The sequence below is a fragment of the Streptomyces sp. NPDC048057 genome, from assembly GCF_040653095.1.
GTDB lineage: Bacteria > Actinomycetota > Actinomycetes > Streptomycetales > Streptomycetaceae > Streptomyces.
The window spans coordinates 228,691-286,175 of the sequence record NZ_JBEZNF010000004.1 but is presented as its reverse complement, the minus strand read 5'-3'; the positions used below and the strand labels follow the sequence as shown (position 1 = coordinate 286,175).

The 57,485-nt window shown below is 70.4% G+C and carries 48 protein-coding genes, 1 pseudogene and 1 riboswitch (1 of these 50 running past the window's edge); of the genes and pseudogenes, 22 read left to right on the top strand and 27 right to left on the bottom strand.

Annotated elements, in window-relative coordinates:
• Window positions 1–604: the 3' portion of a GNAT family N-acetyltransferase gene (locus AB0E05_RS06600; protein WP_361959765.1), read on the top strand. 14 nt of this gene lie to the left of the window's left edge; only the last 604 of its 618 coding nucleotides appear in the window; its start codon lies off the left edge, out of view; its stop codon occupies window positions 602–604.
• A gap of 115 nt (window positions 605–719) precedes the next feature.
• On the opposite strand, the gene trxA is transcribed toward AB0E05_RS06600, so the two are convergent.
• The 7 genes from trxA to AB0E05_RS06565 form a co-directional block, all read right to left on the bottom strand.
• Window positions 720–1,049: a thioredoxin gene (gene trxA / locus AB0E05_RS06595; RefSeq protein ID WP_361959762.1), complete on the bottom strand. Its 330-nt coding sequence runs from the start codon at window positions 1,047–1,049 to the stop codon at window positions 720–722.
• Between the two features lie 50 nt (window positions 1,050–1,099).
• Window positions 1,100–2,074 (bottom strand): thioredoxin-disulfide reductase, encoded by a 975-nt coding sequence (trxB, locus tag AB0E05_RS06590; protein ID WP_361959759.1) that lies wholly within the window; start codon window positions 2,072–2,074, stop codon window positions 1,100–1,102.
• Between the two features lie 127 nt (window positions 2,075–2,201).
• Complete coding sequence (locus tag AB0E05_RS06585; RefSeq protein WP_361959756.1) at window positions 2,202–3,236, bottom strand: anti-sigma factor; 1,035 nt, start codon at window positions 3,234–3,236, stop codon at window positions 2,202–2,204.
• A 14-nt stretch (window positions 3,237–3,250) separates the two neighbouring features.
• On the bottom strand, window positions 3,251–3,955 hold the full coding sequence (gene sigM / locus AB0E05_RS06580) for an RNA polymerase sigma factor SigM (protein ID WP_361959753.1): 705 nt from the start codon (window positions 3,953–3,955) through the stop codon (window positions 3,251–3,253).
• 179 nt (window positions 3,956–4,134) lie between these two features.
• On the bottom strand, window positions 4,135–6,003 hold the full coding sequence (locus AB0E05_RS06575) for a serine/threonine protein kinase (protein WP_361959750.1): 1,869 nt from the start codon (window positions 6,001–6,003) through the stop codon (window positions 4,135–4,137).
• 120 nt (window positions 6,004–6,123) lie between these two features.
• Window positions 6,124–8,472, bottom strand: coding sequence for a murein biosynthesis integral membrane protein MurJ (gene murJ, locus AB0E05_RS06570; RefSeq protein ID WP_361959747.1), 2,349 nt, complete (start codon window positions 8,470–8,472; stop codon window positions 6,124–6,126).
• 44 nt (window positions 8,473–8,516) lie between these two features.
• Window positions 8,517–10,931: a DUF6049 family protein gene (locus AB0E05_RS06565; RefSeq protein ID WP_361959927.1), complete on the bottom strand. Its 2,415-nt coding sequence runs from the start codon at window positions 10,929–10,931 to the stop codon at window positions 8,517–8,519.
• Window positions 10,932–11,105: 174 nt separating this feature from the next.
• On the opposite strand from AB0E05_RS06565, the gene AB0E05_RS06560 reads away from it, so the two are divergent.
• Window positions 11,106–12,551, top strand: a complete 1,446-nt coding sequence (locus AB0E05_RS06560; RefSeq protein WP_361959744.1) for a CCA tRNA nucleotidyltransferase — start codon at window positions 11,106–11,108, stop codon at window positions 12,549–12,551.
• Between the two features lie 110 nt (window positions 12,552–12,661).
• Here the strand turns inward: AB0E05_RS06560 and AB0E05_RS06555 are convergent, their stop codons facing one another.
• The 3 genes from AB0E05_RS06555 to AB0E05_RS06545 all read right to left on the bottom strand — a co-directional run bounded on the left by AB0E05_RS06555 (window position 12,662) and on the right by AB0E05_RS06545 (window position 15,941).
• Window positions 12,662–13,954, bottom strand: a complete 1,293-nt coding sequence (locus tag AB0E05_RS06555; protein WP_361959741.1) for an MFS transporter — start codon at window positions 13,952–13,954, stop codon at window positions 12,662–12,664.
• A gap of 131 nt (window positions 13,955–14,085) precedes the next feature.
• Window positions 14,086–15,168 carry an inositol-3-phosphate synthase gene (locus AB0E05_RS06550; protein WP_361959738.1) on the bottom strand — a complete coding sequence of 361 codons (1,083 nt, stop codon included), beginning with the start codon at window positions 15,166–15,168 and terminating at the stop codon, window positions 14,086–14,088.
• Between the two features lie 59 nt (window positions 15,169–15,227).
• Window positions 15,228–15,941 (bottom strand): helix-turn-helix transcriptional regulator, encoded by a 714-nt coding sequence (locus AB0E05_RS06545; protein WP_361959735.1) that lies wholly within the window; start codon window positions 15,939–15,941, stop codon window positions 15,228–15,230.
• A 360-nt stretch (window positions 15,942–16,301) separates the two neighbouring features.
• On the opposite strand from AB0E05_RS06545, the gene AB0E05_RS06540 reads away from it, so the two are divergent.
• Window positions 16,302–18,971: a transglycosylase domain-containing protein gene (locus AB0E05_RS06540; RefSeq protein ID WP_361959732.1), complete on the top strand. Its 2,670-nt coding sequence runs from the start codon at window positions 16,302–16,304 to the stop codon at window positions 18,969–18,971.
• A 128-nt stretch (window positions 18,972–19,099) separates the two neighbouring features.
• On the top strand, window positions 19,100–20,689 hold the full coding sequence (locus AB0E05_RS06535) for a glycosyltransferase 87 family protein (protein WP_361959729.1): 1,590 nt from the start codon (window positions 19,100–19,102) through the stop codon (window positions 20,687–20,689).
• Window positions 20,690–20,740: 51 nt separating this feature from the next.
• On the opposite strand, the gene AB0E05_RS06530 is transcribed toward AB0E05_RS06535, so the two are convergent.
• The 3 genes from AB0E05_RS06530 to AB0E05_RS06520 all read right to left on the bottom strand — a co-directional run bounded on the left by AB0E05_RS06530 (window position 20,741) and on the right by AB0E05_RS06520 (window position 23,568).
• A complete protein-coding gene (locus tag AB0E05_RS06530; protein ID WP_361959726.1) occupies window positions 20,741–21,772 on the bottom strand; it encodes an alanine racemase in 1,032 nt (343 codons plus the stop codon).
• A gap of 162 nt (window positions 21,773–21,934) precedes the next feature.
• Window positions 21,935–23,053, bottom strand: a complete 1,119-nt coding sequence (locus AB0E05_RS06525; protein ID WP_361959723.1) for a peptidoglycan bridge formation glycyltransferase FemA/FemB family protein — start codon at window positions 23,051–23,053, stop codon at window positions 21,935–21,937.
• Between the two features lie 206 nt (window positions 23,054–23,259).
• The gene (locus AB0E05_RS06520) at window positions 23,260–23,568 is read right to left on the bottom strand and encodes a hypothetical protein (RefSeq protein ID WP_361959720.1); all 309 of its coding nucleotides are present in this window, start codon (window positions 23,566–23,568) and stop codon (window positions 23,260–23,262) included.
• A 314-nt stretch (window positions 23,569–23,882) separates the two neighbouring features.
• Here AB0E05_RS06520 and rpsF point away from each other — a divergent pair, with 314 nt between their 5' ends.
• The 4 genes from rpsF to rplI all read left to right on the top strand — a co-directional run bounded on the left by rpsF (window position 23,883) and on the right by rplI (window position 25,605).
• Entirely contained in the window at window positions 23,883–24,173 is a 291-nt protein-coding gene (gene rpsF, locus AB0E05_RS06515) for a 30S ribosomal protein S6 (protein ID WP_003956532.1), read from the top strand.
• 75 nt (window positions 24,174–24,248) lie between these two features.
• Window positions 24,249–24,842, top strand: coding sequence for a single-stranded DNA-binding protein (locus AB0E05_RS06510; RefSeq protein ID WP_361959717.1), 594 nt, complete (start codon window positions 24,249–24,251; stop codon window positions 24,840–24,842).
• A gap of 61 nt (window positions 24,843–24,903) precedes the next feature.
• Entirely contained in the window at window positions 24,904–25,140 is a 237-nt protein-coding gene (rpsR, locus tag AB0E05_RS06505; RefSeq protein ID WP_005315025.1) for a 30S ribosomal protein S18, read from the top strand.
• 18 nt (window positions 25,141–25,158) lie between these two features.
• Window positions 25,159–25,605, top strand: coding sequence for a 50S ribosomal protein L9 (rplI, locus tag AB0E05_RS06500; protein WP_361536275.1), 447 nt, complete (start codon window positions 25,159–25,161; stop codon window positions 25,603–25,605).
• Window positions 25,606–25,791: 186 nt separating this feature from the next.
• Here rplI and AB0E05_RS06495 read toward each other — a convergent pair whose 3' ends face one another.
• Entirely contained in the window at window positions 25,792–27,141 is a 1,350-nt protein-coding gene (locus AB0E05_RS06495; protein WP_361959713.1) for an MATE family efflux transporter, read from the bottom strand.
• Between the two features lie 443 nt (window positions 27,142–27,584).
• Between AB0E05_RS06495 and dnaB the strand changes: the two genes are divergently transcribed.
• From dnaB to AB0E05_RS06475, 4 genes are all read left to right on the top strand, one after another.
• Window positions 27,585–29,069, top strand: coding sequence for a replicative DNA helicase (dnaB, locus tag AB0E05_RS06490; RefSeq protein ID WP_361959924.1), 1,485 nt, complete (start codon window positions 27,585–27,587; stop codon window positions 29,067–29,069).
• A gap of 353 nt (window positions 29,070–29,422) precedes the next feature.
• A complete protein-coding gene (locus AB0E05_RS06485) occupies window positions 29,423–30,265 on the top strand; it encodes a hypothetical protein (RefSeq protein WP_361959710.1) in 843 nt (280 codons plus the stop codon).
• Between the two features lie 22 nt (window positions 30,266–30,287).
• Window positions 30,288–30,827, top strand: a complete 540-nt coding sequence (locus AB0E05_RS06480) for a carboxymuconolactone decarboxylase family protein (RefSeq protein ID WP_361959707.1) — start codon at window positions 30,288–30,290, stop codon at window positions 30,825–30,827.
• 86 nt (window positions 30,828–30,913) lie between these two features.
• Window positions 30,914–32,188, top strand: coding sequence for an MFS transporter (locus AB0E05_RS06475; protein WP_361959704.1), 1,275 nt, complete (start codon window positions 30,914–30,916; stop codon window positions 32,186–32,188).
• 109 nt (window positions 32,189–32,297) lie between these two features.
• Here AB0E05_RS06475 and AB0E05_RS06470 read toward each other — a convergent pair whose 3' ends face one another.
• Complete coding sequence (locus AB0E05_RS06470; RefSeq protein WP_361959701.1) at window positions 32,298–32,747, bottom strand: hypothetical protein; 450 nt, start codon at window positions 32,745–32,747, stop codon at window positions 32,298–32,300.
• A 430-nt stretch (window positions 32,748–33,177) separates the two neighbouring features.
• Here AB0E05_RS06470 and AB0E05_RS06465 point away from each other — a divergent pair, with 430 nt between their 5' ends.
• Window positions 33,178–35,484: an NACHT domain-containing protein gene (locus tag AB0E05_RS06465; RefSeq protein WP_361959698.1), complete on the top strand. Its 2,307-nt coding sequence runs from the start codon at window positions 33,178–33,180 to the stop codon at window positions 35,482–35,484.
• Between the two features lie 73 nt (window positions 35,485–35,557).
• Here AB0E05_RS06465 and AB0E05_RS06460 read toward each other — a convergent pair whose 3' ends face one another.
• Together AB0E05_RS06460 and AB0E05_RS06455 are read right to left on the bottom strand one after the other, a co-directional pair.
• Window positions 35,558–36,175: a class I SAM-dependent methyltransferase gene (locus tag AB0E05_RS06460; RefSeq protein ID WP_361959921.1), complete on the bottom strand. Its 618-nt coding sequence runs from the start codon at window positions 36,173–36,175 to the stop codon at window positions 35,558–35,560.
• Between the two features lie 93 nt (window positions 36,176–36,268).
• Window positions 36,269–36,697 (bottom strand): annotated as a pseudogene (locus tag AB0E05_RS06455) (GNAT family N-acetyltransferase); the annotation flags it as partial.
• Window positions 36,698–36,826: 129 nt separating this feature from the next.
• Between AB0E05_RS06455 and AB0E05_RS06450 the strand changes: the two are divergent.
• Entirely contained in the window at window positions 36,827–38,212 is a 1,386-nt protein-coding gene (locus tag AB0E05_RS06450) for a serine hydrolase domain-containing protein (RefSeq protein ID WP_361959695.1), read from the top strand.
• A gap of 113 nt (window positions 38,213–38,325) precedes the next feature.
• Here the strand turns inward: AB0E05_RS06450 and AB0E05_RS06445 are convergent, their stop codons facing one another.
• From AB0E05_RS06445 to AB0E05_RS06420, 6 genes are all read right to left on the bottom strand, one after another.
• Complete coding sequence (locus AB0E05_RS06445) at window positions 38,326–38,778, bottom strand: GNAT family N-acetyltransferase (protein ID WP_361959692.1); 453 nt, start codon at window positions 38,776–38,778, stop codon at window positions 38,326–38,328.
• Window positions 38,779–38,875: 97 nt separating this feature from the next.
• Window positions 38,876–39,733, bottom strand: a complete 858-nt coding sequence (locus AB0E05_RS06440; RefSeq protein ID WP_361959689.1) for a GNAT family N-acetyltransferase — start codon at window positions 39,731–39,733, stop codon at window positions 38,876–38,878.
• Window positions 39,734–39,738: 5 nt separating this feature from the next.
• Entirely contained in the window at window positions 39,739–40,284 is a 546-nt protein-coding gene (locus tag AB0E05_RS06435) for a DUF2269 domain-containing protein (protein WP_361959686.1), read from the bottom strand.
• A gap of 153 nt (window positions 40,285–40,437) precedes the next feature.
• Window positions 40,438–40,917 (bottom strand): NUDIX hydrolase, encoded by a 480-nt coding sequence (locus AB0E05_RS06430; RefSeq protein WP_361959683.1) that lies wholly within the window; start codon window positions 40,915–40,917, stop codon window positions 40,438–40,440.
• A gap of 106 nt (window positions 40,918–41,023) precedes the next feature.
• Complete coding sequence (locus AB0E05_RS06425) at window positions 41,024–41,914, bottom strand: LysR family transcriptional regulator (RefSeq protein WP_361959680.1); 891 nt, start codon at window positions 41,912–41,914, stop codon at window positions 41,024–41,026.
• Window positions 41,915–42,128: 214 nt separating this feature from the next.
• Window positions 42,129–43,256 carry a cystathionine gamma-lyase gene (locus AB0E05_RS06420; RefSeq protein WP_361959677.1) on the bottom strand — a complete coding sequence of 376 codons (1,128 nt, stop codon included), beginning with the start codon at window positions 43,254–43,256 and terminating at the stop codon, window positions 42,129–42,131.
• A gap of 182 nt (window positions 43,257–43,438) precedes the next feature.
• Here AB0E05_RS06420 and AB0E05_RS06415 point away from each other — a divergent pair, with 182 nt between their 5' ends.
• The 4 genes from AB0E05_RS06415 to AB0E05_RS06400 all read left to right on the top strand — a co-directional run bounded on the left by AB0E05_RS06415 (window position 43,439) and on the right by AB0E05_RS06400 (window position 45,746).
• Complete coding sequence (locus AB0E05_RS06415) at window positions 43,439–43,756, top strand: cupin domain-containing protein (RefSeq protein ID WP_361959674.1); 318 nt, start codon at window positions 43,439–43,441, stop codon at window positions 43,754–43,756.
• Window positions 43,757–43,901: 145 nt separating this feature from the next.
• Entirely contained in the window at window positions 43,902–44,120 is a 219-nt protein-coding gene (locus AB0E05_RS06410; protein WP_361959671.1) for a DUF5326 family protein, read from the top strand.
• A gap of 263 nt (window positions 44,121–44,383) precedes the next feature.
• Complete coding sequence (locus AB0E05_RS06405; protein ID WP_361959668.1) at window positions 44,384–45,160, top strand: IclR family transcriptional regulator C-terminal domain-containing protein; 777 nt, start codon at window positions 44,384–44,386, stop codon at window positions 45,158–45,160.
• Between the two features lie 148 nt (window positions 45,161–45,308).
• Window positions 45,309–45,746, top strand: coding sequence for an SsgA family sporulation/cell division regulator (locus tag AB0E05_RS06400; RefSeq protein ID WP_361959665.1), 438 nt, complete (start codon window positions 45,309–45,311; stop codon window positions 45,744–45,746).
• 27 nt (window positions 45,747–45,773) lie between these two features.
• On the opposite strand, the gene AB0E05_RS06395 is transcribed toward AB0E05_RS06400, so the two are convergent.
• Window positions 45,774–47,156 (bottom strand): YibE/F family protein, encoded by a 1,383-nt coding sequence (locus AB0E05_RS06395; protein WP_361959662.1) that lies wholly within the window; start codon window positions 47,154–47,156, stop codon window positions 45,774–45,776.
• Between the two features lie 71 nt (window positions 47,157–47,227).
• Window positions 47,228–47,400, top strand: a riboswitch (TPP riboswitch).
• Here AB0E05_RS06395 and thiC point away from each other — a divergent pair.
• Window positions 47,395–49,188, top strand: coding sequence for a phosphomethylpyrimidine synthase ThiC (gene thiC / locus AB0E05_RS06390; RefSeq protein WP_361959659.1), 1,794 nt, complete (start codon window positions 47,395–47,397; stop codon window positions 49,186–49,188). Its footprint overlaps the riboswitch before it by 6 nt.
• A 166-nt stretch (window positions 49,189–49,354) precedes the next feature.
• Here the strand turns inward: thiC and AB0E05_RS06385 are convergent, their stop codons facing one another.
• The 3 genes from AB0E05_RS06385 to AB0E05_RS06375 all read right to left on the bottom strand — a co-directional run bounded on the left by AB0E05_RS06385 (window position 49,355) and on the right by AB0E05_RS06375 (window position 53,033).
• A complete protein-coding gene (locus AB0E05_RS06385; RefSeq protein WP_361959656.1) occupies window positions 49,355–50,179 on the bottom strand; it encodes a hypothetical protein in 825 nt (274 codons plus the stop codon).
• A gap of 147 nt (window positions 50,180–50,326) precedes the next feature.
• Window positions 50,327–51,667 carry a metallophosphoesterase gene (locus AB0E05_RS06380; RefSeq protein WP_361959917.1) on the bottom strand — a complete coding sequence of 447 codons (1,341 nt, stop codon included), beginning with the start codon at window positions 51,665–51,667 and terminating at the stop codon, window positions 50,327–50,329.
• Between the two features lie 253 nt (window positions 51,668–51,920).
• Window positions 51,921–53,033 carry a LacI family DNA-binding transcriptional regulator gene (locus tag AB0E05_RS06375; RefSeq protein ID WP_361536233.1) on the bottom strand — a complete coding sequence of 371 codons (1,113 nt, stop codon included), beginning with the start codon at window positions 53,031–53,033 and terminating at the stop codon, window positions 51,921–51,923.
• 484 nt (window positions 53,034–53,517) lie between these two features.
• On the opposite strand from AB0E05_RS06375, the gene hisC reads away from it, so the two are divergent.
• The 3 genes from hisC (at window position 53,518) to cydB (ending at window position 57,432) form a co-directional block, all read left to right on the top strand.
• Window positions 53,518–54,597, top strand: coding sequence for a histidinol-phosphate transaminase (gene hisC / locus AB0E05_RS06370; RefSeq protein WP_361959651.1), 1,080 nt, complete (start codon window positions 53,518–53,520; stop codon window positions 54,595–54,597).
• Between the two features lie 302 nt (window positions 54,598–54,899).
• Window positions 54,900–56,408, top strand: a complete 1,509-nt coding sequence (locus AB0E05_RS06365; RefSeq protein ID WP_361959648.1) for a cytochrome ubiquinol oxidase subunit I — start codon at window positions 54,900–54,902, stop codon at window positions 56,406–56,408.
• Between the two features lie 22 nt (window positions 56,409–56,430).
• Window positions 56,431–57,432, top strand: coding sequence for a cytochrome d ubiquinol oxidase subunit II (cydB, locus tag AB0E05_RS06360; RefSeq protein WP_361959645.1), 1,002 nt, complete (start codon window positions 56,431–56,433; stop codon window positions 57,430–57,432).
• The last annotated feature ends 53 nt before the right edge of the window (window positions 57,433–57,485 follow it).

The following is a 57,485-nucleotide window of genomic DNA, read 5'->3' as shown; positions in this document are numbered from 1 at the left end:
TGAACCCCTCACGCTGGACAACCTTTCGGACCTCCCCCAGCGATGCCGCTCATGCGTCTTCTGGGAGCTCGATCCGGTCAGTGGAGAAGCAGCGGTAAAGGCGGGCACGCCCGAGCTGGAGAAGGAAGCCTGGATCTCCGCGGTGCTGTTGGAATGGGGCTCCTGCGGGCGGGTCGTCTACGTTGACGAGGTGCCGGTGGGCTTCGTCCTCTACGCGCCTCCCGCCTATGTGCCGCGTTCGCTGGCCTTTCCCACAAGTCCGGTGTCAGCCGACGCGGTCCAACTGATGACCGGGTGGATCGACCCCGGGTACCAAGGGCAGGGGCTCGGCAGGGTCATCGTGCAGACGGTGGCCAAGGACGTACTGCGCCGGGGCTTCAAGGCGATCGAAGCGTTCGGCCAGCTGCGGTGGCAGGAACCCGCCTGCGTCCTGCCCGCTGACCATCTGACGGCCGTGGGCTTCAAGACGGTCCGGCCGCATCCGACGTATCCGCGGTTGCGGCTGGAGCTGCGAAACACGCTCTCCTGGAAGGAAGACGTGGAGCTGGCGTTGGACCGGCTGCTGGGGGCGGTGCAGAAGGAACCGGTCCTGCGCCCCTCGTAGACCTCGATCGCTCGCTGCCGTGGTGGAACACCAAGGGCCCGCCCCCGGATGGGGACGGGCCCTTGCGCATGTTTCACGTGAAACACGATGCCGGCGCACCAGCGCCGTGCCGCAACTAGCCGAGGAAGCTCTCCAGGTCGCGGACGATCGCGGCCTTCGGCTTGGCGCCGACGATAGTCTTGGCGACCTCGCCGTTCTGGTAGACGTTCAGCGTCGGGATGGACATGACGCCGTACTTCGCAGCGGTGGCGGGGTTCTCGTCGATGTTGAGCTTGACGATTTCGATCTTGTCGCCGTGCTCGGCCGCGATCGCCTCAAGGGACGGCGCGATCTGGCGGCACGGACCGCACCAGGCGGCCCAGAAGTCCACCAGGACGGGCTTGCCGCTCTTGAGGACCTCCTCTTCGAAGGTGGCGTCCGTTACGTTCTTCAGCGCGCCGGCCACGGCGGCCTCCTTAGTTTTCTGCGGGGTGGCGGGGAGATGGTGCGGCGGGATCAGACCGCGGCGGTCTGCTCGGCCTGGGCGGCCTGCTCACCGTCGGCCAGCGCGGCGAGGAAGCGCTCGGCGTCCAGAGCAGCGGAGCAGCCCGTGCCAGCGGCCGTGATGGCCTGGCGGTAGGTGTGGTCCACGACGTCGCCGGCGGCGAACACACCGGTGAGGTTGGTGCGGGTGGAGGGCGCCTCGACCTTCAGGTAGCCCTCGTCGTCCAGGTCGAGCTGGCCCTTGAAGAGCTCGGTGCGCGGGTCGTGGCCGACGGCGATGAAGAGTCCGGTGGCCGGGAGGTGCGAGGTCTCACCGGTCTTGGTGTTGCGCAGGGTCAGGCCGGAGAGCTTCTGGTCGCCGTGGATCTCCGCGACCTCGCTGTCCCAGGCGAAGGAGATCTTCGGGTCGGCGAAGGCCCGGTCCTGCATGGCCTTGGAGGCGCGCAGGCTGTCCCGGCGGTGGACGATGGTGACCGACTTGGCGAACCGGGAGAGGAAGGTCGCCTCCTCCATCGCGGTGTCGCCGCCGCCGACCACGGCGATGTCCTGGTCCTTGAAGAAGAAGCCGTCGCAGGTGGCGCACCAGGAGACGCCACGTCCGGAGAGCGCGTCCTCGTTCGGCAGACCGAGCTTGCGGTGCTGGGAGCCGGTCGTGACGATCACGGCCTTGGCCTTGTGCACGGTGCCAGCGGTGTCGGTCACGGTCTTGATCTCACCGGTGAGGTCGACGGAGATCACGTCGTCCGGCACCAGCTCGGCGCCGAAGCGCTCGGCCTGGGCCCGCATGTTGTCCATGAGGTCCGGGCCCATGATGCCGTCGCGGAAGCCGGGGAAGTTCTCCACATCGGTGGTGTTCATCAGCGCGCCACCGGCGGTGACGGCTCCCTCGAACACCAGCGGCTTCAGCGATGCACGCGCTGTGTAGAGCGCCGCCGTATAGCCGGCGGGTCCGGAGCCGATGATGATCACGTTACGGACGTCGCTCACGGATGTCTTCCTCGTCTCTGCAGGCTGCCTGCTGACTGTTGGGCCCGGGGTCTATGGCTCTCACCCCACCCAACGGATCCTAAGGGGCATGCATTCCCGCGTTGTCAGCGCAGCGCTGTGGAAAGGGTCAACGACGAGGATAGGTACGGGTCAGCAGGACCTTCCCGGCGGTGGTGGACGAGTCCGAGGTGCAGCTCGCGTCGATCACGAACGCTTCGACCTGCTGCATGTCGTTGGCGTACGGAAGCACCACGAGATAGGCGGCGGTCCCCTGGTAGCGGCCCGGTTCCGCCGCGATCGGGAGGTCGGTGCGGCCGGTGCCCAGCTGGACACAGGGCGGAACCGGGGCGGTGACCTCCGTACCGCTTCCGATCTCCGTGCCGGGCGCTCGGGTCTCGGGCTCCCTCTCCGTGCGCAAGGTGTTCCCCTGGTTGCCGTTCGGACTGAGGGGACTGGAGTCGGAGATCAAAGCCTGCACCTGGCCCTTGAGGGCGGAGACGGAGAACTCCTTCGACCCGTCGGCGGAGGAGGTGGCGTGGACCTCGGTGGACTTCGGCTGATCGTCCAGGACCTGGTAGGTCTGAAGGACGAGCACGCTCACCCCCGCGACGGCGACGCCGGCGACGGCACTGAGGACTGCGCGTCGCTTCCGGCGGAGCTGGAGGGAGCGACCGGGCCCGGTGGCGCCGCGCGCATGGCCCACCGGTCGGTCCCCGCCCTTCGGCGTTCCGTGGACGGACCCGGACCCGGACCCGGACCCGGACCCGGTGTTGCGGGGCAGGCCGCCCGCGGGGGACGCGCCGTCGTTCTCGGCGGTGGCCGCGTCGGCGTCTGTCGCGGCGCCGTTGGCGGTCGCCGGAGGTGGCGGTGTTTCACGTGAAACATTCGCAGCGGCGGAACCGTGTGGTTGGTGCTCGGGGGCGCTGGAGTCCAGCAGGGCCTCGGCGGCGAGCGCCGCGTCGATGCGGCCGGCGACGTCCGCGGGCATGCGTGCGGCCCCGGGCAGGGTGCCCAGCAGACTACGGATTTCCTCCAGGGACGCCTGGACGTCGGCGCACAGTTCGCAGCCGTCGAGGTGCGCGCGGAGATCGGCGCTCTGCGAAGGGGAGAGCAGGCCCTCCGTGAGGTCGGAGATCTCCGAGACATCCGGATGCTGAGTCATGTCGGCCGTGGATGTCACGCGCGTCCACCTCCGCCCTTCACAGCAGCAGGATCACTCGGCCCTGCGTCCTTTTGGTCCTTCGCCGGTGGGACGGTTGTCCCCGGCGTCCGGTTCCTTCCCTTTCTCTGATCGTGGCTATCCCCCTGGTCGCCGCGCAGATGGGTGACCATCGGCAGGAGCCGTGCCCGTCCCCGGGCGCAGCGGCTCTTCACCGTGCCGACGGGGACGTCGAGGATCTGGGCGGCCTCCGCGACCGAGTAGCCCTGCATGTCCACCAGCACCAGAGCGGCCCGCTGATCGGTGGGGAGCTTCGCCAGCGCGGTCAGCACCTCCCGGTTCAGGGCGTGCCGCTCGACGGGCGCCTCGGCGGACTCGTGCGGTTCGAGGAGTTGTTCCAGGCGCTCGGTGTCGTCGACGGGAGCGGTCTTGCGGGTGGCGGCCTTTCGGGCGCGGTCCAGGCAGGCGTTCACCGTGATGCGGTGGAGCCAGGTGGTGACGGCTGACTGCCCTCGGAAGGTGTGGGCGGCGCGGAAGGCGGAGACCAGCGCGTCCTGGACGGCGTCCGCGGCCTCTTCCCGGTCCCCCAGGGTGCGTAGCGCAACGGCCCAGAGCCGGTCGCGGTGCCGGCGGACCAGTTCGCCGAAGGCGTCGGGGTCGCCCTCGACATGGCGGGCGAGGAGTTCGAAGTCACTGAGTGTGTGGGACGCCCCCGTCGTCACGGCCTCCACCCTCTGGTCAGTCGCATTCCGTACCTGATCGAACCGGCTGTGGCTCGGCCTGTCTATCACGATTCAGACGGGGAGAGGCAGGGGGAAAACGCAATCGCGTCGCTGGTGGCCGGCCCGCGTCCGGTGCGTGGTCGGGCCGGCGGCGGGACCTCCCGCCGCCGGCCCAGCGCTCAGCGACCGAGGATCTTGATCTCCGTGATGCCGCCGCGGTACTTGTTCCCGAACTCCAGCGGGAGCTTGGAGACATGGACCAGGACGTAGCGGGTGCGGGTGGGCTCGTCGAAGGTCGCCTTCACGTTCGCCCCCACCATCTGCCGGGGCGTCAGGCTCTTGCCGAACTGCGAGCGCGACGTCGGGTTGGACGCGTTCTCTCCTGCCGCGAACACCTGGATCTCGTGACCGGCGCGGTACATGTCGATGTCGATGCCGGACACCTCCTGCACGCTGCCGAGGTCGACGATGATGCCGCTCCCCTGCTTGCGCTCGGGCAGGTTCCCGAAGTTCGGGTAGTTGTGGTACTCCGGCGTGACCCAGGACGTGCCCGGATCGCCGTCGACCGTGTTCGGGACCTGCTGCTCCTTGATGCCGTCGCCGTTCAGCATGAACTCGTCGGCGTCCTTGATGGCCAGGGGCCCAGCGGGCGCCTTCGGCTTCTCGTCGTTCTCCTTGGGCGGCGTCTGCGTGCTGGACCCGGGGTCGTCGTCCCGTTCGAGGAGCTTCTCCGCGATCTGCCAGCTGCCCAGCCCCAGGGCGGTGATCAGCAGGGCCGCGACGATCCACTTGAGCACCTTGCCGGCCCGGCTCTCCAGCGGCGCGGGCGGGATCGGCACCGCGTGCGTGATCCCGACGTTGGGCGGGCCGGCGGGCCGGCCGTAGGTGCCCTGCTGGTAGGTGGTGCGCCGGTACTCCGGCGGGGTGGCGAACGTGGGCTCCGGGGGGCGGATCCGCGGCATCTCCCCGACGGCCTTGGCCAGCTCCTCCGGGGTCGTGCAGGGCGGCTCCTGGCGGGAGGCGGTGGCGCCGTCGTTCACCAGGGCGCGCATGGCCAGCTCGGAGAGTCCCCGGTGCACGCCCGCCCGGACCTGGTCCGGCGGCAGCAGCCCGACGCCCTTGGGCAGTCCGGACAGGCCGTACGCGTTCGTCTCGTACGGCCAGCGCTGGGTGAGGGCGGCGTACAGGAGCGCGCCGATCGCCTCGGTGTCGGTGCGCTGGGGCCGCTCGACGGAGATACCGCGCAGGGCGGCGTTCACGGCGAGGCCGCGGATGCGGTACTGGCCGGTGGAGGTCCGCAGGACGGCGCCCGGGGTGAGCTTGAGGTGGGAGAGACCTTCGCGGTGGGCGGCGGCCAGGGCCTGGGAGAGCTGGTCGACGAGCTTGTACGCCTCGTGGGGCTCCAACGGGCCCATCGCGAGCAGCGCGGTCAGCTCGGTGGCGTCCGGGAGCCACTCGTGGACGACGTACACGAGGTCGTTGTCCTCGACGGCGTCGAGCACCATGACGAACCGGGCGTCGCCGAGCAGGGCCGCGGAGCGGGCCGCGGCGAGCACGGAGCGGGCCCTAGGGTGGTCCGCGGGGAGCACGTGCACCCCGACGGCGCGGCGCAGCTTCTCGTCCACCGCACGCCAGCTGCTGAATCCGTCCAAACGGGTGATGCACTCTTCGAGGCGGTAGCGTCTGGCGAGCTTGTGGCCGCTGTGCAGCTCGGGCGAGGCGATGGCCGAATCGGCGGCCTTCGCCTTCTTCCCCGCCTTCGGAGCCTGCGCGGTCCCGTCGTCCGGTGCAGCACTCTCCGTCTGCTCGACCGGTGCAGGTTCCTCGGACTGCTCGGCCCGTGCGGGCTCTTCGGGCTGCTCCGTCCCTCGGGGCTCGTCGCCCCGCTGGCCCGTGGACCCGTTGTCTTCCCCGTCCGGAGAGCCCTTCGCCTCCGGTGCGGGGGATTCGGACGCCCCGTCGGCCGTGGCCTCCTCCGCCTGCGCGGTCAGCGGTTCGTCTCCGCCGTTGTCGGCCACGTCGACGGCAGCCGTGCTACGTTCCGCCACCGTCGTTCCTGCCTCCCCATCCGTTGCGCATAACCAACAGCCATGCCAATTGTGCCCACAGTCCGCTGCTATGCACGACACACGGCACCTGACGATGGTTGTGCGCGGAGGTGCGCGGTCCTACCTGCCGAGACGCCCGCGCACCATGCCGACCATGGAGTTCAGCTCCTCGATGCGCATGCGCTTGGCCGCGAGGAAGAAGACGCCCAGGAGCACGATCCCTCCGCCCAGGAGCGCGGCGAGGGAGCCGCTGGCACCGTTGCCCAGGACCTTGATGATCCCGAAGGCCGCCGCGCCGCCGACCAGCGCTGCCGGCAGCGAGGCCATGCACAGGCGGGTGTACGTCCGCATGATGTGCGGTCCGTCCAGGTCGCCGCCCAGCCGCCGCTTCAGCCGGCGCCAGGCCACTCCCACGCCGATCATGTACGCCATGCCGTAGGAGGCGGCCATGCCGACCACGGCCCAGCGGGCGGGCAGCAGCAGGAAGCTGATCCCGGCCGCGCTCGCGTTGACGACGGCGACGATCACGGTGTTGTAGAAGGGCGTCCGGGTGTCCTCGTAGGCGTAGAAGCCGCGGAGCACGACGTACTGGACGGAGTACGGGATCAGGCCGAGGCCGAAGGCCATCAGGGTGAAGCCGATGTTCCGGGCGCCTTCCGCGCCCGAGCCGGCGTACATCAGTCCCGCCATCGGCACGCCCAGCGCGAAGAAGGCGAAGGCGGAGGGCACGATGGCGACGGCGGAGGTGCGCAGGCCGTACGAGATGTCGTCGCGGACCGCGGCGGCGTCCCCGTCGTGGGCCGAGCGGGAGATCCTGGGCAGCACCGCGGTCATCACCGAGACGGTGATGATGGCCTGGGGGAGCTGCCACAGCAGCAGCGCGTAGTTGTACGCAGTGATGCCGGTGCCGGTGAAGCCGTGCTTCTCGGCGGTCGCGCCGGCGGAGGTCGCCAGCTGGGTGACGACGATCATGCCGAGCTGGTTGGCGAGGACGAAGAAGAGCGTCCACTTCGCCAGGCCGGCGGCCTTGCCCAGGCCCTGGCCCCGCCAGTCGAAGCGCAGCCGCATCCGGAAGCCCGCGTCCCGCAGGTAGGGGAGCATCGCCAGCGCCTGGACGACGAGGCCGAGCATGGTGCCGAGGCCGAGGAGCCGGACGCCCTCGGGGGTGATCGTGGCGGTGTTGACCCCGGACTCGGTGAAGCTGCCGAAGGCCCAGATGAACGCGGCGAACGAGGCGATGATGACGACGTTGTTGAGGACCGGGGTCCACATCATCGCACCGAAGCGCTCGCGGGCGTTCAGGATCTGCCCGAGCACCACGTGGAGGCCCATGAAGAAGATCGTGGGGATGCAGTAGCGGGCGAAGGCGACCGCGACGTCCTTCTTCTCCGGGTCGGAGGCGATGGTCGGCGACATCATGGTCACCAGCAGCGGGGCCGCCACCACGCAGATCACGGTGACGCCGGCGAGCAGCACCACGACGAGCGTCAGCAGGCGGTTGGCGTACGCCTCGCCGCCGTCCTCGTCGTTCTTCATGGCCCGGACGAGCTGGGGGATGAAGACCGCGTTCAGCGCGCCGCCGCCGACCAGGACGTAGATCATCGTCGGGAGGACGTTGGCGACCTGGTAGGTGTCGCTGAGGACGCCGACGCCGATCGCCGCGGCCATCACGAGGTTCCGCAGGAAGCCGGTGAGCCGGGAGACGATCGTCCCCGCGGCCATCACCGCGCTGGACTTCGCCAGGCTGGCGACCCGGCCGGCGGACTTCTTCGCGGCCGGCGGGGGCGGGGCCGGAGCGGGCTCCGCGGCGGGCGCGGGCACGGTCTGGCCGGGGCTCTGCTGGTCGCGGTAGAGGTGCGCGAAGGCGTCCTGCGCCGGGGGCTCCTCCCTGGCGTTGCTGACCAGGTCGTCCACCCCGGTGTACTGAGTGGTCCGGGCGTCGTCGCCGTAGGGCAGGTGGCGCGAGGGGCCGGCCGGCTCCGGGGGCGGGGTGTGCGCCCAGACGCGCGGGTCCGGCGCGTACTGCGACACCGGCGGCTGCTGGTAGAGCGGCTGGGCGTCCGGGTACGTGCCGGGCGGCGGCGGTGGGTGCGAGGCACGGTCGTACAGCGCTTCGGCCACCGGGTCCTGGGCGGAGAGGTCCTGCGCCCGGTAGGGGTCCGGAGCGTAGGCGTCCCGCAGGTACGGGTCCTGTGCGTACGGTTCCTGGGCGTGGGCGTTCTGCTGGTATGGGTTCTGCTGGTACGGGTCGTGCGGGTAGTGCTGCTGCTGACCGGGGTCCTGGGCGTAGTGCTGCGGCTGCCCGTGTTCCGGGGCGTACGGGTGCTGGGCGGGGTCCTGGGCGTACTGCTGGTAGTGCTGCTGCTGGCCGGGTTCGTGGGGGTACGGAGGCTGGTGCGGGTGCTGCGGCTGGCCCGCCGGGTCCATGCCGGCGCCTTGACCGCGGTCACCGTCGTACGGCGCGTTCATTGCTACCCCACCTCATCGTCCCCGGCCGGCGGCCACGACATCGCTCAACGGTCCACTTTCTCACCCGCGACCGACGGGTTGCCGCTTTCCGGACCGGTGTCCGGTGTCGGGTCACTCGGCTGCCCGGGATCCGGGGCCTCGACGTCGTCCTGCGACGGCCGCGTCCCCTCCGGGGCGGAGTCCCCGTCGGGCTCCGGCTCGGGGCCGTCCTCCGGGGTGGAGCCGTCCTCGCCGGCGGGGCCGTTGCCGGCCGCCCGCTTGCGCTGGGTGTACATCCGCACCCCGGCGAGGACCAGGAGCAGCACACCGCCCGCGATCACCAGCAGGACGGTGGGGGTGGCCTCGGAGACCTTCACCGTGAACTGCATCTTCTCGCCGTAGGGCTTGTTGTCCTCGGTGTAGAGCTGGGCCGTCATCCGCACCTGGCCGTTGGCGTTGGCCAGGGCGTCGAACTTCACGGACTGGCTGTGTCCCGCCTTGACCTCGATCGGGCGCTCGGCGACGCCCTTGTCGCCGTCGAGGCTGAGCCGGGCCGCGTTGTCCGAGCTGAGCCGCAGGACGAGGTTGTCGACGTCCTGGAGCAGCCGGTTCTGCACGGTCACGGGGATCGTGGCGCTCCGGCCCGAGAGCGTGATCTGCGACTTCTCGATCAGCTGCACCTCGCTGGTGAGGGCCCGCAGGCTCTCTTCCACGTCGGTGCGGTACTCCACGGCGGCCGTGCGATTGCCGCGCCACGAGTTCGACATCTCCCGGTCGATCGCCCGGGAGAACGGCGTCTCCACCCGGTCCCGGGCCGTGAGGATGACCGTGAACTTGTCGAGGGCGGTCTGCGTGGCGCGGATGTCCTCGAAGGTCCGGACGGTCAGCTCCTGCTTACGCAGGTGGCTGGGGTAGCGCGAGGTGGACGGGACCTGCCGGGACGCGTTCTCGTCCGGCTTGACCTCGGCGGCGGCGACCAGGTCGACCTGCTGGGTCCAGCGCTCGTCGGAGAGCTGCTTCACCGCGTGCGCCATGGCCTGCGCCTGGGCCGCGGTGGGCACCCGCTGGGGGGCGACGACGATGCTGCGCGGGCCGTCGGCGTCCTGACGGGCCACTGCCAGCGACTGGGCGAGGAACTGCTGGACGGCGAGGGTGGACGCCTCACTGTGGATCATGGAGCTCTGGAACGCCTTCGACAGCCGTGCGTCGGCGACCACGGCGGTCGTGCCGCCGCCGATCGGACGGGCTGCGGAGGCGGTGTACTGGAGGTCGTCCTCCAGGCTGTCGCTGCGGGCGATCACGTTGCTCGCACCCGCCGAGGTGGCGACGTTCACGATCGAGGAGTCGATCGCGCCTTCGACGGGCCAGGCGAAGTCCATCGACGGTTCGACGTGGAGGACGGTCTCCACGGTCCGCTCGGCCACCTCGGTGGCCTGCTGGAGGTGGCTGAGGGAGCCGGAGACGTTCTTGCCGCGGTGCGCCAGGGACGCCAGGTCCGGGTCGGCGTACGGCAGCGCGATCACCTTGTCGTCCTGGATCGCGGCCTGGAGGGAGCTCAGCCACTGCTTGGCGAGCGCCTGGTTCTTCCCGGGGACGGTCTCCGTTACGTTCTTCACCCGGTAGTTCCTGGTCATGGCGTCGACGGTGGCCAGGAGGTCCGGGTCGACGACCCAGGTGACGGGCAGCTCGCTGCCCAGCGAGACGAGCTGTCCCAGCCGCCCGCCGGGGGCGAGCTCCTTGGCCAGCTCCTCGTCCTCGAACACCGGGGTCCGCTGCTCGTCCGAGCCCACCTCGGACGTCAGATGGGCGGAGGAGACAAGCGGCCAGAGGTAGGTGAACTGAGGCTTGTCGCTCAGCGCGTCCGGCTGCCAGGGCAGGAACGAGCGCTGGAACCCGAGCACGTCCTGGTACGGGTCGTTGGGCGTCTGGCCCGACAGGGCCACCCCGACGGGATAGACGCCGTCCGCGCCGAGGTCGAGGTCGTCGACCGGGACGGAGATGCTGAAGTCGTGGCTGATGCCCGGGGCCAGCGCCGGCAGCTGCACGGCGTACTTGCCGTCGATGCCGGAGCCGTCGGTGCCCGGGTCGTAACCGGCGCGCTTGGCGGCGCGGTCGATGGCGGTCCGTCCGTTGAGGGCCGGCCCGACCCGCAGTCCGACCTCGGCCTTCTTGACGGTCTGCTTGCCCTTGTTGGTCACCGTGCCCGTGACGGTCAGGGTGTCGCCCTCGCGGGGGGCGCTCGGCGTCAGGGTGTTCAGCGACACGTCCACGGTCCCCGCGCGCTTGGCCGTCGGTGCCGTCGGGGGTGCGCTCCGGGCGGCGGGCGCGCTCATCGGCTCTGCGGCTTGGGAGGCGGGCGCCAGCGGCCCGGCGAGGATCCCCGCGGCCAGGGGCGCGGTGGCCAGCCAAGCGCCGGTCCGACGTAGCCAGCGGCGGGCGGGAGAGCGGGTCGTCCTCCGGAATGCTGCCGCCTCGGCCACGCGCTCGTCCGTCCCTCGTCGTCGGTTGCTCGTCTGGTGCGCTGGGTCGCTGTCGCTCACCGCGTCCACGCATGGTAACGAGGTGCGCTGGGTCCGAGTGCCGCGGAGTGGCCTGCACGATCATGAAAGGCTTCGGGGCACCCTTGCCGGCCAGGCCACGTACCCTCTTCTGTTGTGCCGAATCCGAATGAAGAGACCCCCAGCGCACTGAGCCAGGTGCAACGCCGTGCAGTCGTGGAGCTACTGCGCGTAGCTCCCGTTGCGGACGATCTTGCCCGTCACTTCCAGGAGGCCGGGTTCCGGCTGGCCCTGGTCGGGGGCTCGGTCCGGGACGCGCTGCTCGGCCGGCTCGGCAACGACCTGGACTTCACGACGGACGCCCGCCCCGAGGACGTGCTGAAGATCATCCGGCCTTGGGCGGATTCGGTGTGGGACGTGGGGATCGCCTTCGGCACGGTCGGCGCGCAGAAGAGCGGCTACCAGATCGAGGTCACGACCTACCGCTCGGAGGCGTACGACCGGACCTCCCGCAAGCCCGAGGTGTCCTACGGCGACTCCATCGAGGAGGACCTGGTCCGTCGCGACTTCACGGTGAACGCGATGGCCGTCGCGCTTCCGGAGAAGGAGTTCATCGACCCGCACCACGGGCTGGAGGACCTGGCCGCGAAGGTGCTGCGCACCCCCGGCACCCCGGAGGCGTCCTTCTCGGACGATCCCCTGCGGATGATGCGGGCGGCCCGCTTCTCGGCCCAGCTCGACTTCGAGGTGGCGCCCGAGGTGGTCACCGCCATGACGGAGATGTCCGCGCGGATCGAGATCGTCTCCGCTGAGCGGGTCCGGGACGAGCTGAACAAGCTGGTCCTCTCCGCCCACCCCCGCAAGGGCCTCGCGCTACTCGTGGACTCCGGGCTGGCCGCCCACGTGCTGCCGGAGCTCCCGGCGCTACGGCTGGAGAGCGACGAGCACCATCGGCACAAGGACGTGTACGAGCACTCCCTGACCGTGCTGGAGCAGGCCATTGACCTGGAGGAGGAGGGCCCGGACCTGGTGTTGCGGCTGTCCGCCCTGCTCCACGACATCGGCAAGCCGCGCACTCGTCGCTTCGAGAAGGACGGCCGGGTCTCCTTCCACCACCACGAGGTGGTGGGGGCGAAGATGACCAAGAAGCGGATGACCGCACTCAAGTACTCCAACGAGCTGGTCAAGGACGTGGCCCGGCTGGTGGAGCTGCACCTGCGGTTCCACGGGTACGGGGACGGCGAGTGGACCGACTCGGCGGTGCGCCGCTACGTGCGCGACGCCGGCCCGCTCCTGACCCGGCTCCACAAGCTGACCCGCTCGGACTGCACCACGCGGAACAAGCGCAAGGCCGCCGCCCTCTCCCGGACGTACGACGGTCTGGAGGAGCGGATCGCCCAGCTGAAGGAGCAGGAAGAGCTGGACTCCATCCGGCCCGACCTCAACGGCAACGAGATCCAGGAGCTCCTGGACATCGGCCCCGGGCCCGCCATCGGCAAGGCGTACGCCTACCTCCTGGACCTGCGCCTGGAGAACGGGCCGATGGAGCGCGATGCCGCGGTCGCCGCGCTCAAGGAGTGGTGGGCTGCTCAGCAGGACTGAGTGCTGCACAGACTCGGCACCAACGGGCTCCATGTTTCACGTGAAACGTGGAGCCCTGCCGTTCCACGGTCATGTTTCACGTGAAACATGACCCGCGAACCGCTCCTTGGTTACCCCCGGGACGCCTGCTCCTGCTCGGTTGAGTGGTTCGAGCGGCTCCAGCGCTTCAGAAGCAGGGCGATCGCCGCATAGATCAGCGCCACCAGGACGACCAGTTCGACCGACCGTCCGTCCGGAGGCAGCATCAGTGCGGCGACGACCGCGGCGCCCACGAAGGCGACGTTGAACAGGACGTCGTAGAGCGAGAAGACCCGCCCGCGATAGGCGTCGTCCACCGACGTCTGGACGACGGTGTCGGCGGTGATCTTCGTTCCCTGGGTGACCAGCCCCAGGACGAACGCGGCGACCAGTATCGGCCCGGGCTCGAAGGGCAGCCCCAGGGCCGGCACCAGAAAGGCCGCCGACCCGGCGCAGGTGATCATCCAGCCGTACCGGCCGAGTCGGCCGATGGCCCAGGGGGTGAACACGGCCGCGGTGAAGAACCCGGCCCCCGACACGGCGACGGCCACCCCCAGCAGCGCGAGGCCGTCCTGTTCGTCGGCGTACCAGGCGTAGCGGCAGAGCATCAGCACGGTCACCGTCAGGGCGCCGTAGCAGAAGCGCATCAGGGTGATCGCCGTGAGCGCACGGGTCGCCGCCGGTCGCTCGGCGAGATGGCGCACCCCGCTGGCCAGACCGTGCGCCGTGGAGGCGACGGCGGCGAGCAGTTGCGGCTGCACCCGGTCCGGATCGGGGCCGAGCAGTTCCCGGCTCATCCGGAGCGAGGCCAGTGCGGAACAGAGGTAGAGGGCGGCGCCCAGCAGGACGACCGCGGCGTCGGAGTCGGAGGAGACCAGCCGGACGACGAAGGCGAGTCCCCCGCCGGCGAACGCGGCCAGGGTGCCCGCCGTCGGCGACAGGGAGTTGGCGATGACCAGCCGATCGTCGTCCACCACCCGGGGCAGGGCCGCCGAGAGGCCGGCGAGGACGAAGCGGTTGATGCCGGTGACCAGCAGGGCGGAGAGGTAGAAGAGCCAGTCGGGCACCGAGGCCAGGATCAGCAGGGCGGTGCCGCAGGCCAACACCGCCCGCAGCAGATTGCCGTAGAGGAAGACCTGTCGCCGCCGCCACCGGTCCAGCAGCACTCCGGCGAAGGGGCCGACCAGGGAGTACGGCAGCAGGAGGACGGCCATGGCGGAGGCGATGGCGGCGGGCGAGGTCTGCTTCTCCGGCGAGAAGACCACATACGTGGCGAGCGCGACCTGGTAGACGCCGTCGGCTGTCTGGGAGAGCAGTCGGACGGCCAGGAGCCGGCGGAAGTTCGTCAGGCGCAGGAGTACGCGCAGATCACGTACGACGGGCATGCGGACAAGCGTCACACATGGGCTCCCCGCACACGCGGAGGGTCCCCGGGCGGACACCCGGGGACCCTCCGCGGTCATGGCCGTCCGCCGCCCCGGAGGGCGGCCGGGACGGACCTCGGCTCAGCGTCGGCTCAGCGCTCGACCTCGCCCTTGATGAACTTCTCGACGTTCTCGCGGGCCTCGTCGTCGAAGTACTGCACCGGCGGGCTCTTCATGAAGTAGCTGCTCGCGGAGAGGATCGGGCCGCCGATGCCGCGGTCCTTGGCGATCTTCGCGGCACGCAGGGCGTCGATGATCACGCCGGCGGAGTTCGGGGAGTCCCAGACCTCCAGCTTGTACTCCAGGTTCAGCGGGACGTCGCCGAACGCGCGGCCCTCCAGGCGGACGTAGGCCCACTTGCGGTCGTCGAGCCACGCGACGTAGTCGGACGGACCGATGTGGACGTTCTTCTCGCCCAGCTCGCGGTCGGGGATCTGCGAGGTGACGGCCTGCGTCTTGGAGATCTTCTTGGACTCCAGCCGCTCCCGCTCCAGCATGTTCTTGAAGTCCATGTTGCCGCCGACGTTCAGCTGCATCGTGCGGTCCAGGATGACGCCCCGGTCCTCGAAGAGCTTCGCCATCACGCGGTGCGTGATCGTGGCGCCGACCTGCGACTTGATGTCGTCGCCGACGATCGGGACGCCCGCCTCGGTGAACTTGTCGGCCCACTCCTTGGTGCCGGCGATGAAGACCGGGAGGGCGTTGACGAAGCCGACCTTGGCGTCGATGGCGCACTGGGCGTAGAACTTCGCCGCGTCCTCGGAGCCCACGGGCAGGTAGCAGACCAGCACGTCGACCTGCTTGTCCTTGAGGACCTGGACGACGTCGACCGGGGCCTCGGCGGACTCCTCGATGGTCTCGCGGTAGTACTTGCCCAGGCCGTCGAGGGTGTGGCCGCGCTGCACCGTGATGCCCGAGTTGGGCACGTCGCAGATCTTGATGGTGTTGTTCTCGCTGGCGCCGATGGCGTCGACCAGGTCGAGGCCGACCTTCTTGGCGTCCACGTCGAAGGCGGCGACGAACTCGACGTCCCGGACGTGGTACTCGCCGAACTGGACGTGCATCAGACCCGGCACCTTGCTGTCCGGGTCGGCGTCCTTGTAGTACTCGACGCCCTGCACCAGCGAGGCGGCGCAGTTGCCCACGCCGACGATGGCTACGCGAACCGAACCCATTCCGGTTGCTCCCTGTGTCATTTCGGTATTCCGGATGAGACCCTGCGGACCGCGGGGTCTCAGTTGGCGGTGTCGTCGGACGGATCCGGCGCGGAGCCGGGGCCGGGAGGAGTGCCCCCGGGCCCCGTGCCCCCGTGCCGGGGCAGGCCGTCCTGTGACCCACGTGTGTTGTTCTCGCGAGGCGCTTCGTCAGGGGAGGAGCTTCGCTGGTCCCGTCCCGTCCGCTCGCTCTCGATGAGCTCGTTCAGCCAGCGCACTTCCCGCTCCACGGACTCCATTCCGTGGCGCTGGAGCTCCAGGGTGTAGTCGTCGAGGCGCTCCCGGGTACGGGCGAGGGAGGCGCGCATCTTCTCCAGGCGCTCCTCCAGCCGGCTGCGGCGGCCTTCCAGCACCCGCATCCGTACCTCGCGCTCCGTCTGCCCGAAGAAGGCGAAGCGAGCCGCGAAGTGCTCGTCCTCCCAGCTGTCGGGGCCGGTGTGCGAGAGCAGTTCCTCGAAGCGTTCCTTTCCCTCCGCCGTCAACCGGTAGACGATCTTGGCGCGGCGCCCCGCCAGGGACGCCGCCAGGGCGTCCTCGGGGGCGCTGCCCGGCTCCTCCGTCAACCAGCCGTTGGCGACCAGCGTCTTCAGGCAGGGGTAGAGGGTCCCGTAGCTGAAGGCCCGGAAGATCCCCAGTGAGGTGTTGAGCCGTTTCCGCAGCTCGTACCCGTGCATCGGGGCTTCGCGGAGCAGGCCGAGCACGGCGAACTCAAGGATCCCCGAGCGCCTGCTCACCATCGCCTCCCTCGTCCGCCCTGACCGATTGTCTCGTGCTGATGTATCGACTCGATACATCAGCACGATAGGGCGGCAATGCCCCTGCGACAAGAGGGGGCGCGGTGAACGGCATCACATGGCCAATTCATCCCGGGCAACTTGCCTGTTTTGGGATGAACTTCAGTGTCGGGAGGGATTTGGCCGTGCGTAGTCTGTGCGGATGCAGACTGCCGGGAACCATGGGCCGTCGCCGGACGTCATCGCCCTGGATGCACAGCGGACGAGCCCTTCGTGCCGGCCGGTCCGCATCCGTGTTGGGGGGACCGGAAGTCAACTGCCACTTCCAGGCATTTCGCCTGCCCGAGGAGTAGTCGTTCGATGAGCGAGCACCGTCGCAAACCGCCGCAGGCCCAGAACGGTGGACGGGCGGCTGCCAGGCGCGCCGCGCAGCAGCCGTCCGGCCGCCGAGCGGCCCCGTCACCAGGGCCCGAACCCGCGGCACACGGTGAGGAGCGGCCCTACGGCGGCCGAGCCGAAGCCCGTAGAGCGGCCCAGCGGGGTGGGCGCCGACGGGTGGACGGCGCGGCGGGCGGCGGCGGCCGGGGAGGTCGCGGCGGCGGACGCCGGGGCGCCGGCGCCGGGGGCCACCAGGAGCCCGGCCGCGGCGGGCGGCCCGGCAAGAAGCGCCTGATCGACTACCCGCGCCGGAACAAGGACGGCTGGCAGCGCTGGGTGCCGTCCTGGAAGCTGGTCAGCGGGCTCGCGCTGGCCTTCCTCGGCACCCTGATGGGGGCCGCGACCCTCGCGTACGCGATGGTGGGCATCCCCGACCCGGACAAGATGGCCAAGGCCGAGAACAACGTCTACTACTGGGACGACGGCACGCCGATGGCCGCGACCGGCGGTGAGGTCAACCGTCAGAACGTCGACATCAGCCAGATCCCGGAGCACATGCAGAAGGCCGTCATCTCGGCGGAGAACAAGACCTTCGAGACGGACTCCGGCATCGACCCCAAGGGCATCTCCCGGGCCCTGGTGAACATGGCCAAGGGCGAGCAGACCCAGGGCGGCTCCACGATCACCCAGCAGTACGTGAAGAACGCGGTGCTGGCCGACCAGTCGCAGACCCTGAGCCGCAAGGTCAAGGAGCTGTTCATCTCCATAAAGGTCGGTGCGAACGAGGAGAAGCCGGACATCATGGCCGGCTATCTGAACACCTCGTACTACGGCCGTGGGGCCTACGGCATCCAGGCCGCCGCCCGGACCTACTTCGGCGTGAACGCCATCGACATGAACGAGAGCCAGTCGGCGTTCCTCACCACGCTGCTCAAGGGCGCGACGTACTACGACCCGGCCGGCTCCGTGGACATCGACCCGGCCGCCACCCCGGAGGCCAACCTCAAGCGGGTGACCAAGCGCTGGGCGTGGGTCCTGGACGAGATGGTCAAGGACGGCCACCTGAGCAAGGAGAAGCGGGCGACGTTCACCGCGTTGCCCAAGGTCGAGCCGGTCGCCAAGGGCGCCAAGCTCGGCGGCCAGATCGGTTACCTGGTCGATCTCGCCAAGGCCAATTTCATCAGCCAACACAAGCAGGTCACCGCGGACGACCTGGCGCTGGGCGGCTACGAGATCCACACGACCTTCAACAAGAAGAAGATCCAGCAGCTCGAAGCGGCCGTGAAGAAGGCGTACGACGAGAACATCGACCCGAAGAAGCGGCCGGAGACGGACACGCACGTCCAGTTCGGCGGGGCCTCGATCGACGTGGAGTCAGGCAAGATCGTCGCGATCTACGGCGGTGCGGACGCCACCAAGCACTTCACCAACAACGCCAACAACACCGGTGCCCAGGTGGGGTCGACCTTCAAGCCGTACGTGCTGGCCGCGGCGATGCGCGACGGCGTGCGCGATCCCGGCAAGCCCGCCGACCAGTCCGACTCCGACCGCACCAGGGTCGACCCGGACAAGGGCGGCTACAGCGGCAAGAACAAGCTCACGATCAAGAAGTACGACGGCTCGACCTGGCGCAACGAGAAGGGCGAGGAGTGGCGGCAGGTCAACGACGGTGATCAGTCGTACGACGAGATGACCATGCGCGAGGCCATGATCGAGTCCGCCAACAGCCCCTTCGTGCAGATCGGCATGGACATCGGCATCCCCAAGGTGCGCGAGGCCGCCATCGACTCGGGTCTGCTGGAGGAGTCGCTGAACAAGGCGGACGTGCCCTCCTTCTCGATCGGCATCTCGACCCCGAGCGCCATCCGCATGGCCAGCTCGTACGCCACCTTCGCGGCCCAGGGCGAGCAGCGCGAGCCGTACTCCGTCGCGTCGGTCAAGAAGAACGGCCGGGTGATCTACAAGCACAAGGACAATCCCAAGGGCGCCTTCGACCCGGCCGTGGCGAACAACGTCACCGATGTGCTCAAGGACGTCGTCACCGAGGGCACCGGCAAGAACGCCCAGGTCAAGGGGCACGAGATCGCTGGCAAGACGGGTACGACCGACGGCAACAAGTCGGCCTGGTTCGTCGGCTACACCCCGAAGCTGGCCACCGCGATCGACATGTACCGCCTCGACGACGACGAGACGAAGAAGAACCGGGCGTTCCTGGAGATGTTCGGCACCGGCGGTCAGAAGAAGATCCACGGTTCGTCGTTCCCGTCCGACATCTTCGCGGACTACATGGGCGACGCCCTGAAGGGCCAGAAGTCGCTGAAGTTCCCGAAGCCGGAGCCGATCGGCGAGGCCGTCTGGGGCGGTGGCGCCTCCAGCCCGCCGCCGTCGCCGTCGACGACCCCGTCGAAGAAGGAGTCGGAGAAGCCGTCGAACACGCCGTCGAAGGAGACCTCCAGCAGCGGCCCGTCCAAGCCCGCCACCAGCGCCTCGCAGTCCTGTGACCCCTGGGACAACTGGAACTGCAACGGCAACGGGAACAACGGCAACGACAACAACGGGAACGACAACGGCGGCCCCGGCGGAAAACCCAGCGGCAGCGAGAGCAGCTCAGCGAGCACCGGCATCATCGCCGGCCGGGACGGCTGGGAGTAGCACCCGAGCCGCCTGAGGGCGCCCGAGCCGGTCCACGAGGGCCGTCGCATCCGGACAGCACCGGATGCGGCGGCCCTCGTGGCGCACTCCCCCGCGTGCGGTCCTGCGCGTACGGCAGGATGTGCACCATGCCCAGCGCAGAAGAGACGAGCGTGCACCGGGACGACCGACCGGGCGTACGACCGGACGCAGCACCGGACGCGCGGCCGGACGTCCGGCCCACCAGGCGTGATTCCGTCGCCGCGGCCGGCAGCGAGCTGATCGGCGGCCCGGCGGGCCGCTACGCGCTGCGGGTCCGCGGCGGGTACCTCACCCCCGTCCGCGTGGTCGCGCTCACCGCGATCGGGATGTTCGCCCTGGGCATGGTGCAGAAGCTGCCCTGCTACAACTGGGCCTGGTTCAGAGGCCCCAGCTCGCAGTACACCCGCGCCTGCTACTCCGACATCCCCCACCTCTACCTGGGCCGGGGCTTCTCGGAGGGGCTGCTGCCGTACTTCGACCGGCTCCCCGGCGACATGGAGTACCTGGAGTACCCCGTCCTGACCGGGCTCTTCATGCAGGTGGCCGCCTGGCTGACGCCGTCCAGCGGCTCCATCCAGCACCAGGAGCAGGTGTACTGGCTGGTCAACGCGGGGATGCTGATGATCTGCACCGCGGTCATCGCGGTCTGCGTCTCCCGCACCCACCGCCGTCGCCCCTGGGACGCCCTGATGGTCGCCCTGGCGCCCGCCTTCGCCCTGACGGCCACCATCAACTGGGACCTGCTCGCCGTGGCGCTCACCGCCGCGGCCATGCTGATGTGGGCGCGCAGCCGTCCGCTGGCCTTCGGCGTGCTGATCGGGCTGGCGACGGCGGCGAAGCTCTATCCCGCGCTGCTGCTCGGCCCGCTCCTGCTGCTGTGCTGGCGCGCCGGGAAGTGGCGGGAGTTCTCCACCGCCGCGCTCGGGGCCGCCGGCGCCTGGCTGGTGACGAACCTGCCGGTGATGCTGCTGGCACCGGAGGGGTGGAAGAAGTTCTACACCTTCAGCCAGGAGCGACAGATCGACTTCGGCTCCTTCTGGCTGGTCATCTCCCAGCGCACGGGCGAGTCGTTCGAGGTCGAGTCGGTGAACACCGCCGCGACGCTGCTGATGGTCCTCGCCTGCGGGGGCATCGCGGCGCTGGCGCTGGCGGCCCCCAGGCGCCCGCGCTTCGCGCAGCTCGCGTTCCTGGTGGTGGCCGCGTTCATCCTGACGAACAAGGTGTACTCGCCGCAGTACGTGCTCTGGCTGATCCCGCTGGCCGTGCTGGCCCGGCCGCGCTGGCGGGACTTCCTGATCTGGCAGGCGTGCGAGGTCGCGTACTACCTGGGCATCTGGATGTACCTGGCGTACACGACCAGCACCAAGCATCAGGGACTGCCGCCGGAGGGCTACCAGCTGGCGATCGCGGCCCATCTGCTGGGGACGCTGTTCCTGTGCGCGATGGTGGTGCGGGACGTGCTGCGGCCGGAGCGGGACGGCGTACGGCAGGACGGGTCGGACGACCCGTCGGGCGGGGTGCTGGACCGGGCGCCGGACGTCTTCGTGCTGGGCGGCCGTCGTACGGAGCCCGCGGCGTCAGCGGAAGACCGGGAGTGGGGGCCCAGGGTGGAGTGGGGCACCACCTCCACCACCACCTCCCCTGCCAAGGCGCCTCCGACGAAGGCGCCGCCGCGCGACGACGAGGCTGACGGGTAGGGCGGCCGGGCAGGGCTGACGGCTCGCGTCAGCCCTCGGTCGGCTCCGGGGTCAGCGGTCGACGAGTCGGTCGAACTGGGTCGTGGTGTGACGCAGGTGCGCCACCAACTCGTCGCCGACCCGCGGCTCCTGCGCCTCCGACGGCACGAACAGGATCGACACCTGCATGTGCGGCGGCTCGGCGAACCAGCGCTGCTTGCCGGCCCAGACGAAGGGCGACAGATTGCGGTTGACGGTCGCGAGGCCGGCGCGGGCGACGCCCTTGGCGCGCGGCATCATCCCGTGCAGCGCCTTCGGCGCCTCCAGGCCCACCCCGTGGGACGTACCGCCGGCGACGACGACCAGCCAGCCGTCCGACGCGGTCTTCTGCTGGCGGTAGCCGAAGCGGTCGCCCTTGGCGACCGGGGTGACGTCGAGGACGGAGCCGCGGTACTCGGTCGAGTCGTGGTCGCCGAGCCAGAGGCGGGTGCCGATGCGGGCGCGGAAGCGGGTCTGCGGGAACTGCTGGCGCAGCCGGCCCAGTTCCTCGGCGCGCAGATGGCTGACGAACATGGTGTGCAGCGGCAGCCGGGCTGCCCGCAGCCGGTCCATCCAGGCGATGACCTCTTCGACGGCGTCGGAGCCGTCCGTGCGGTCCAGCGGCAGGTGGATGGCGAAGCCCTCCAGCCGCACGTCGTCGATGGCGCCGGTCAGCCGGGCCAGGTCCTGCTCGGAGACGCCGTGGCGCTTCATGGAGCTCATGCACTCGATGACCACGCGGGCGCCCACGAGGGCGTGCACGCCGTCCACCGACGACACGGAGCGGATGACCCGGTCGGGCAGCGGTACGGGCTCCTCGCCCCGGCGGAAGGGGGTGAGGACCAGCAGGTCGCCGCTGAACCAGTCCTTGATCCGGGCCGCTTCGTACGTCGTGCCGACCGCCAGGATGTCGGAGCCGAAGCGGGTGGCCTCCTCAGCCAGTCGCTCGTGGCCGAATCCGTAACCGTTGCCCTTGCAGACGGGCACCAGGCCCGGGAACTGGTCGATCACGGACTTCTGGTGCGCCCGCCAGCGGTTGGTGTCGACGTACAGGGAGAGCGCCATGGCCGGCCCGGGACCTTTCTGGTGGCTGCGAGAGCTGCGTGCTGAGGGGTGTGCGGGATCTGCGGATTCGGGTGTACGGGTCTACGAGGTTACGGTGCGGGCGCCGGGGCCGTCAGCGGCGCATCGGCGGTCGGGGCACGGCTGCCGGCGACCCGGCGGGCGTCAGCGGCGCGACATATACATGTCGAGCGCCTTGTGCAGCAGCTTGTTGAGCGGGAAGTCCCACTCGCCGACGTACTCGACGGCCTCGCCGCCGGTGCCGACCTTGAACTGGATCAGACCGAAGAGGTGGTCCGTCTCGTCCAGGGAGTCGCTGATGCCGCGCAGGTCGTACACGGTGGCGCCCATGGCGTACGCGTCGCGCAGCATCCGCCACTGCATCGCGTTCGACGGCCGGACCTCGCGGCCGATGTTGTCGGAGGCGCCGTACGAGTACCAGACGTGGCCGCCGACGACGAGCATCGTGGCCGCGGAGAGGTTCACGCCGTTGTGGCGGGCGAAGTAGAGCCGCATGCGGTTCGGGTCCTCGTTGTTGAGGACGGTCCACATCCGCTGGAAGTACGAGAGCGGGCGCGGCCGGAAGCGGTCGCGGACCGCGGTGATCTCGTACAGCCGCTGCCACTCTTCGAGGTCGTGGTAGCCGCCCTGGACGACCTCGACGCCGGCCTTCTCGGCCTTCTTGATGTTCCGTCGCCACAGCTGGTTGAAGCCCTTGAGGACGTCGTCGAGCGAGCGGTTGGCGAGGGGCACCTGGTAGACGTACCGGGGCTGGACGTCGCCGAAGCCGGCGCCGCCGTCCTCGCCCTGCTGCCAGCCCATCTTCCGCAGCCGGTCCGCGACTTCGAAGGCGCGGGGCTCGATGTGGGTGGCCTCCACGTCCCGCAGCCGCTTCACGTCCGGGTCCTGGATGCCGGCCTTGATGGCGGGGGCGTCCCAACGGCGGATGACGACCGGGGGGCCCATCTTCACGGAGAAGGCGCCCTGCTGCTTGAGGTGGGCGAGCATCGGTCGGAGCCACTCGTCCAGGTTCGGCGCGTACCAGTTGATGACCGGGCCCTCGGGGAGGTACGCGAGGTACCGCTTGATCTTGGGCAGCTGGCGGTACAGCACCAGGCCGGCGCCGACCAGCGTGCCGTTCTTGTCGAACCAACCGAGGTTCTCGGAGCGCCATTCGGTCTTCACGTCGGACCATGCCGGCACTTGGCAGTGACTCGCCGACGGCAGGGACTGGATGTACGCCAGATGCTGCTCTCGGCTGATGGTCCTCAGTGTCAGGCTCATGTGGGGCGCTCCTCAGCAGGTGTGTCCCCATGGGTCAGGGGCTCCGGCTCTCGCGCCGAAGCCTACTGCGCTGGGGGAGCGCCCCGAATGGGCGTGTGGAAAGCGGCGGTCGGGACCACCGGCCGCGGCTGGCGCGGACCGTTGGCCGCGGCAGTGGCGGACCGCGGTCCGGGCCCCGGTCGGGCCCGGACCGCCGCCGTCCTCGATCAGCCGATCAAGCCGCCGAAGAGGCCGCCGTGCGCCATGCCGAGGAAGAACCCGGCCGAGGACGCGCCGAGCCCCAGGATCAGGACGAACCGCTCCCGGGTCGTCTCGGAGATGAACTGTCCGTACGCGCCGGTCAGGATCCCCACCAGGCCCGTCCACGAGCTGAGCAGGTGCAGGCCGGAGAACATCGACGTCACGAACGCGATGACGCCGAGCACCAGAGTGACTCCGGCCAGGGTGTCCTGGAGGGGGTGGGGCTTGCCGTCCGTGGCGAAGAGGCCGGTCTGACGTCGCACTGCCTGTGCCATGTGGCACCTCCTGGCGTTGCGGAGCGCGGCGCACCGTAGTGCCGCGCACACCCGATGTGTACAGATTGCGGCCGACGGCCACCGGATTTCAACCGGAAGGCCCCCTGCGGGTACTCTGTACGGTCTGCACCGGTGTCTGCTCGGACCCCGTCAGGCCCGGGTCCGCCCCGCGATGATCGTTCCGATGATCGTCGGGAAAACGGACGGGGCACTGTCAGTGGGTCCTGCTTTACTCGACACCGTTGCATCACGCATCACGACCCTCCTGTCACGGAACGACCGTGACCGCTGAGTCCAAAGGAGGTGGGTTCCACATGCGTCACTACGAGGTGATGGTCATCCTCGACCCCGATCTTGAGGAGCGCGCTGTCGCCCCCCTGATCGAGAACTTCCTCTCCGTCGTCCGCGAGGGCAACGGAAAGGTGGAGAAGGTCGACACCTGGGGCCGTCGTCGTCTCGCTTACGAGATCAAGAAGAAGCCCGAGGGCATCTACTCGGTCATCGACCTGCAGGCCGAGCCTGCGGTCGTCAAGGAGCTCGACCGCCAGATGAACCTGAACGAGTCGGTCCTCCGGACCAAGGTCCTCCGTCCCGAGACCCACTGAGCACCTAGCTCAGAGGTCTTCGGGTTCGAGTAGCAGCAAGCAGCCAGAAGCAATCCCCGCCGAGAGGTTCCCCCAATGGCAGGCGAGACCGTCATCACGGTCGTCGGCAATCTCGTCGATGACCCCGAGCTGCGCTTCACCCCGTCCGGTGCGGCGGTCGCGAAGTTCCGCGTCGCGTCCACTCCCCGCACCTTCGACCGGCAGACGAACGAGTGGAAGGACGGCGAGAGCCTGTTCCTGACCTGCTCGGTCTGGCGGCAGGCGGCGGAGAACGTCGCCGAGTCGCTCCAGCGCGGCATGCGCGTCGTCGTGCAGGGCCGGCTGAAGCAGCGGTCCTACGAGGACCGCGAGGGCGTCAAGCGCACGGTCTACGAGCTGGACGTCGAGGAAGTCGGCCCCAGCCTCAAGAACGCCACGGCCAAGGTCACCAAGACCACCGGTCGCGGTGGTCAGGGCGGCTACGGGGGCGGCCAGCAGGGTGGCGGCAACTGGGGCGGAAGCTCCGGCGGCGGCCAGCAGCAGGGCGGCGGAGCGCCTGCCGACGACCCGTGGGCCACCAGTGCCCCCGCGGGTGGTCAGCAGGGCGGCCAGCAGGGTGGCGGCAACTGGGGCGGAAGCTCCGGCGGCGGCAACTCCGGCGGCGGCTACTCGGACGAGCCCCCCTTCTAGGACCCCTAGGGGTCCGCGGGGCGTTCGATACCCCACTTCTTGATCACACAGGAGAAACACCATGGCGAAGCCGCCTGTGCGCAAGCCGAAGAAGAAGGTCTGCGCATTCTGCAAGGACAAGACCGCGTACGTGGACTACAAGGACACGAACATGCTGCGGAAGTTCATTTCCGACCGCGGCAAGATCCGTGCCCGCCGCGTTACCGGCAACTGCACTCAGCACCAGCGTGACGTCGCCACGGCCGTGAAGAACAGCCGTGAGATGGCGCTGCTGCCCTACACGTCCACCGCGCGATAAGGGAAGGGTGACCGTAACATGAAGATCATCCTCACCCAGGAAGTCACCGGCCTCGGTGCTGCCGGAGACGTCGTCGAGGTCAAGGACGGCTACGCTCGCAACTACCTGGTCCCGCGCGGTTTCGCGATCCGCTGGACCCGCGGTGGCGAGAAGGACGTGGCGCAGATCCGCCGCGCCCGCAAGATCCACGAGATCGCGACCATCGAGCAGGCCAACGAGATCAAGGCCAAGCTCGAGGGCGTGAAGGTGCGTCTGGCCGTTCGCTCCGGCAACGCCGGCCGTCTCTTCGGTTCCGTGACCCCGGCTGACGTCGCCTCGGCGATCAAGTCCGCCGGTGGCCCGGACGTCGACAAGCGTCGTGTCGAGCTCGGCTCGCCGATCAAGACCCTGGGCGCGCACCAGGTGTCCGTGCGTCTCCACCCCGAGGTGGACGCGAAGGTCGGCATCGAGGTTATCGCCGCCTGATCAGCGGTGTGACCCGGCCGGTTCGACCGAGCCAGGAAGTGGGCCGTACCCCTTGGGGTGCGGCCCACTTCTCGTGTGCTCAGGGTCTGCGCGCGGACGCGTCGAGCGGCGCTGTTTCACGTGAAACGGTCGTTGCCGGCAGCGCCTGTTTCACGTGAAACAGGCGCTGTGGCGAGTACGTGGTGGTCAGCGGGTCGCGCCGGTGACGATCCAGCGACCGGAGCGCGTCCGCCACCAGAGAGTGGCCATCCGGACGGTCATCATCAGGGTCATCGCCCACCACAGGGCGGTGAGCCCGCCGCCGAGCACGGGTACCAGCAGGGCGACCGGAGCGAACGCGGCCAGCGTCACCAGCATGGCGCCGGCGAGGTACGGGCCGTCACCCGCGCCCATCAGGACGCCGTCGAGGACGAAGACGACGCCGGCGACGGGCTGGGTGAGCGCCACCACCAGGAGCGCCGGCAGCAGGGCGTCGTGGACCGCCGGGTCGCTGCTGAACAGCGGGAGGAAGAGCGGGCTTGCGGCCATCAGCAGCACGCCGAGCACCACGCCGGACGCGATGCCCCACTGCACCATGCGGCGGCACACCTGCCGGGCGCTCTCGGCATCGCCGGCCCCCAGGTAGCGGCCGATGATCGCCTGTCCCGCGATGGCGATCGCGTCGAGGGCGAAGGCCATCAGGCTCCACAGGGAGAGCACGATCTGATGGGCGGCTGTCTCGGTGTCGCCGAGACGGGCGGCGACGGCGGTGGCGATCATCAGGACCGCCCGCAGCGAGAGGGTACGGATCAGCAGCGGCACCCCGGCCCGGGCGCTCGCCCGTATCCCCGCCGCGTCGGGGCGCAGGGAGGCACGGTGCCGCCGGGCGCCGCGGATGACGACGACGAGGTACACGGCGGCCATGCCGTACTGGGCGATGACGGTGCCCCAGGCGGAGCCGGCGATGCCGAGGCCGACGCCGTACACGAGCAGGACGTTGAGGACGGCGTTGGCGGTGAAGCCGCCGATGGCGACGTACAGCGGCGTACGGGTGTCCTGGAGGCCGCGGAGCACGCCGGTGGCGGCCAGCACGATCAGCATCGCGGGGATGCCGATGCTGGAGATGCGCAGATACGTGACGGCGTACGGGGCCGCAGTGTCGGAGGCGCCGAAGACGTCGACGACCCAGGGGGCGAGGGGGAGGGTGACCGCGACGACGGCGGCGCCGAGGAGGACCGCGAGCCAGATGCCGTCCATGCCCTGACGGATGGCGCCGGCGAGGTCGCCCGCGCCGACCCGGCGGGCCACGGCGGCGGTGGTGGCGTAGGCGAGGAAGACGAAGACGCTCACGGCCGTCATCAGCAGGGCGGCGGCGATCCCGAGCCCGGCGAGTTGGGGGGTGCCCAGATGGCCCACGACGGCGCTGTCCACCATCACGAAGAGGGGCTCGGCGACCAGGGCGCCGAAGGCGGGGACGGCGAGGGTGACGATCTCTCGGTCATGGCGCCGGTCGCGGCGTCGCCGCTGGAGCTTCGGTGACGCTGGGGCCTGGGTCATCGCATCAATGTAATCGTCCACAGGTAAGAGATACAAATGCCCAGTGATCCTTACTTGCACTGAGGGTGACGGCTCCGTGCTGGGCCGTTTGTTCTGATCTTGGCCCGGTCGGGAAATTTTTTCTTCCCCACAGCCGGTGGATGGGATAACAGCAGGTCAAACCCTGTGGATAAGGGAGGCGGCGAGTTTGTCCACAGTGCTGTCCCCCGGTCCGTGCACAGGTTCTGCGGAGTTCTCCACAGCATCTGGTCGCTCATCCACATGGCCTGTGGATAACCAGATTGGCTGACGGTGCTGAGCGGCCTAACGTGGACCGTCGCTCGACGCGCCGGAAGCCGGGTCGGGCCACTCGGTTTGTCGGTGCTGTGCCGTAGAAAAGTGGGGCACGGCGAGGTCCGCTGCGCGGACGGGAGGAGGTGGCCCGGGTGAGCATTTCCGAGCCCTTGGACGACCCGTGGGCGGCGGACGACGTCCCCGGAGACCGTCTTCCCGTCTCCCGCCCCCGCCGTACGGACCGCCGCGGTGACGACCGCCGCGGCGGCGGCCGGGAGGACCAGCACGACCGCGGCCGGGACGACGACGGCTGGTCCGGTGCGTCCGGCGGCTTCGAGCGCGTCCCGCCCCAGGACCTGGACGCGGAGCAGTCGGTCCTCGGCGGCATGCTGCTGTCCAAGGACGCCATCGCGGACGTCGTGGAGATCATCAAGGGCCACGACTTCTACCGCCCCGCCCACGAGACCGTCTACACGGCCATCCTCGACCTGTACGCCAAGGGCGAGCCGGCCGACCCGATCACCGTGGCGGCGGAGCTGGTCAAGCGGGGCGAGATCACCCGCGTCGGCGGCGCCTCCTACCTCCACACCCTGGTCCAGTCCGTCCCCACCGCGGCCAACGCGTCGTACTACGCCGAGATCGTCCACGAGCGCGCGGTGCTGCGCCGTCTGGTGGAGGCCGGCACCAAGATCACGCAGATGGGATACGCCGCCGACGGCGACGTGGACGAGATCGTGAACTCCGCGCAGGCGGAGATCTACGCCGTCACCGAGCAGCGCACCAGCGAGGACTACCTGCCGCTCGGCGAGATCATGGAGGGCGCGCTCGACGAGATCGAGGCGATCGGCTCCCGCAGCGGCGAGATGACCGGGGTGCCCACCGGCTTCACCGACTTCGACTCGCTGACGAACGGTCTGCACCCGGGCCAGATGATCGTCATCGCGGCCCGTCCCGCGATGGGTAAGTCCACGCTGGCGCTGGACTTCGCGCGGGCGTGCTCCATCAAGAACAACCTCCCGAGCGTCATCTTCTCCCTGGAGATGGGGCGCAACGAGATCGCGATGCGCCTGCTCTCGGCGGAGGCGCGCGTCGCGCTGCACCACATGCGCTCCGGCACGATGACCGACGAGGACTGGACCCGGCTGGCGCGCCGCATGCCGGACGTCTCGCAGGCGCCCCTCTACATCGACGACTCCCCGAACCTGTCGATGATGGAGATCCGCGCCAAGTGCCGTCGGCTCAAGCAGCGCAACAACCTGAAGCTCGTCGTCATCGACTACCTCCAGCTGATGCAGTCCGGCGGCTCCAAGCGGGCCGAGAGCCGTCAGCAGGAGGTCTCCGACATGTCGCGTAACTTGAAGCTGCTGGCCAAGGAGCTGGAGGTCCCCGTGATCGCCCTGTCCCAGCTGAACCGTGGCCCCGAGCAGCGCACGGACAAGAAGCCGATGGTCTCCGACCTGCGTGAATCGGGCTCCATCGAGCAGGACGCGGACATGGTGATCCTGTTGCACCGCGAGGACGCGTACGAGAAGGAGTCCCCGCGCGCGGGCGAGGCGGACCTGATCGTCGCCAAGCACCGTAACGGCCCCACGGCGACGATCACGGTCGCCTTCCAGGGCCACTACTCGCGTTTCGTGGACATGGCCCAGACCTGATCCGACCCGCTTGCGGAGCCGGCCCGTCCCAGGGACCGGCCCGCAGTGGTTTTCCGCCCGCCCGTACGTTCCGCCCCTGCCCGTACGTATGGGAGCCGTCCCCGTCGCCCCCGTCTGCACGGCCCGGGCGGCTGGTCCGCATTCGGTGGCCGGGGCCGCACGCCCTCAGCCGCATGTCCGTAGCCCCGCGGCCGGCAGTGGGGTGGCTCCCGCCGGTGGATTCGCCGCGCCGGGAACCCTCGCGAAAATTTCTGCCTTCGAGGCGCCCCGATATACCCCCCGGGGGTATATAGTGTGGAGCACGTCCTGAGCGGACGGAGCGCCGGAAGGCGCATCACACCCAGGGAGACGTCATGCAGAACCACACCGGTCACCACCAGGCCAGCCACGGTGCTCACGGCGGCCACGCAGGTCACGGCGGAGGGCAGCCCGGCGGGCTGTCGGTCTCCGAGCACGGGTACACGCTGGAGCTCGACTCGACGATCCGCACCGCCGGAGTGCAGCCCGTCAGCTTCCGGGTGATCGGCCCCGACGGGCGGCCGGTGACCGAGTTCACGCCCGAGCACGAGAAGGAGCTGCACTTCATCGCCGTACGGCGGGACACGGCCGGGTTCCAGCACGTGCACCCGGTGAAGGACGGGGAGGGCACCTGGAGCGTCGAGCTGGCGCTGGAGCCGGGGGACTGGCGGTTCTTCGCCGACGTCCACCCGGCCGGCCACGGCGGCACCATGACGCTGGGGATCGACGTCGCGGTCGCCGGGGCGTACGACCCGCAGCCGCTCCCCGAGGCCACCGGAACCGCGCGGATCGGCGAGTACACCGTCGTGCTCGACGGGGAACTCCTTGCCGGCGAGGCGAGCGGGCTGACCCTCACCGTCCACCGGGACGGCCGCCCCGTCACCGACCTGGAGCCGTACCTGGCCGCGTACGGGCACCTGGTGGCGCTGCGCGTCGGCGACCTGGGCTACCTCCACGTGCACCCGGAGGGCGAGCCCGGCGACGGCGCCACCGCACCCGGGCCCGAGATCGTCTTCACGGCGGTCGCGCCCTCGGCCGGCACCTACCGCCTGTACCTGGACTTCCAGCACGAAGGCGTCGTCCGGACGGCCGAGTTCACCGTGCCGACCGCCGTGGCCGCCGCGCCCGCTGCCCAGGCGCACGCCGGTCACCACCACGGCGCCCACGCGCACCACTGACCACACCGAAGGGAGGAGCGTCATGCCCCGCATGACCCGACTCACGCCCGACACGGCGGTCGGCGCCTCGCGCGACCTCCTCGCCGACCTGGCCTCCCGCCGCGGTCAGCTCGGCGACATGGTCTCCACGATGGCCCACTCACCGGCCGTACTGGGGGGATACCTCCAGCTCAGCCGGGCCATGGGACGAGCCAAGCTCGACCGCAGGACCAGCGAGCGGATCTCGATCGCGATCCAGGCCCGCCAGGGGTGCGGACTCTGCCTCGAAGCGCACGTCAGCGCCGCCCGCGCCCTGGGAGTGGACGAGGAGGAGATCGAGCGGGCCCGCAAGGGCACCTCGGCCGACCCCGCCACCGCGGCGATCGTCGCCCTCGCCCTCCAGATCTACCGCGAGCCGACGTCGATCACCGACGAGCAGGTCAGCGCAGTGCGCAAGCACGGCTTCAGCGACCGCGCGATAGCCGACGTCGTCGGCGTCGTCGCACTCAACGTCCTCACCGGTGCGTTCAACCTCCTCGCCGGTCTCACCCCGGGAAGCGACGGGAGTGACGCCGGTGACTAGGGACAACGACCCCGCCTGTACCCGCGGGGCACGGCCTCCACCCCGGGGCCGTGCCCCGCCGCATGGAAACGGAAGGAACCCCCGCCATGCGACTGTTCGCCATCCGCGACTACCGCCATCTGTTCGGCGCCCAGGTCATCGCACTCTTCGGGACCGGGCTGACCACGGTGGCCCTCGGGCTCCTCGCCTACGACCTCGCCGGCCCGCGCGCGGGCATGGTGCTCGGCACCGCTCTGACCATCAAGATGGTCATGTACGTGATCATCGCCCCGCTGGCTGCCGCGTACGTCGACCGGCTCCCCAGAAGGACCCTCCTCTTCCTCCTCGACGTGGTCCGCGGTGCAGTGGTCCTCGCCCTGCCGCTGATCACCGAGGTCTGGCACATCTACGTGCTGATCGGCCTGCTCCAGGCCGCCTCCGCGGCCTTCACCCCGACGTTCCAGGCCGTCATCCCCGACATCGTCACCGACGAGGCCGACTACACGCGTGCGCTGTCCGCGTCCCAGGTCGCCTACACCATGGAGAGCCTGCTCAGCCCCGTGTTGGCCGCCGTCGCCCTGACGTTCATGAGCTTCAACTGGCTGTTCCTCGGCACCTCCGCCGGCTTCCTCGTCTCCGCCCTGCTCGTCCTGTCGACGCGCATCCCCAACGCCCGCCCCAGCGCCCACACCAAGGCGTGGGACAAGGCGGCAGCGGGCATCAGGACCTTCTTCAGGACGCCGCGGCTGCGCGGGATCATGGCGCTCAACCTGGTGGTCGCGGCGGCCGGCTCGATCGTCGTCGTCAACACCGTCAACTACGTACGGGACGAACTCGGCGGCTCGCAGTCGCACGTCGCCTGGATGCTCGCCGCCTCCGGCACCGGCACCCTCCTGGCCGCCCTCGCGCTCCCCCGCGTGCTCGACCGGGTCGCCGCCCGCACGGTCATGACGACCGGCGCCGGGGTCCTCGTCGGCGGCACGGTCGCCGCGGTGACGCTCATCGCGGCCGGCGTCACCACCTGGATCGGCACCGCGGCCATCTGGACCGTGATCGGCATCGGGATGGCGCTGATCGTCACGCCGACCGGCAAGGTCCTGCGTGCCTCCGTCGGGCGGAACGAGATCCCCGAGGCGTTCGCGGCCCAGTTCTCCCTGTCGCACCTGGCCTGGCTGATCACCTACCCCGTCGCGGGGTGGCTCGGCACCAGCGCGGGCTTCACCTTCGCCTGGTCCGTACTCGCCGTCCTGGCCGGGGCGGGCGCGGTCGCCGCCCTGCTCCTCTGGCCGCGCCACGACGGACGGGGGGCCGTGACCAGCACCGCGACGCCCGTCCGCACCGCGCCCAGCAAGGACCGGTCCACCCTGTCCAAGGCGGCGTGACGCACCGGCCCAGAACTGACCAACGGCCGGCCCGGGCACTGAGCCCAGGCCGGCCGCGTTCGTCCGTACGGGTCTCAGGCCCCTCGCACGGAGCGCTCGGGCGTCGTCGTCACCGCTGGATCGGCCAGGAGGTGATGCTCTCCGCGCGTCCGCAGTCCCTGGTGTAGGCCGTGCCCTTGCAGACCTTCACCGAGCCGCTGTAGATGGGGAACGCCGGCAGCGCCTCGCGGATGTCGACGTTGACGGTCCCGGGGCCGCAGATCTCGGTGTACTTCGTGGGCGGCTTCACGACGCGGTCCCAGATGTACTGGGTCCACACCGAGTAGCACCCGCTGCCGGTGTTGGTCAGGGTGCCCTTGAGAACGAGGTCGCCGCTCCGCGGGGTGCTGCCGCGCTCGATCCACCGGTCGCCCGACGCGGTGGCCTCCGAGCCGTGGCTCACCGCCCACGGAACCGTGGTCGGCGTGCTGGTGCTGGTGGCGTTGGCCGGGACGGCCGTGGTCAGGGCCAGTCCGGCCGCGGTGGTCACTGCCGCGGCCCAAACTCGGGTGCGTATCAAAACGTGCTCCTTTTCTTGCGGAGCGCTGCACGGCGCACATTTCCGCGGCTCCGCTGATCCCGTTTTTGATCTACGGCGTCATGATGGCACGGCCTTCGTCGAGGGCAGAGTGACGATCAACACGTGTGGGCCGGTCCGTCGTTTTCTGGCCTCTTATGGTCGGGTATCAGGCCAGGTCAAGATGGTGTCATGGGAGCAAGGGTCGACAAGATGCATTTGCCATTCGTCATCTCGCGGTAATGGGCATCCGGCTTCTGGGTATCACGCGATAGGGCGCTAGATGATTTCTTCGAGAAGCTCGCAGAGAATCTCGGGGTGGGATTTCCGGAGGTGTGCTTTCCGTACAGGTAAAGGCTGCGGGGAGGGTGGGCGGGCCCCTGGGTGACCGGGTCGTGTGCGGGGTCGTTGGGGGAGTATGCGTGGGCGCTGGATGGTGGCATGGACGCTGTGTGCTGCGGTCGCCGGTGGACTGGTGTGGCTGTCGGCCCTGGGGCGTACGGACCAGGCGTCCGCCGCGGCCTCCGTGCTGGGCACCGTCACCGGCCTGATGGGGCTGCTCACGGTGTGGGCGTGGCGGGGCGCACCCGCCCACCGCGACTCCGACACCGGACAGATCGAGGAGACGGCCCGGGCGCTCGCCCGCATGGTCCGGCGCCAGTGGGAGGACGAGGCCGTCCTACGGCAGCTCTTCGAGCCCGCGCCGCTGCCCGTGCGCTGGGCGCCGCGGCCGCCCCGGGACCCCGCCGACCGGCGCGACCCGACGGCCCCCGTGCACACGGCCCGGGCGGACGACCCCGAAGGGCTGATGCGGCTCTTCCACGGGGCCCCGGGCCGGCGGCTCGTGGTGCTGGGGCCCGCCGGCTCCGGCAAGACGACCTTCGCCGTCCTGCTGACCCTCGCGCTGCTGCGCACCCGCACCCCGGACGGACCGCTGCCCGTCATCTGCCCGCTCGCCACCTTCGATCCGTCGCGCGAGAACGCCCGCGACTGGCTGCGCCGCCGCATCACCGAGGACTACCCGGCACTCGGCGACGCACAGCGCTACGGCAGCGGATCGATCGTCGACCTGCTCACCGAGCACCGGCTGGTGCCCGTGCTCGACGGGCTCGACGAGGTGCCCCTGCCCCGCCGCGCCGCGGTCCTGGCCGCCCTCGACGACACCCTGCCGACGGACGCTCCGCTCGTGCTGACCTGCCGTACGGACGACTACGCGCGGATCCTGCGGCACACCGCGCCGCTGGCGAACGCCACCGTGCTGGAGCCGGCGCCGCTGTGCGTGGACGACACGCTCGCCGCGCTGCGCCACACCGCCCCGGCCGACCGCCGGGCCGCCTGGGACGACCTGGCCGAACACCTCGACCGCCACCCCGAAGCCCCGCTCGCCCGCGTCCTGACCGGCCCCTTGATGGCGACCCTGGTCCGCTCCGTGTACGGCGACGGCCACCGCGACCCCGGGGAGCTGACCGACGAGCGGCGTTTCCCCACCGTCCCCGCCCTGGAGCACCACCTGCTGGACGTGCTCGTGCCGACGCTCTACGCGCGCTCCCGCCGGCAGGACCCCACCCGCAGATGGGGGCCGGACCGGGCCCACGGCTACCTCACCTTCCTCGCGCGCGGGCTCAGCCGGCACGGCACCTTCGACCTGGCCTGGTGGCAGCTCCACACCTGGAGCCCGGCGCTGGCCGGACCCTGGCGGCGGGCCGCCGTGTGGACCGGGATCGCCCTCCTCGGACACCTCGTCACCAACCCGCTCCTGGTGCCGCTGGGGGCGCCGGTGCGGTTCGTGCCGATCTCCATGACGCTGGCGTTCGTGGTCGGGCCCGTGGTCGCCCTCAGCGGTCGTCTGGCGCCGCTCGCGACGACTCCGGTGCGGCGGGTCGTCGTCTGCGCGCTGCTGGCGCTGGGCGGCGGTGTGGCGTCGGTGCCCGCCGTGGCGCCCTTCCTGCCCGGTACGAACGCGGCGCAGCAGGTCTTCGTGAGCATCACGTTCGTCACGTCCTGCGTGTGGCTGGTGCTGCTCGCCGTCGGCCTGCCGATGCCGCCGGGGCTGCCGAGCCGCGGCCGTCCGAGCACGGCGCACTGGTGCCGGCGCCTGCCGGGCGCGCTGCTCAACGTGGTGTGCGTCGCGCTCTTCTGGGGGCTGGGCTTCGCGAGCTACGCGGCGTACGTGCAGCGGGGCGGGGACCCGCGCTTCGTCACCAGCCTGCGCGACGGGCTGGTGGTCGGCGCCGTGCTGGGTTTGTGGCTCGTCTTCTTCCGCTGGATCCGCGCACCCCACGTCCCCGACGAGCACGAGACCGCCGAGGGCACCTTGAGCGCCGACCGGCTGATCGCGCTGCTGAGCGGCGCCGCGGGCGCGTTCCTGCTGGTGGTCCCCGACGCCGGCGTCCGCACCAGCATCTGGTTCGCCAGCACGCCGGGCGACTTCGCGCTCGTGGCCGCCGTACGCCTCGTCGACGTCGGGGCCACCGGCTTCGTCCTCGCGCTGGCCACCTGCGCCTGGCCGTACTACGTCGTCGCCCGCTGCCACTTCGCCCTCGGGGGCCGACTGCCCTGGCGGCTCCAGGGCTTCCTCGCGGACGCGCACCGACTGGGCATCCTGCGGCGGGTGGGCTCCACCTACCAGTTCCGGCACGCCCGCCTCCAGGACCACCTCACGGAGCGGGTCGACCTGCCGGAGCCGCGACCGCCCGCCGCCCTGCCGGGTGCGCACTCGGGGGCCGCGGGCACGCGCTGAGGCGCGCCCGCGACCGCCGGACCAGGGTCTTTCGTTTGGATCAGGCTGCCCAGCAAGTTCCGAACGAGAGTCTCTAGTGCCTGCGCAGCAACAGGTGGCCACGGCGGAAGCGTTCGTCCTCGACCGGCTCGCGCAGCATCCGCCCCACCTCGACGAACCCGGCGTCGCCGGCGAGCCCGGCCAACTCGTCGACGGGCCAGCGGTACGCCTCGACCACCTTGTGGTCGAAGGACGTGAGCGGCCCGCCCTCGGACTCGAAGAAGGCGAGGGCCAGATGACCGCCGGGCGTCAGCAGCCGACGGAACTCGGCGAGGTAGGCGGGCAGCACCTCCGGCGGCGCGTGGATGGTCGAGTACCAGCAGACGATGCCGTTCAGCGCTCCGGCGGGCAGGTCCAGCGCGTCCATCGAGCCGACGTCGAAGCGCACCCCGGGGTAGGTCGCGCGGGCGATGTCGACCATCGTCGGCGACAGGTCGACGCCGAAGACGTCCAGCCCGCGCTCCGCCAGGTGCGCGGCCACGTAGCCGGGACCGCACCCCAACTCGGCCACCCGCCCGGCGCCGTTCGCCCGCACCGTGTCGGCGAACGCGTCGAGGAAGGCACGGTCCAGCGGGAACGTGGCGAGCACGCCCCGCACCAGCTCCGCGTACTGGACCGCGATGGCGTCGTAGGCGTTCGCCGTGGTGGTCAGATGGGCCGCGGAGGGAGCGACCCCGGGCGACGCGCCCCAGGCCGTCTCGTAGTAGCGGACGCGGTCGTCCGTGCCGACCAGCCGCATGCCGGCGGAGGCCATCACCCGGTGCGAGGCGACGTTGCGGTGGTCCGCGTCGGCCTTCACCCGGGCGATGCCGGAGCGCTGGGCGAACGCGAGCAACTCCCGCAGGGCCTCGGAGGCGTACCCCTTGCCGCGGGCCGACGGGACCAGCCCGTAGCCGATGGTGACGGAGCCCTGCTCGTCCGGAGGGCCGTGGAAGTCGGCGCCGCCGATCGCGGAGCCGTCCTCGCGGAGCCGGATCTCGAAGGCTCCGGGGTGGGTGGTGTCGGGGTCCGCGGTGAGGCTGTGCAGATAGCGCCGGGCCGCCGATCTGTCGTCTTCCATCGGGTACTCGGGCGCCCAGCGGGCTCCTTCGCCCGGGGTGCCGGCGTTCAGCCGCTCCGCCTCGTCGGCGGTCAGCGGGTGCAGCACCAATCGCTCCGTTACGAGATCGCTCATGGCGAGGCTGTCTAGCACGGGGCCCCGGGCCGCCGCAGCACTTTTACGATCAGCGCCCGACCGTCGACGAGGAGGTCGGGGGTAGAAAGCCTTTGCACAGGTGACACGGCGGTGCGATAGACCTGCTGCATGACCTCACCCCTGACGGAGCGGCTGCTCCCCACCACAGAACGCGCCCTGCTGCACCACGTCGCCACCGCTCAGACGGAAGGGCGCACGCCCGCCCTCGTCGCCGGGGTCGGCAGGGAGGGACGGCTCGTGTGGAGCGCCGTCCGCTCCGCCGCCGACGGGGACGGGCAGGACGCCGACACCCAGTACCGCATCGGTTCGATCACCAAGACCTTCACCGCGGTGCTGGTGATGAGGTTGCGCGACGAAGGGCTGCTCGACCTCGAAGACCCCTTGGACAAGCACCTGCCGGACACCGGCGTCGGGGAGGTGACGATCGCCCAGCTCCTCGGCCACAGCGCCGGCCTGGGCGCCGAAACGCCGGCCCCCTGGTGGGAGCGGTCCCCGGCCGCGCTGCGGCCCGGGCTCGCCGACGTCCTCGGCGAGGAGCCGGGCAAGCACCCCGTCGGCCGTCGCTTCCACTACTCCAACCCCGGCTACACCCTCCTCGGGTCGCTGGTGGAGGCGGTGCGCGGGGAGCCGTGGGAGGAGGTGCTGGAGCGCGAGGTCCTCCGGCCGCTGGGCCTGGAGCGCACGGGCGTACGGCCGGTGGCCCCGTACGCGGAGGGCTGGGCGGTGCACCCGTGGGCCGACGCCCTGCTGCCCGAACCGGTCGAGGACCTCGGCGTGATGGCCCCGGCCGGCCAGTTGTGGTCGACGGTCGGTGACCTCTGCCGGTTCGGCTCCTTCCTCGCCGAGGGCGACGAGCAGGTGCTGAGCGCCGCGTCCGTACGGGAGATGGCGGCGCCCGCCGCGCCCATGGAGGCCGGCGAGTGGGGCAGCACCTACGGGCTCGGACTCCAGGTCTTCCAGATCGACGGACGCACCCTGATCGGGCACTTCGGCTCGTTGCCCGGCTTCGTCGCCGGGCTGTTGGTGAGCCCGGGGGACGGGGTCGTCGCCGCGGCCCTCGCGAACGCCACCTCCGGGCCCCAGCCCTGGGCCGTCACGGCCGAACTCGTACGGATCGTGGCGGAGGCCGAGCCGCGGATCCCCGCGCCCTGGCGACCGCTGCCGGAGGTCGATCCGGAGCTGCTGGCGCTCACCGGGACCTGGTACTGGGGGACCAAGCCGTACGGGCTGCGGCTGCACCCTGAGCGGGAGGTGGAACTCCAGCCGCTGAACGACTACGGCCGCGGGGCGCAGTTCGCCGCCCGGGCCGACGGCACGTGGATCGGCCGGAACGGGTACTACGCGGGGGAGACGCTGCGCGTGGCGCGCGGGGACGACGGTTCGGTCCGTCATCTGGATCTGGCGTCGTTCGTCTTCACGCGCGAGCCCTACGAGCTGGATGCGGGGGTGCCCGGTGGGGTCGACCCGGAGGGCTGGCGGGGGCTCGCCCTCTGACGCTTCGGAGTCGCGTGTCGGGCGGAGTGCCGTGTTTCACGTGAAACACGGCACTCCGCCCACTGCTGACCCGTAAGACAGGCCCCAGCTCCGTCCGCTCTTGGCCCGGCCGCTCAGAGGGGGAGCTTGAAGCCGACGTGCGAGGCTTCGAAGCCGAGTCGCTCGTAGAAGCGGTGGGCGTCCTTGCGGGTGGCGTCCGAGGTCAACTGGACCAACTGGCACTCCTGCCGACGGGACTCCCCGACGGCCCACTCGATCAGTTGGCTTCCCAGCCCGCTGCCGCGCTCGTCGGCGTGGACGCGGACGCCCTCGATGACGGAGCGGGTGGCCCCGCGTCGGGACAGCCCCGGGATGACGGTGAGTTGCAGCGTGCCGACGACGCGCCCTTCGCGTACGGCCACCATCAGGTGCTGCTGCGGGTCGGCCGCCAGCCGCTCGAAGGCCGTGAGGTACGGGGCGAGATCGTCCGGGGACTCCCGCTGGGCACCCAGCGGATCATCGGCGAGCATCGCCACGATGGCCGGGACGTCGGTGGTCGCTGCGGGGCGTATCTCCAGGTCGCTCATGGTCCGCAGCGTACGCGTGGGCGCATTGCCTGCCCGGCGCCCCTGCTCGGGTACCCGAAGGCCCCACCAGGCAACTGGCCCCTTCTGCCCGTCGGAGTCAGCCCGTCGCCAGGGAGAGCGGAGAGAAGCAGCGCCGCCAGTCGCCCGGGAGGTCGCCGCCCCCATGGGTCATGATGGCGGTGCCTTCGGCCGACTCCAGACCGCTCTCCCGCGCCCAGTCCAGCAACTCCTTGTGGCGGACGTCGATGTGCATCCGGAGCGGTCCGGCCGTACTGCGGGCGAGCGAGGCGATGAGGGCCCGGGCCGTACGGCTGTCCCGTGCGATGACCGGAGCGAGGGTCGAGCTGGCGCCCGGCCAGCTCGCCGCGTAGCCGACGAGTGAGCCGTCCTCCTCCGCCACCCACAGCTGGTCGATGGCGGCGGGCAGCCGGGTGATCATGGAGGTGCGGTCCACCCCGAAGCACTCCGCGTCCAGCCGGACGACCTCCGGGACGTCCTCGGCCACGGCCCGCCGGGTGACGAGGCCCGCGGGTGCGTCCACCGCCGTGTCGCGCAGTTGCCCGTGGAACCGCTCGACCCGTCCGACCTCGATGAACCCCAGCTTCTGGTACAGCGGCTGGCCGTACGCGGTGGCGTACAGCAGCAGCTGCGTCTGGCCGGCGGCCTCCAGCGCATGGCGCATCAGCCGGCCCCCGAGGCCCCGGCGCTCGTACGCCGTGGCGACCAGCAGCTTGCCGATGGCGGCGAGGCGGGGACCGTAGGACGTCACCACATAGCAGGCCGCCAGCCCCTTCCCCGTGGGGTCGTCGATGCCGAATCCGGTGCCCGCCGTCAGCAGCAGGCCCCACCCGCCCTCGTCGCGCGCCCAGCCCCGCTCCTCGGAGAGGTCGGCGCAGAGAGTGAGGTCGTCCCTGGTGAGGCGGCGGATGGGGAGCTCGGGCAGCGCTGTCGACATAGGGGTCAGACTGTCTGCCTCGGTGATCGCTCGTCCAGTGTTTTCCGGGAACTGATCTCGGCCCGCAACCGTCGGCCGCGGCGAGTGAGCCCCCAGGGCTTGAGGATCGAGACCACGGTCATGAACAGATAGGCGCTGAAGGAGACGATCGGGCCCATCACCAGATCCGTGGGGGAGGCCAGGGCGGCGTTCTCGGCGACGGTCTCCACCGCCTCGTTGACTCCGGGCCGTAGTGCGAAGACCGAGGCGGTGACGGTGCCCAGGGTGATCCAGAACTTGATCACCACCCAGCGGTGCCGGGCCAGCCCCCAGGGTGTGCCCAGGGAGAGCACCAGTCCGCTGAGCAGCGTCAGCAGGGCGAGCGGAAGCACCAGCCAGTCCGTGAACACCTTCATCGACCGGGCGGCGGCGTCGACCGTGGTGGTGGACTCGGTGGTGATCGCCGTGACGGCCAGGGCGAGCAGACCGAGGGTGAGTCCGAGCCAGCCGGCCGCCGCACAGACGTGGACGACGAGAAGGGTCCGGCGTACGGGGCGTTTGAGTGGTTTCACGTGAAACACCGTGCCGCGGACGTCCCGCTCAGAGCATCCGACAGCGGGAGTAACCGCCCGTACGAGCCTCGGCGTACGCACGGCCGGGCCCGCTGCTCCACCAGAAGGCCACGGCTCGACGTTGCCCGGGCCGGCCTCGGCCCGGGCAAGGAGTCAGCCCAGGTCGGGCGCGTGCATCGCCCGTACCCCTTCGATGTTCCCGTCGAGGTAGTGCCGCAGGGAGAGCGGTACCAGATGGACTCCGGCGATCCCCATCCGGCTGAAGGGCACCCGGACGATCTCGTACGTCCCGATGGGGTCGTCGACTTCGGGGCCGTGCCGCCGGGTGGGATCCATGGACTCCAGCCGGCAGACGAAGAAGTGCTGGACCTTCACGCCGGTCACTCCGCCGCCCGTGATGTGCTCCACGGTGTCGACGAAGCAGGGGACCACGTCGGTGACCTTGGCGCCCAGCTCCTCGTCCACCTCGCGGTGCAGGGCGTCGACGACGGTGGCGTCCTCGGCCTCGACCCCGCCGCCGGGCGTCAGCCAGTAGGGATCCACGCCGGGCTTGGTTCGCTTGATCAGGATCAGATCGTCGCCGTCGAGCAGAATGGCGCGTGCGGTGCGCTTGACCACTGGCCGTTCGGTCATGTCAGGACCATGGCCCGTGTCGACCGCTCTGAAACTCGCTGAGCCACTCGGTCAGCCCGCGGTCAGCCTGCGATCGCGAGGGGTCACCGCGCGCTGGCGCGGCCGGTCACCACTCGTGGGCGGCGCGCATCAGCCACTCGTGGGCCCGTGCGATGTGCGGGAGGGCGAGCGTTCCGGTGCGCACCACGAGGAAGTACGTCCGCAGCGGCGGGACCGGCGGGTCGAGCAGCGCCACCATCCGACCGCTCTTCAAGGCGTCCTCGCACAGATAGCGCGGCAGCACGGCCAGCCCGGCGCCGGAGGCCGCGGTCTCCAGCACCGCGCGCAGATCGGGCACGATCACCGTCCCCGCGGCGGCGGGCCGGGACTCGAAGACGGCGGACCAGTAGCGCGAGACCAGGGGGAGGGACTCGTGGACCTCGACCACCGGCAGCTGCTCCAGCACCACGTGCCCGCCGCGCAGCACGTCGGGGCCCAGCCGCGCCGCCCAGCGCGGGGAGGCCACCAGCACGTGCTCCTCGTCGCAGAGCGGAGTCGAGGTCAGCAGTTTGCCGCGCGGCCGGGCCGTGGTGATGGCCAGATCGTGGTGCCCGGCGGCCAGCCCGTCCATCGCTTCCTCGGCGTTCCCGAACGACGCGCGCAGGGCGAGCCCTTGGGCTATCAGCGGGGTGAGGGCGGGCAGCGCCCGTATCGAGGTGAACTCCGGAGGCCCCACGAGGTGCAGGGTGCGGACGCCCGACTCCTCGTCCAGCCCCGCCTCGGCTATCTCCACCAGGGCGTCCAGGTGCGGCGCGGCGCGATGGGCGAGCTCGTCCCCGATGGTGGTGGGGGTGACCCCCCTGGCCTGGCGCAGGAAGAGCGGCTTGCCGAGCTGCCGCTCCAGCGTGCGTATCTGCCCGGTCACCGCGGGCTGGGAGAGCCCGAGGAGCGCGGCGGCGCGGGTGAACGAACCGGCCCGGTGCACCGTGACGAACGTGCGCAGCAGCGCCAGATCCATGCCGAGCGCCTCCTGAGCGACTGCGTCCGTGAACGACGGTGTCCGCGGACCGGACAACTATAAATAAGTCGATAGGCTGCTGTCGCTACTGTGATTGGACACTGACGCAGAGTCAACTAGCCTTGTTCAGGCGGTTCTTCGGGGGGATGAACCGGGGCGGTCCGAGCCATGAGGGGGGAGGTTCGGACCGCCTATCCCGCGTGCCGGGAAACGGCTACGCCGCTGCTTCGTCCAGTGCCCGCAGCACGTCGACGATCAGGTCGTCGGTGTCCTCCGCGCCCGCGGACAGCCGGATGAAGCCCTCCGGCACCGCGTCCCCGCCCCAGCGCCCGCGCCGCTCCGCCGAGGAGCGCACCCCGCCGAAGCTGGTGGCGTCGTCCACCAGCCGCAGCGCGTCGAGGAAGCGCTCCGCGTGCTCGCGGTCGGGCAGGACGAACGAGAGCACCCCACCGTACCGACGCATCTGCTCGGTGGCGAGGCGGTACGAAGGATCGCCCGGCAGGCCCGGGTAGCGCAGCCCCGTCACCTCCGCCCGCCCGTCCAACACCCGGGCGAGGGCCAGCGCGTTCGCGCACTGGCGCTCGATCCGCAGGTGCAGGGTGGCCAGCGAGCGGTGCGCCAGCCAGGTCTCCATCGGGCCGGGGATCGCCCCGACGACCTTGCGCCAGTGCCGCACGCCGGCCGCCAACTCGGCGTTCCGGCAGGTCACATGGCCGAGCAGCAGGTCCCCGTGGCCGGTCATGCCCTTGGTGTCACTGGCGACTGAGAAGTCCGCGCCCAGCGACAGGGGCCGCTGGGCGAGCGGGGTCGCCAGGGTGTTGTCCACCGCGACCAGCGCGCCCGTGGCGTGCGCGGCGGCCACGAGCCGGCGCACGTCGCACACGTCCAGCTCGGGGTTGGACGGGGTCTCGATCCACAGCAGCTGCGCGCCCTCCAGCGCCGCGAGCTGGGCGTCACCGCCGGTCCGCGCGGTTCTGACCCCGATCCCGTACGCCTCCAACTGCTCGCGCACCAGCGGCAGCGCCTGGTAGCCGTCGCTGGGCAGCACCACGGTGTCGCCGGCGCGCAGCCGGGAGAAGAGAACGGCGGAGATCGCGGCCATCCCGGAGGAGAAGACCACGGTCTCCACGGTCTCGCCCGGTGCCTCCAGCTCCCCGATGGCCTGCTCCAGCCGGGTCCAGGTCGGGTTGGTGTCCCGGCCGTAGGTGTACGGCCCGGTCGGCTCGCCGGGCAGGTGGTAGTGGGCGGCGAAGACGGGGCCCGGGAGGGGCGGCTCGTACTTCACCGGTTCGGGCAGCCCCGCCCGCACGGCCCTCGTACCGTCGCCGATGCCTGTGCTCATGGCCCGTCACGCTCCTCTCGTCACTCCGCGCCCGTGCGCTCTTCCGCCATCCTGCGCGACGGGCCCGTCGCCCGGACCGCGGGGTCGCCCTCCGGCGTCGTCGGAGCCCGTCTTGACGGCGGATCCCTTCCTGTGTCTGATCGTGGCTGACGTGATCGGACACGACAGCAGGGCGGAGCACGATGAAGGCATTCCGACTGGACGAACTGGAAGCGGAACGCGCCGCGAACGACGGTGCGTACCTCCAGTTCCTGCGGGAGCGGAACATGTCGGTCGGGTTGTACGCGCTCGACGCGGGCACCGCCGACCCCCAGCAGCCCCACGGCCAGGACGAGGTGTACTTCGTGGTGAGCGGTCGCGCCTCGATCACCGTCGGGATGGAGACCACCGCGGTGGCGCGCGGCAGCGTCGTCTACGTGCCGGCCGGGGTGGCGCACAAGTTCCACCACATCACCGAGGACCTCAGGGTCCTGGTCGTCTTCTCTCCACCAGAGAGCTGAGACGCGCTCCGGGATGCCCTAAGGGACGGTTCAGGGGAGATCGGGGGCCGCGGGCCGCCCGGGCCGCACCCGGCCCGCCTAGCATCGAGGACGACACGGAAGACGACAGCGGGAACGGCAGTGTCCGGGAAAGGCAGGGACGACGATGGCGGTACGGGAGATCTTCGCCGGTTTGCCGTGGTGGGTGAAGTGGGTCGCGGTCCCGCTGGTCGCGCTCGCGATCTTCGGCGGTCTGATCGCGAACGTCGTCGGCTTCGTGATCGGTCTGCTCTTCAAGATGTTGGTGTTCGTCGCCCTCATCGGCGGACTGATCTTCGTCGTACGGAAGTTCAAGGGATCATCGAACTCCCGCGGGGAGTGGTAACCACTGGGCGGTACTGCTTTAACCCAGGCGAGGGAACCCAGGCCCAACGCAGGGTCCAGTTGGTTGAATGGCCATTACAGTGGCAGTCCGCCGCTGGGCATCCGGTTTCACCACCCCTAGTGCGCCCTGTTGTGCACCCGCGAGCGCTCCCCCGTCGGGGAGACGTGGGAACCCGGGCAGCCCGGCGCGGCGGATCCACGGGGACGGCCCCCGCGGGCGGGCGAGTCGTCCGTCACCACGTCAGGACATTCTGGGGGTGATTCGTGGCCACGGCGGCGAGCGACGGTGCTCCCCCCACCCTGATCACATCCGTGCAGCGGGCGCTCAGACTGCTGGAGGCGGCCTCCGCGCACCCGGCGGGCGCGCCCGCGAAGGTGCTGGCCCGGCAGGCCCGCCTCCCCCTTCCCACCGCGTACCACCTGCTGCGCACCCTGGCGCACGAGGGGTATCTGCGCCGTGAGAAGGGGGTGTTCGTACTCGGGGACGCCCTGGAGCGGCTGACCCCGGTCGGCGCGACGGCGCAGAATCGTCGCAGCAAGCTGGAGGAGTCGCTGGAGCACTGGCGGGACGCGATCGGCGTGCCCGTCTACTTCGCGGTCTACCGCGAGGGCGAGATCGACATCGCCGGCATCGCCGACGCCCCGCACGCCCCCGCAGTCCGCGAGTGGGCCGACTTCCGCGCGACCGGGCACGCACACGCCCTCGGGCAGTGCCTGCTCGGCCAGCTCGACGAGGCGGCCCTCCACGACCACCTCGACCGCTACCCGGTGCGGCCCCTGACGCCCTGCTCCGTACCGGACCGGCGCACCCTGCTGGACCGGATCGCGGCGCGCAGGCGCATGGACTCCGTGATCGAACGCCAGGAGTACGCGGCCGGCACGGTCTGCGCCGCCATCCCCATCACCGCCGGCTCCGGCGCCGCCGCGATGGCGATATCCCTCCCGCTCGACCAGGAGGAACGATTGCTCCCGGCGATCGAGCAACTGAGAACGGGGATAGGCAGCCTGCTGGGTTCCCTCGCCTTCTCTATCAGTATCTGAAAAATCACTCCTTGTAGTCCTCTGGTCGCATACAGCACGATTGTTGGGAGAGGTTCAGGGGTATCCTCCCTGACCCGTTTTCTGCTGACTTCATCCAGAAGGCTGCCAACCAGGCCCGATCCGGGCCTCCTTCACTGCGGGGTACACGATGCGCGACGAGTCGGTCCAGGCCGAGGTCCTGATGAACTTCCTTGTCTCCGAGGAGCTCTCGTTCCGGATCCCGGTGGAGCTCCGGTACGAGGTCGAGGATCCGTACGCCGTGCGGATGACCTTCCACCTGCCCGGTGACGCCCCGGTGACCTGGGCCTTCAGCCGCGATCTGCTGCTCGACGGAATCGTCGGGCCGAGCGGGGACGGCGACGTGCACATCGCGCCGATGGGCCCCGGCGAACTCGCCGACCTGGGCATCCGGCTCCAGGTCGGCGGGGACTGCGCGTACTTCCAGGTGAGCGCCGCCCCCGTGGTCGCCTTCCTCGACCGCACCGATCGCCTGGTCCCGCTCGGCCAGGAGCGGACCTTCGGCGACTTCGACACCGACCTGGAACAGGTGCTCAGGTCCATCCTCACCGGGGAGAACGCGGGCTGAGCGGCCCTGGGACACGCCCTGGCGCCGCTACTTCTTGCGGCGCCGGCCCCGGCCCGAACCACGGCTCGCGGGCACCGCCCCGCCGGGCTGCGGACGGTCGGCGGAGACCACCAGCGCCGCGAGCGCGGTGGTCACCGGGACGGAGGCGACCAGTCCGATCGACCCCACGAGGGTCCGGACGATCTCCTCCGCCACCAACTCGCTGTTGGCGACCGTCGCCACCCCGCTCTGCGCGATGGTGAAGAGCAGCAGCAGCGGCAGTGCGGCACCCGCGTAGGCGAGCACCAGCGTGTTCACCACGGAGGCGATGTGGTCGCGGCCGATCCGGATGGCCGCGCGGTACAGCGCCCGCGGCCCCATGGTCGGATCCGCCTGCCGCAGCTCCCACACGGCCGAGGTCTGGGTCACCGTCACGTCGTCGAGCACCCCGAGCGAGCCGATGATGACCCCCGCCAGCAGCAGACCGCTCATGTCGATCTCCGGATAGAGACCGTGGATCAGGCCGGTGTTGTCGTCGGTGTTGCCCGACAGCACCGCCCACTCGATGAAGACCGAGCCGAGCAGCCCGATCAGCAGCAGCGAGATCAGCGTGCCGAGGACCGCGACCGAGGTGCGCGCCGTCAGCCCGTGACACATGTAGAGCGCGATCAGCATGATGGCGCTCGCCCCGACCACCGCGACCACCAGCGGATTGGACCCCGCCAAGATCGCCGGCAGGATGAACAGCGTCAGTACGGCGAACGAGATGACCAGCGCGATCAGCGCCATCACCCCGCGCATCCGCCCCACCAGCACCACGGCGAGGGCGAAGATCCCGGCCACCACCGCCAGCGGGACCTTCCGGTTCACGTCGATGACGGCGTACTGGAGGTCCGGCGGAGCGTCCGGGGCGTACGCCACCACGACCTCCTGGTCCTTCTCCAACTGCCGCACCGCGTCCGGCTGGACGACCTCCGCGAAGACGCGGCCCTTGTGCTGGCCGGAGTCGATCCTGATGGTGGCCTTCTTGCACTCGCCTTCCTGCGCGGCGATCGCCTCCCGCCCCTGGGGCGTGCTGGTGTCCCCGGTCGCGGGCACCTGGGCGGAGTTCACGGACTTGCAGTCGATGCGCTCGATCCGGGTCACCGTGGCCTGTTCGGTCTGTCGGTCGAAGCCCACGCCGGTGCGCTCGTGGCCGGGCGCGGAGCCGGGCCACAGGACGACCAGACCCACGGCGACGGCCGTGGCGAAAGGAATCAGCACCGCGGCGATGACCCGACGCAGATGCCGCGAGACGGGCGCGGCGGGCCCGTGCCCGTGGCTGTGCCCATGTCCGTGGCCGTGTCCGTGGCCGTGTTGGTGGCCGTGTTCCTGGCCGGGCGCGGGCTGGGGAGCAGGGCCCTGCTGGGGGCCGGGCGGTGATGACGTCACCGACCGATCATCGCAAGAACGGCAGGGGCCCCCTGGTCAGCACGCCAGAAATGACGCTAGCGTGGTGCCACCTTTGCACACGCGGGAGCTCGGAGCACCGGGCTGAGAGGGCGCTGACCTCCGTAGACGTACTGCAGGGCCGGCCGCGAGAGCGCCGGCCCGCCACACGTCGCGGACACCGCTGCGTCGACCGCCGAACCTGTTACCGGGTAATGCCGGCGTAGGGAGTAGGTCTTCCATGACCGTTCAGGACGCACGCACGCCTGCCGTCGAACCCGCTGTCGACGGCGCCCGCACACCGGGCTGGCACAAGGCATACGTCGAGGGTTCCCGCCCCGACCTGCGGGTGCCGGTCCGTCAGGTGCACCTCACCAACGGCCGGGACGTGACGCTGTACGACACGTCCGGCCCGTACACCGACCCCACCGTCGAGACCGACGTGCGCCGTGGGCTGGTCCCGCTGCGCGAGAGCTGGATCGTCGCCCGCGGCGACACCGAGGAGTACGCGGGCCGGCCCGTGCGCCCCGAGGACGACGGGATCAAGCACACCTCGCCCCGCGGTGGACTGCGCAACCTGGACGCGGTCTTCCCCGGGCGCCCGCGCCAGCCCCGGCGCGGTCGGGACGGCCGGGCGGTGACCCAACTCGCGTACGCCCGCCGCGGCGAGATCACCCCCGAGATGGAGTTCGTCGCCCTGCGGGAGAACGTCTCCCCCGAGGTCGTGCGGGACGAGATCGCGGCCGGCCGCGCGGTGCTGCCGGCCAACGTCAACCATCCGGAGATCGAGCCGATGATCATCGGCAAGCGGTTCCTGGTGAAGGTCAACGCCAACATCGGCAACTCCGCCGTGACCTCCTCCATCGAGGAGGAGGTGGAGAAGATGACCTGGGCCACCCGCTGGGGCGCCGACACGGTCATGGACCTGTCCACCGGTCGCAACATCCACACCACCCGGGAGTGGGTGCTGCGCAACTCCCCCGTGCCGATCGGCACCGTGCCGCTGTACCAGGCGCTGGAGAAGGTCGACGGCAGGGCGGAGGAGCTGACCTGGGAGATCTACAAGGACACCGTGATCGAACAGGCCGAGCAGGGCGTCGACTACATGACGGTGCACGCCGGCGTGCTGCTGCGGTACGTGCCGCTCACCGCCCGCCGCAAGACCGGCATCGTCTCCCGCGGCGGCTCGATCATGGCCGCCTGGTGCCTGGCGCACCACAAGGAGTCGTTCCTGTACGAGCACTTCGAGGAGCTGTGCGAGATCCTCGCCGCGTACGACGTGACGTACTCCCTCGGTGACGGGCTGCGGCCCGGCTCGATCGCGGACGCCAACGACGAGGCGCAGTTCGCCGAGTTGAAGACGCTGGGCGAGCTGAACAAGATCGCCAAGCGGATGAACGTGCAGACGATGATCGAGGGCCCCGGGCACGTGCCCATGCACAAGATCAAGGAGAACATCGACCTCCAGCAGGAGATCTGCGAGGAGGCGCCGTTCTACACCCTCGGCCCGCTCACCACGGACGTGGCACCGGCGTACGACCACATCACCTCCGGCATCGGCGCGGCGATGATCGCCTGGTGGGGCACGGCCATGCTCTGCTACGTGACGCCCAAGGAGCACCTGGGGCTGCCCAACCGGGACGACGTGAAGACCGGGGTGATCACGTACAAGATCGCGGCGCACGCGGCGGACCTCGCCAAGGGGCACCCGGGGGCGCAGGAGTGGGACGACGCGCTCTCCGACGCGCGGTTCGAGTTCCGCTGGGAGGACCAGTTCAACCTGGCGCTCGACCCGGACACCGCGCGCGAGTTCCACGACGAGACGCTGCCGGCCGAGCCGGCGAAGACGGCGCACTTCTGCTCGATGTGCGGCCCGAAGTTCTGCTCGATGAAGATCAGCCAGAGCATCTCGGAGCAGTTCGGCGGTGCCTCCGCACCGGACGCGACGGCGGAGGAGATCACCGAGGGGATGCTCCAGAAGTCCAAGGAGTTCGCGGCGAGCGGGAACAGGGTGTACCTGCCGATGGCCGAGTGACCGGCTGACTGAACGACCGGCCCGACGGACCGGCCGCGGGACCGACCGACCGCGCGGCCGGCCGACCGGGGAGCACGAGGAGTCAGGGGAACTCGGGGGGACGGGGGTACGGTGCGCGCCTCGCGGCCGCACCCTCGTACCGCGGCGGTGCCACGGCGCGGCCAGGTCACTCCGGGCGGTTCTCGGGGCCCCCGAAGTCCGGGCTGGTGAAGTCGGGGCTGGTGAAGGTGGGCCGCTGCCCCGCCGACTTGCCCTCGCTCGGACTGGAGTAGTCCGGGCTGTCGTACCCGACCTTCGGTATGCGGGTCACGGGCCGCGGCGGCGCTCCGGACACCGGGTCCGCGGCCGGGTCCTCCAGCGCGATCCGCAGGAACGGCAGGACGCCGCGCTCCAGCACCGCGTGCAGCCAGGCGTCCTTGGCGCGCGCCACCTCGTCGGGGAGTTCGTTCGACATCTCCTCGGCCGGCAGCTGCGTCGCGCTGTTGCGCAGCGCGGTGCGCAGGAGCCCGACCCCCGCGTACAGGATCGCCGCGGCGGTGAGGGCGGCGAAGAACCAGCCGGCCGACACCATGGTCTGGGCGAACGACGGCGGCGGGTCGAGCATCTTGAGGACGTACCCGACCAGCAGGAACAGCAGGGCGGCGATGCCCGCGAGGACCGGGGCGAGCACCGCGACCACGGCCGCGAAGCCGGCGCCGCTGCCGTCGCCGTCGACGTGGATCCTGGGCCGGTCCCGGTCGCCGGCGGACGCGGCGGAGGGCGAACGGGCCTCTTCGCGGATCCTGACGTAGTGCTCGTACTCGGGCGCGGCGGAGGCGGTGATCAGCGCCGTGGCGTTCAGGGCCATCGTGCGCAGCTGGGCCGCGTTCAGCCGCTGCCCCACGGTGGCGAGATCGGGCCGTTCATGGGCGTTGCGCAGCGCGTCTTCGAGGAGGCGCTCGAACTCGGCGCGGTCCTCGTTCTGCAGGTGCGGAGCGCTGTTCATGTGCATCCCCCGATGCTCCGTAAGGCCGGAAACACCCGTCCCGGACGGGCGGTTGGGCGTGGGTGGAGGAGTGCCTGCGTCGGTTAGGCCGATGGTAGAGCGGTTACGGCACGGAGTGACAGGGGTTTAGGTAAAACGCGTACCCGGCTTGCGTCAGCCGGGTAGCGGAAGCTGGACGACGAGCAGCTTTCCGGCCATCGTGACGCCGCCGTCCATGGCGATCGCCAATCCGTCCGCGTACACATGCGGCCCCTCGACGACCGGGCGGTCCCCGTCCTCGCCGTCCTCCGTGCCGACCTCGCCGAGCAGGTACGGAATGGGGCTGTGCCCGTGCACGATCCGGTTGCCGCCGTACGCGGAGAGCAGTTCGCGCACCGCGAGGGGCCCCGCCTCCTCGTCGCGGAAGGCGAACCGCTTGGTCATCTTGCGGAAGAGGTCCCAGCACTCGTCGGCGTCGTTGCGGGTGAGGATCTCGTGGACGGTGTCGTTCACGTCCTCGATCGTCTCGCCGTACTCCAGGTACGCGGTGGTGTCGGAGTGCAGCAGCAGGTGGCCGTCCTCCTCGACGACGGCGTCCAGCCGGGACATCCACTGGAGGTGGACGTCCTGGAGGCGGTCCATGTCGTTCTTCTGGCCGCCGTTGAGCAGCCAGGCCGCCTGGAAGGTGGCGGTGCCGGCGCCGGAGTTCACCGGGGTGTCCGAGAACCGCTTGGCGCCGAGGAGCAGCAGTTCGTGGTTGCCCATCAGGGCCTTGCAGTAGCCGCCGGCGGCGGCGGCCTCGGCGGAGAGCCGCATCACCAGGTCGATGACGCCGATGCCGTCGGGGCCGCGGTCGGTGAAGTCGCCGAGGAACCAGAGGCGGGCGTTGCCGGCGGCCCAGTTGCCGTCGGCGTCGATCAGGCCCTGGGCGGCGAGGGCGGCGACCAGCTCGTCGAGGTAGCCGTGGACGTCGCCGACGACGTACAGCGGGCCGGGGCCGTCGGCGGCGGGCGCCGGGGCGACGACCGCGCCGGGCTGGAGCTGGACGGTGAGGTCGTCGGGCCCGCTGCGGCTGATGACGGGGAGGTCGCGCTCGGTGGGGGTGTAGCCCTCGGGCATCTCGTCCTCCGGCAGGGCGTTGCCGGGGTGGTCTCCGGGGTGGGAGGCGTGGGGCTGGTGCTCCGTGGGGTACGCCGGGGGTGCTGGCGGCGCGGGGTGGCTGACCTGCACCGGGGGCTGGTGCTGCTCGGGCGTCCCCTGCTGCTCCTGCGGCCTCTGCTGCTCCTGGTAGGGCTGGGATTCGCCGTACGGCTGCGGCTCGCCGTAGGGCTGTGACGCCTGCTGGAGTTCGTGCTGCGGTTCCTGCTGCGGCTCTTGTTGCACGGGAGGCTCGGGAGGCGGGGCCTCCGACTGCACGGGCATCTGCGCGTATGGCGGAACGCGGAAATCGCGCAACGTCGCCGTACGCACCACGGGTCCCTGACCGGCCCCCTGAGTCATCGACCCCTCCACCACCGTCGCGCCGCCGTTCACCTTTCGGCCCAGCCTGGTCGGGGTGGTCCGCGGTGTCGTGCGCCCATCATAGGAATGAGGTCCGCGCTGTGTGACGCACCAGGGGTGGTGAATCCAGCCGCACCCCTGACACGTCGGCTGTTTCGCCCCAATAGGGCCCTAATTGGGGACGCTCGGCGGATCCCGATTCCTCGGACCCCGGGGTCTTTCGTCTGGATCAGGCTGGGCGAGCCCAGCGAGATCCGAACGAGAGGCCCTAGTCCGGTGACGGGGAGCGCGGCGCGCTCACGGTCGTCCGCGGGGAGCGGCGCTGTGAGGACGTCCGGATGATCAACTCCGTTGGTATCACCTGCTCGACCGGCCGGTCCTCGTCGATCCCCTCGATGGCGTCGATGAGGAGCTGGACGACCGCCGTGCCGATCCGGCGCGGCTTGAGGGAGAGCGTGGTGATGGGCGGCTCGGTGGTGGCGTACACCGTCGACTCGCTGCAACAGACCAGCAGCAGGTCGTCGGGGACGCGCAGGCCGTAGCGGCGGGCCGCGGCGAGCAGGTCGGTGCCGTTGGGGTCGAAGAGTCCGTAGACGGCGTCCGGCCGGTCCGGTCGGGCGAGCAGTCGGTCCGCGGCGACGGCGCCCGCGCACGGGTCGTGGGCGGGGTACGACTCGTACACCGGGTCCTGGCCGACGCGCTCGCACCAGCTGAGGTAGGCGGTGGTGGAGAGGCGGGTGTAGGTGTCCGTGGTGGTGCCGGTGAGCAGGCCGATGCGGCGGGCGCCGGCGTCGGCGAGGTGGTCCAGCAGGTCGAGGACGGCGGCCTCGTGGTCGTTGTCGACCCAGGCCGTGACGGGGAGGGTGCCGGCGGGACGGCCGTCGGAGACGACGGGCAGGCCCTGGCGCACGAGCTCGGTGACGACGGGGTCGTGGTCGGAGGGGTCGATGACGACGGTGCCGTCCAGCGCGACGTTCGACCAGACGTCGTGCCGGGAGGTCGCCGGGAGGATGACGAGGGCGTAGCCGCGGGCGAGCGCGGCGGAGGTCGCGGCCCGCGCCATCTCGGCGAAGTACGCGAACTCGGTGAAGGTGAAAGGTTCATCCCCGTACGTGGTGACGGTCAGGCCGATGAGGCCCGACTTGCCCGTACGGAGGGTGCGGGCCGCCGCCGACGGGCGGTAACCGAGCCGGTCGGCCACTTCGCGGACGTGTCTGCGGGTGGCGTCCGGGAGGCGGCCTTTTCCGTTCAGCGCGTCCGAGACGGTCGTGATGGAGACACCGGCGGCGGCGGCGACGTCTCGAATGCCCGCCCGACCTTGCCGGCTTCCCCGGCGGGATGTGTCCGTCCGGCTCACCTGGTGCTTCCCTGCTGCTGTCATGGCGAGCCGATATTAGGGCTCGCGTGGGGGGTCGGGCTGATCGTGCGTTCAGTCGTTGACAGGCACGATTCTGCATGATCATAAACCATGAACTGCCTTGGAAAATAAGGGACTTGCTAGGGAACTGTGTGGCGTATGCAGTGTTCTGTGGGTCTGGTCTGCCGGTGGTTCCTCGTGCCGGGGAGGTCGCAACTCACCTCTACGGGGGACGCGCGACACGGAGCGAACTGCGGGCGCGCGCCCGTAGAACGAGCGCTCCCCCTCCTCGGGTGCGGTCCGCGGCGGGCTCGCTCGCGGTGATCGGCCCGCGGAGCCGGGGCTCGCTCGCGGTGACCGGTTCGCGGCGATCGGCTCACGGAGATCGGTTCGCGGAGATCGGTTCGCGGTGACCCGTTCGCAGCGGAGGCGAATCCTCATAAGGTGTGGAGCATTGGTTGCCGGACGGGTTTCCGGACAACGGTCGGACGGTCGAGGAGGACCTGCGGTGAGCGAGACGAGCCCGAAGCTGCGCGCCGAGCTGGACGGCATCCCCACCTACAAGCCGGGCCGGCCCGCGGCCACCGGCGGCCCCGTCGCGTACAAGCTGTCGTCCAACGAGAACCCCTATCCGCCGCTGCCGGGCGTGCTGGAGAGCGTGCTGGCCGCGGCGCACGAGTTCAACCGCTACCCGGACATGGCGTGCGGGTCCCTGATGGAGGAGCTGGCGAACCGCTTCGGGGTGCCCGTCTCCCACCTGGCGACCGGGACGGGGTCGGTCGGGGTCGCCCAGCAGCTGATCCAGGCGACCGCGGGCCCGGGCGACGAGGTGATCTACGCGTGGCGCTCCTTCGAGGCGTACCCGATCATCACCCAGGTCAGCGGGGCGACGTCGGTGCAGGTGCCGCTGACCTCCGGGGAGGTGCACGACCTGGACGCGATGGCCGACGCCATCACCGACCGGACCCGGCTGATCTTCGTCTGCAACCCGAACAACCCGACCGGCACGGTGGTGCACCGGGCGGCGCTGGAACGGTTCCTCGACCGGGTGCCGTCGGACGTCCTGGTGGTGCTGGACGAGGCGTACCGGGAGTTCATCCGGGACGTCGAGGTGCCGGACGGCGTGGAGATCTACCGGGACCGGCCCAACGTCGCGGTGCTGCGCACGTTCTCCAAGGCGTACGGGTTGGCGGGGCTGCGGGTGGGCTTCGCGATCGCCCACGAGCCGGTGGCGCTGGCGCTGCGCAAGACGGCGGTGCCGTTCGGCGTGACGCAGCTCGCACAGAACGCAGCGGTGGCTTCGCTGCGGGCCGAGGACGAGCTGCTGGGGCGGGTCGGGTCGCTGGTGTGCGAGCGGACGCGGGTGTACGACTGCCTGGTCAAGCAGGGGTGGACGGTGCCGCAGACGCAGGCCAACTTCGTCTGGCTGCGGCTCGGGGAGCGGACGGTGGACTTCGCGGCGGCGTGCGAGCGGGCCGGGGTGACGGTGCGGCCGTTCCCGGGCGAGGGGGTGCGGATCACGATCGGGGAGCCGGAGGCCAACGATCTGTTCCTGCACGTGGCGGAGGCCTTCCACCGGGAGATGTGACGCGCGCCCGCCCTCGGCGGGCCCACTCCCGCGTACGGCTCCGACGGCTTCTGCGGTGGCCCGGGTTCCCGGTGGGGACCCGGGCCACCGCTGTGTTTCCGGGCGGTCGTGGCCCCGCTCCCCTAGCTTCCGGACGGCTGTCGAGTCAAGAGGTACCCCCCGGTCATCAGTCCGGATTTCGTATGAGACATAATCTCATGTGAATGTGAACGCTTTCACAAGCGTGTCTCGTTCGTCCCGCAATGACAGGGATTAACCAGGCAAACTGCCGATCGACCTCGTCGATGTAAGGAGATGACGACGTGGACTTGGCTCTGGCGCCGGAGACCTTGGCGCGATGGCAGTTCGGCATCACGACCGTGTATCACTTCCTCTTCGTACCGCTGACGATCTCCCTCGCCGCGCTCACCGCGGGGCTCCAGACCGCCTGGGTCCGGACGAACAAGGAGAAGTACCTCAAGGCGACCAAGTTCTGGGGCAAGCTCTTCCTGATCAACATCGCCATGGGGGTCGTCACCGGCATCGTGCAGGAGTTCCAGTTCGGCATGAACTGGTCCGACTACTCCCGCTTCGTCGGTGACATCTTCGGCGCACCGCTCGCCTTCGAAGCGCTGATCGCGTTCTTCTTCGAGTCCACGTTCATCGGGCTGTGGATCTTCGGCTGGGACAAGCTGCCGAAGAAGATCCACCTGGCCTGCATCTGGATGGTCTCGATCGGCACCGTGCTCTCCGCGTACTTCATCCTGGCCGCCAACTCCTGGATGCAGCACCCGGTCGGCTACCGCATCAACGAGGAGCGCGGACGGGCCGAGCTGACCGACTTCTGGCGGGTGCTGTCGCAGGACACCGCCGTCACCCAGTTCTTCCACACCATCACCGCCGCCTTCCTCGTCGGCGGCGCGTTCATGGTCGGCATCGCCGCGTACCACCTGGCCCGCAAGAAGCACGTGCCGGTGATGCGCACCTCGCTGCGGCTCGGCCTGGTGACCGTGATCGCGGCCGGGCTGCTCACCGCGGTCAGCGGCGACTTCCTCGGCAAGGTCATGTTTAAGCAGCAGCCGATGAAGATGGCCGCCGCCGAGGCCCTGTGGGACGGCGAGGCGCCGGCGCCGTTCTCCCTCTTCGCCTACGGGGACGTGGACAAGGGGCACAACGAGGTCGCGCTGGAGATCCCCGGGATACTGTCCTTCCTCGCCAACGGCGACTTCGACTCGTACGTCCCCGGCATCAACGACGTCAACAAGGCGGAGCAGGAGAAGTACGGGCCCGGCGACTACCGGCCCAACATCCCGGTCGCCTACTGGGGCTTCCGCTGGATGATCGGCTTCGGCATGGCGTCCTTCGCCATCGGACTGCTGGGGCTCTGGCTGACCCGCAAGAAGTTCCTGCTGCCACCGGCGCTGCGGACCGGTGAGGACGAAGTGCCGAACCTGGTGCTCTTCCGGAAGAAGGCCCTGAGCGCCCGCTTCGGCCGGCTGTACTGGATCGTCGCGCTCTGGACCATGACCTTCCCGCTGATCGCCACCTCCTGGGGCTGGATCTTCACCGAGATGGGCCGTCAGCCGTGGGTCGTCTACGGCGTGCTGCGCACCGAGGACGCGGTCTCCCCCGGGGTCTCCCAGGGCGAGGTGCTCACCTCGATGATCATCTTCACCCTGCTCTACGCGGTGCTCGCCGTGATCGAGGTCAAGCTGCTGGTGAAGTACGTCAAGCTCGGCCCGCCCGAGCTGACGGAGGCCGACCTCAACCCGCCCAAGAAGATCGGCGGCGACGATCGTGACGCCGACCGGCCGATGGCCTTCTCTTACTGAGGCCGCAAGGAGCTGCTGAGGCATGGAACTTCACGACGTCTGGTTCGTACTGATCGCCTTCCTGTGGATCGGCTACTTCTTCCTGGAGGGCTTCGACTTCGGGATCGGGGTGCTCACCAAGCTGCTCGCCCGGGACCGCAAGGAACGCCGCGTACTGATCAACACCATCGGTCCGGTGTGGGACGGCAACGAGGTGTGGCTGCTCTCCGCGGGCGGCGCGACCTTCGCCGCCTTCCCCGAGTGGTACGCCACCCTCTTCTCCGGCTTCTACCTGCCGCTGCTGGTGATCCTGCTCTGTCTGATCGTGCGCGGCGTCTCCTTCGAGTACCGCCACAAGCGGCCCGAGGAGCGCTGGCAGACCAACTGGGAGAACGCGATCTTCTGGACCTCGCTGATCCCCGCCTTCCTGTGGGGCGTCGCCTTCGGCAACATCGTGCGCGGCGTGAAGATCAACGAGGACCTGGAGTACGTCGGCAACGTCGCCGACCTGCTGAACGCGTACTCGCTCCTCGGCGGACTGGTGACGCTCACCCTCTTCACCTTCCACGGCGCGGTGTTCGCCGCGCTGAAGACCGTGGGGGACATCCGGGTACGGGCCAGGGCGCTCGCCACCAAGCTCGGCGTGCTCACCGCCGTGCTGGCGCTGGGCTTCCTGATCTGGACCCAGGTCTCCCGGGGTGACGGCGGCAGCCTGGTCGCGATGATCGTCGCGGTCGCCGCGCTGGTGGTGGCGATCGCCACCAACATGGCCGGGCGCGAGGGATGGTCGTTCGCGTTCTCCGGGGTGACCATCGTGGCCGCGGTCGCGATGCTCTTCCTCACGCTCTTCCCGAACGTGATGCCCTCCTCGCTGAACGACGCCTGGAGCCTGACCGTCACGAACGCCTCGTCGACCCCGTACACCCTGAAGATCATGACCTGGTGCGCCGGGATCGCCGCGCCGCTGGTGATGCTCTACCAGGGCTGGACCTACTGGGTGTTCCGCAAGCGCATCGGCACCCAGCACATCGCCGACGCGCACTAGCACGACTCGGGCCGGGGCCCGGACGCGCCGTTCGGGCCCCGCCACCTCCGCGC

Bases quoted from the DNA above. Each gene is read 5' to 3' on its own strand.
- AB0E05_RS06585 (WP_361959756.1), bottom strand. From the start codon at position 3,236: ATGACTCAGCATCCGGATGTCTCGGAGATCTCCGACCTCACGGAGGGC.
- murJ (WP_361959747.1), bottom strand. From the start codon at position 8,472: ATGAACGCGCCGTACGACGGTGACCGCGGTCAAGGCGCCGGCATGGAC.
- AB0E05_RS06555 (WP_361959741.1), bottom strand. From the start codon at position 13,954: ATGCCCGTCGTACGTGATCTGCGCGTACTCCTGCGCCTGACGAACTTC.
- AB0E05_RS06550 (WP_361959738.1), bottom strand. From the start codon at position 15,168: ATGGGTTCGGTTCGCGTAGCCATCGTCGGCGTGGGCAACTGCGCCGCC.
- AB0E05_RS06540 (WP_361959732.1), top strand. From the start codon at position 16,302: ATGAGCGAGCACCGTCGCAAACCGCCGCAGGCCCAGAACGGTGGACGG.
- AB0E05_RS06535 (WP_361959729.1), top strand. From the start codon at position 19,100: ATGCCCAGCGCAGAAGAGACGAGCGTGCACCGGGACGACCGACCGGGC.
- AB0E05_RS06530 (WP_361959726.1), bottom strand. From the start codon at position 21,772: ATGGCGCTCTCCCTGTACGTCGACACCAACCGCTGGCGGGCGCACCAG.
- AB0E05_RS06525 (WP_361959723.1), bottom strand. From the start codon at position 23,053: ATGAGCCTGACACTGAGGACCATCAGCCGAGAGCAGCATCTGGCGTAC.
- AB0E05_RS06520 (WP_361959720.1), bottom strand. From the start codon at position 23,568: ATGGCACAGGCAGTGCGACGTCAGACCGGCCTCTTCGCCACGGACGGC.
- rpsF (WP_003956532.1), top strand. From the start codon at position 23,883: ATGCGTCACTACGAGGTGATGGTCATCCTCGACCCCGATCTTGAGGAG.
- AB0E05_RS06510 (WP_361959717.1), top strand. From the start codon at position 24,249: ATGGCAGGCGAGACCGTCATCACGGTCGTCGGCAATCTCGTCGATGAC.
- rpsR (WP_005315025.1), top strand. From the start codon at position 24,904: ATGGCGAAGCCGCCTGTGCGCAAGCCGAAGAAGAAGGTCTGCGCATTC.
- rplI (WP_361536275.1), top strand. From the start codon at position 25,159: ATGAAGATCATCCTCACCCAGGAAGTCACCGGCCTCGGTGCTGCCGGA.
- AB0E05_RS06495 (WP_361959713.1), bottom strand. From the start codon at position 27,141: ATGACCCAGGCCCCAGCGTCACCGAAGCTCCAGCGGCGACGCCGCGAC.
- AB0E05_RS06485 (WP_361959710.1), top strand. From the start codon at position 29,423: ATGCAGAACCACACCGGTCACCACCAGGCCAGCCACGGTGCTCACGGC.
- AB0E05_RS06480 (WP_361959707.1), top strand. From the start codon at position 30,288: ATGCCCCGCATGACCCGACTCACGCCCGACACGGCGGTCGGCGCCTCG.
- AB0E05_RS06475 (WP_361959704.1), top strand. From the start codon at position 30,914: ATGCGACTGTTCGCCATCCGCGACTACCGCCATCTGTTCGGCGCCCAG.
- AB0E05_RS06465 (WP_361959698.1), top strand. From the start codon at position 33,178: ATGGTGGCATGGACGCTGTGTGCTGCGGTCGCCGGTGGACTGGTGTGG.
- AB0E05_RS06450 (WP_361959695.1), top strand. From the start codon at position 36,827: ATGACCTCACCCCTGACGGAGCGGCTGCTCCCCACCACAGAACGCGCC.
- AB0E05_RS06445 (WP_361959692.1), bottom strand. From the start codon at position 38,778: ATGAGCGACCTGGAGATACGCCCCGCAGCGACCACCGACGTCCCGGCC.
- AB0E05_RS06440 (WP_361959689.1), bottom strand. From the start codon at position 39,733: ATGTCGACAGCGCTGCCCGAGCTCCCCATCCGCCGCCTCACCAGGGAC.
- AB0E05_RS06430 (WP_361959683.1), bottom strand. From the start codon at position 40,917: ATGACCGAACGGCCAGTGGTCAAGCGCACCGCACGCGCCATTCTGCTC.
- AB0E05_RS06425 (WP_361959680.1), bottom strand. From the start codon at position 41,914: ATGGATCTGGCGCTGCTGCGCACGTTCGTCACGGTGCACCGGGCCGGT.
- AB0E05_RS06420 (WP_361959677.1), bottom strand. From the start codon at position 43,256: ATGAGCACAGGCATCGGCGACGGTACGAGGGCCGTGCGGGCGGGGCTG.
- AB0E05_RS06415 (WP_361959674.1), top strand. From the start codon at position 43,439: ATGAAGGCATTCCGACTGGACGAACTGGAAGCGGAACGCGCCGCGAAC.
- AB0E05_RS06410 (WP_361959671.1), top strand. From the start codon at position 43,902: ATGGCGGTACGGGAGATCTTCGCCGGTTTGCCGTGGTGGGTGAAGTGG.
- AB0E05_RS06400 (WP_361959665.1), top strand. From the start codon at position 45,309: ATGCGCGACGAGTCGGTCCAGGCCGAGGTCCTGATGAACTTCCTTGTC.
- thiC (WP_361959659.1), top strand. From the start codon at position 47,395: ATGACCGTTCAGGACGCACGCACGCCTGCCGTCGAACCCGCTGTCGAC.
- AB0E05_RS06385 (WP_361959656.1), bottom strand. From the start codon at position 50,179: ATGCACATGAACAGCGCTCCGCACCTGCAGAACGAGGACCGCGCCGAG.
- AB0E05_RS06375 (WP_361536233.1), bottom strand. From the start codon at position 53,033: ATGACAGCAGCAGGGAAGCACCAGGTGAGCCGGACGGACACATCCCGC.
- cydB (WP_361959645.1), top strand. From the start codon at position 56,431: ATGGAACTTCACGACGTCTGGTTCGTACTGATCGCCTTCCTGTGGATC.